Here is a 56,839-nt window from a genome sequence, read left to right on the forward strand (position 1 = left end):
GTGCTGCACCATTCGGATCGGGGCAGCCAGTACTGCAGCCACGATTACCAGCAACTGCTGCGTAACTATGGCATGACGGTGTCGATGAGTCGCAAGGGCAACTGCTGGGACAACGCGCCGATGGAGAGCTTCTTCAACAGCCTGAAGAACGAGCGGGTATTCCACCGACGCTACGCGACGCGGGCGACAGCCAAGGCAGACCTCTTTGATTACATCGAGGTGTTTTACAATCGCAAGCGCCGGCATTCGTCGCTGAATTACGAATCACCGGCAACCCATTACGCAGCCTGGCTGGAACGAGAAAAACTGGCCGCATAACCGCTACCTTGGTAGCCGGAAAGTGCGGGTAACCTCAGCCCGCCGGACGAGCTTGCCGGAAGACCGGCTGCTGATGCGAAATAGACAGGTGCAATCACTGCTACCTCACACCCGGCGCAGCGGACCGCAGACAGAAGAACAACGCCCGTCGCAAGGACGGGCGTTGTTTATATGGAAAGAGTATTAAGCCAAAGCCCTTTCATTCAAAAGGCTACAGAGCAATACCCTCTTATCAGCGACGGCGGAACAGCGGTTGCGGCTGGCCGACCGCGCTCTGATAGAACTCGGTGAAGTCGTCAATGCCCTTGACCGCATCGTCGATATCCTTGTCCGCACGCACGACAAAGGCATTGAAGCCGCAGCGGGCGAGGTAATTCAGCGTGTCTTTGAACACGTCACCAAAGGCGCGCAGCTGGCCGGTGAAGCCGTAACGCTCGCGCAAGAGCCGCCCGATCGAAAAGCCGCGGCCATCGGTGAAGGCCGGGAATTCGACGGCAATGAAGGCAAGCTGCGCGGCGTCCGCGCCAAGCTGCTCGGGCTCGTCAGCCGGTGCGAACCACACGCCAACGTCGCCACGGGCGGCAAGCTCGCTTTTTTGCGCCAGATACTGCGGCAGCGATACGAATACAAGGCCCGCAGCCGGCACAGTGGGGAAGCTGCCGTCTTCACCGACGCGCAGGATGGGGGCGTCGCAGTCGACGATCTGTTTGTCTACGATGATGCGGCTCATGCTTCCACCTCCTTCTTGGCGCGGCCGGCAGGTCTGCCTTCGTACACCTTGTTCTTGAAGGGATCAACGCCGATACGGTCGAAAGTATCAATAAAGCGCTCGTCGCCTTCGCGGTTGTCGACGAAGACCTGGATGATCTTGCTCATTACATCGGCCATTTCTTCCTGTGCGAAGGATGGCCCGATCACCTTGCCGATCTGCGCATCGACGCCCTGGCGGCCGCCCAGCGTGATCTGGTAGAACTCGGCGTTGTTCTTGTCCACCCCCAGAATGCCGATGTGGCCGATGTGGTGGTGACCACAGGCGTTGATACAGCCCGAGATGTTGATGTCGATTTCACCGAGGTCGAACAGGAAATCGAGGTCGTCAAAGCGCTCCTGCACGGACTTGGCCACCGGCAGCGATTTGGCGTTGGCGAGCGAACAGAAATCGCCGCCCGGGCAGCAGATCAGGTCGGTCAGAAGGCCGATATTCGGCGTGGCAAAGCCGATGCGCTTGGCTTCTTCCCACAGCGCGAAGAGATCGCTTTCCTTGACGTCGGCCAGAATCAGATTCTGGCCGTGCGACACGCGCACCTCGCCGAAGCTGAAACGGTCGGCCAGATCAGCCACGGCATCGAGCTGGACATCTGTAGCATCGCCCGGCGGCACGCCATGCTGCTTCAGGCTCAGTGTCACGGCAGCGTAGCCCGGCACCTTGTGCGCGAACACATTGCGATCCACCCAGCGCGAGAAGGCCGGGTTGGCTTCGAGTGCGGCGAGGAAGGACGGATCATCGCCTGGCAGGCTTTCATACGCCGGCGCGGTGAAGAAACGGTGATTGCGCGCGATTTCTTCGTCAGTCAGCGTTTGCGGGCCGTTTTTCAGGAACGCCCATTCCTGGTCAACCTTGGCGGCGAACACTTCCGGCGTCATCGCTTTCACCAGAATCTTGATGCGCGCCTTGTACTTGTTGTCGCGACGACCATAGCGGTTGTAGACACGCAGCACCGAATCCAGATAAGTCAGCAGGTGCGCGGGCTCCAGCCAGGGCTTGATCAGGTCGCCGATCATCGGCGTGCGGCCCAGGCCACCGCCGACATAGATTTCAAAGCCGACCTGGCCTTCAGCGTTCAGCTTCACATTGATGCCGATGTCATGCACCAGCACGGCAGCGCGGTCTTCCTTCGCGCCATTGACAGCGATCTTGAACTTGCGCGGCAGGTGAGCGAATTCGGGATGGAAGGTCGACCACTGGCGGATGATTTCGCACCACGGTCGCGGATCGACGATTTCGTCATACGCCACACCGGCGAACTGGTCGGACGTGGTATTGCGGATGCAGTTTCCGGAAGTCTGGATGGCGTGCATCTGGACAGAAGCGAGCTCGGCCAGCATCTCGGGCACGTTTTCCAGCGCCGGCCAGTTGAACTGCACGTTCTGCCGAGTGGTGAAATGCACATAGCTGTGGTCGTATTTGCGCGACAGTTCGGCAAGCTTGCGCACCTGATCGCTGCGCAGGTTGCCGTAGGGAATGGCGACACGGAACATCGGCGCATGGCGCTGGATGTAGAGGCCATTCTGCAGGCGCAGCGGGCGGAATTCGTCGTCGGTAAGCTCACCGGCGAGGTAGCGGCGGGTCTGGTCGCGGTATTGCGCTACGCGCTGGTCCACGATTTTCTGGTCGTATTCGTCGTAGATGTACATCTGATCTGCGCTCTGTCTGGGTATAAGGGGCGGTGCCTTTGGCAAGTTAGGAACTATACCTAGGTTTGCATATAGGCAAAACGAATATTTGTGTCTAAGACGTTCTAAAAAAGCTATATGACAGCGCATCTTGCCGACTGCCGTTTTGCGCCACAGCAAGCAATGCAACAATCACCGATTGTTACATCCCGATACAGAGGTTAAGCTACGGCCATTTTGCTTATTGCCAGCTTATCCGGACATGACCGCACACCAAGCCATCCACCGCCTCGACTACACCGCCCCCGCCTTTCTGATTGATCGCGTCGATCTGACCTTCGAGCTGGATGAAACTGATACCCGGGTAAGTAGCAGACTGGTCATCAAGAAGAACAAAGGGCTGCAGAGCAATACCCCACTTATTCTTGCCGGCGAGGCCTTGCAGCTGGAGAGCATCAAGCTCGACGGCGCTCCGCTGCCTGCCAGTGCCTACCAGCGCGACGATGCAACACTGACCATCCCGGACATGCCTGATGAGGCAATTCTGGAAATCGTCACCCGCATCAATCCGGCCAGCAATACCGCGCTTTCCGGGCTGTACGCCTCGAACGGCAACCTGTTTACCCAGTGCGAAGCCGAGGGCTTCCGCCGCATCAGCTATTACCTCGATCGCCCCGACGTGATGGCGAAATTCACCACCACGCTGATTGCCGACAAGCAGAAATATCCGGTACTGCTCTCGAACGGTAACCGCGTCGGCAGCGGGCAGATGGACCGTGGTCGCCACTGGGTGAAATGGGTCGACCCGTTCCGCAAGCCCAGTTATCTGTTCGCGCTGGTCGCCGGCAAGCTGGTCGCTCAATGCGACACGCACGTCACCGGCTCCGGGCGCTCGGTGGCCATCGAGGTGTACGTCGAGCCGGGCAACCTGGACAAGTGCGCGCACGCGGTCGCCGCCGCGAAAAAGGCCATGCAGTGGGACGAGGAGCGTTTCGGCCTTGAATACGATCTCGATACCTACATGATCGTGGCGACCAGCGACTTCAATATGGGGGCGATGGAAAACAAGGGCCTGAACATCTTCAATACCAAGTACGTGCTGGCCAGGCCCGACACGGCCACCGATGCCGACTTCGACGGCATCGACTCGGTTGTGGCGCACGAGTACTTCCACAACTGGACGGGAAACCGCGTGACGTGTCGCGACTGGTTCCAGCTCTCGCTGAAAGAGGGCCTCACCGTTTACCGCGACCAGGAATTTTCCAGCGATATCGGCTCGCGTGCAGTGCAGCGCATCCAGAACGTGCGCGCCTTGCGCGAGTATCAGTTCGCGGAAGATGCCGGCCCGCAGGCGCATCCGGTGCGACCGGACGAATACCAGGAAATCAACAACTTCTATACCTGGACGGTCTACGAAAAAGGCAGCGAGGTGGTACGCATGTACGCCACGCTGCTCGGCCGCGAAGGCTTCCGCCGCGGCATGGATCTGTATTTCAAGCGCCACGATGGCCAGGCGGTGACTTGCGACGATTTCCGTGCTGCCATGGCAGATGCCAACCACGCCGATCTGGATCAGTTTGCCCTGTGGTACAGCCAGGCCGGCACGCCGCATCTGGACATCGCCAGCCACTGGGACGACGCCGCACAGCGTTTCACGCTGACCGTGCGCCAGAGCGTGCCGCCCACACCTGGCCAGGCCGAGAAGTTGCCCATGCACATTCCGCTGGCCGTTGCACTGATCGATCGCCGTGGCCAGACTTTGCCGCTGCACCTGGCCGATGAAAGCTGCGCCACTGACGGCGCGGCAGGCGCACACCATCGCGTGCTTGAGCTGCGTGAAGCGGAGCACCGCTTTACCTTCGTCAACCTGCCCTGCCATCCGGTGCCATCGCTGCTGCGCGATTTCTCCGCACCGGTGACGCTCGCCTACCCCTACAGCGACGATGAGCTCGTCTTCCTGATGGCGCACGACGACGATGCCTTCGCCCGCTGGGAAGCAGCCAACAGCTATGCGGTTCGCCTCCTGTGCCAGCAGTATGCTGCCGTGCTGCGCGGCGAAAAGGTCGTGGTGCCGGAACAGTTCTGCGAAGCCTTCCGCGCGCTGCTCGAAAACACGGCGCTTGATCCGGCGCTGGTCGCACTGATGCTGGACCTGCCACGCGAAAACTACCTGCTGGAGCAGCTCGATGATGTCGACCCGGTGAAACTCGCGCAAACTTGCCAGAGCGTGCGCCAGCAGCTGGCCCGCTCGCTGCGCCCGCAGCTCTGGCTGCGCTACCAGCAACTCAACGACGGCCAGCCCTATCACTACAGCGGCGAGCAGGTGGCACGCCGCAGCCTGAAGAACATCTGCCTCGACTATCTGGCCGAGCTGGACGAATCGATGATCGGCGAGCTGCTCGCCCAGCAATACCGCAAGGCCGACAACATGACCGACCGACTGGCTGCTCTGCGGGCACTGGTCAACCGTGATGGCGGCGAAGCCCAGCTGGCCGATTTCGCCGGCACCTGGGCTGCGGACGCGCTGGTGATGGACAAATGGTTTGCGCTGCAGGCAACCAGCCGCCGCCCGGGGACGCTAACCCGCGTGCAGACCCTGCTCGGCCATCCGGCGTTCTCGATCAGAAACCCGAACAAGGTGCGCTCGCTAATCAATGCCTTCTGCCTGCAGAACCCGGCGCACTTCCATGCCGCCGACGGTTACGGCTACGCCTTTGCGGCAGACCGCATCATCGAACTCGATGCCATCAACCCGCAAATCGCCGCACGGCTGGCGACCTGCTTCAACCGCTGGACCAAGGTGGACACGCACCGCCGCGTACTGATGCGCACCGAGCTGGAACGCATCGCCGCACACCCGGATTTGTCGGGCGATACGAACGAGATCATCAGCAAGGCACTGGCCGCATAGAAAGAACGCTTATCAATACGAAAAACAGCAATCAAAACAAGGTTGTATTCCCGCCACGCGGGCATACACTGTTACGCAGCAAGCAGCACAGACTGCTCCAACCACATCACCAGGAGAACCGCCATGCAAGGTGACAAGAAGGTGCTGACACAGCTCAACACCGTGCTCGGCAACGAGCTGACCGCCATCAACCAGTATTTCCTGCATGCCCGCATGTACAAGAACTGGGGCTACAAGGGCCTGAACGACAAGGACTACCGCGAGTCCATCGATGCCATGAAACGTGCCGACAAGCTGATCGAGCGCATCCTGTTTCTGGAAGGACTGCCGAACCTGCAGCAGCTGGGCAAGCTGCTGATCGGCGAAAACCCGCAGGAAATGCTGGCCTGTGACCAGCGGCTCGTCACCGGGCACATCGCCGCGCTGCGCGAGGCCATTGCCGTGTGTGAAACCGAGCAGGATTACGTCAGCCGCGAAGAACTGACCGAAATGCTGGAAGACGAAGAAGAATTCCTCGACTGGCTGGAAACCCAGCAGACCCTGATCAAGGATGTCGGTCTCGCCAATTATCTGCAGTCGCAGATGGGCGAATGAGGCACAAGGAGAACACCATGCAAGGCAAACAATCCGTCATCGACGCACTCAACGGCCTTCTGGCTGCCGAGCTGACCTCGGTCGACCAGTATTTCGTGCACAGCGAGATGTACCGCAACTGGGGCTTTCAAAAACTCTACGAGCGCATCCATCACGAGCGCGACGACGAACTTGGCCACGCCACGAAGCTGATCGAGCGCATCCTGTTTCTGGAAGGTACACCGAATGTGGCCGCCCGCACGGCGCTGCGCATCGGTACTGACGTAGAGGCCATGCTGAAGAACGATCTCGACACCGAATACGATGTCGCTCACGCGCTGAAAGCGGTGATCGCCCTGTGTGAGACCGAGCAGGACTACATCACCCGCGACATGCTGACCCAGCTGCTGGACGACACCGAAGTCGACCACGCACACTGGCTGGAACAGCAATTGCACCTCATCAAGCATGTCGGCCTGCAAAACTACCTGCAATCGCAAATGAGCTGAGCTTCCGGGCTCATCCTGCTTCGGCCGGACAACAAAAAACGGGAAGCCACGCTTCCCGTTTTTTGTTGGCAAAATCCCGCCGCTCACGCCGCCTGCAAGGCCAGCCCCGGGTTGGGAAACCAGGCAATGCTGCTGCTCTTTGTACAGAGTGCGTCGCTCATCACGTCCTTCGCACAGCTTTCGCATTTGCCGCAGCAGGTGGCCACGCCGGTTTCGAACTGCAGCTCAAGGAATGACTCGACCCCGCCGGCAACGGCCTGATGGATCTGTTTATCGGTCACACTGTTGCAGATGCAGACGTACATGGCGCCCCCTATTGATAACACGTCTCATTGTTCACAAAAACAATGTAGTTGGCAAGCATTCTCATTTACCGTTAATCAGTCCTGCCCGCCACAATACAAATACGCATGCACGTATGGTCAGGCAACCATTTAAAATAAATGGATACAATCATATACCCGTTAAAACGCAATTTTTACCGTCATAAACATCCTCTGCAGGCAGGACGCTAGCCACCCCGCCCCGCAGTGCAGACCGTACTAGCCAGCGCTGGTACGGCCAGAGCAAGGCGCCGCTGCCACCATCAGCATCCGCCCGGTGCGGCATCAGGCCGCACGCTGCAGGCAAAAGCGCTATCGCCACTGCGCTGATTTCCCGTAAAATCACGGCCTTTGTTCTCTTTTCCATTCAGGTCCGCTAGCCATGAAAGCAGCCGAGATTCGTTCCAAATTCCTTGAGTTCTTCGCCACCAAGGGCCATCAGATTGTCGGCTCCAGCAGCCTGATTCCGCACAACGACCCGACACTGCTGTTCACCAATGCGGGCATGAACCAGTTCAAGGACGTGTTTCTCGGCTTCGACAAGCGCCCCTATACCCGCGCGACCACCTCGCAGAAATGCGTCCGCGCCGGCGGCAAGCACAACGATCTGGAAAACGTCGGCTACACCGCGCGCCACCACACCTTCTTCGAAATGCTTGGTAACTTCAGCTTTGGCGACTACTTCAAGCGCGATGCCATCCTCTACGCCTGGGAATTCCTGACCTCGCCCCAGTGGCTGGCCATTCCGAAGGAAAAACTGATGGTCACCGTCTACGCGACGGACGACGAAGCCTTCGAAATCTGGAACAAGGAAGTCGGCGTACCGGCAGACAAGATCGTTCGCATCGGCGACAACAAGGGTCCGGGGGCTTCGGACAACTTCTGGCAGATGGGCGACACCGGCCCCTGCGGCCCGTGTACCGAGATTTTCTACGATCACGGCGACCACATCGCCGGCGGCCCTCCGGGCAGCCCGGATGAAGACGGCGACCGCTTTATCGAGATCTGGAACAACGTGTTCATGCAGTTCAACCGCGACGAAGCCGGCGTACTGCATCCGCTACCCAAGCCCTCGGTCGATACCGGCATGGGTCTGGAGCGCATTTCCGCCATCATGCAGGGCGTGCACGCCAACTACGAAATCGACCTGTTCCAGCACCTGCTGAAAGCGGCACAGCGTGAAACCGGCGCAGCGGATGCCGACAGCCCGTCGCTGCGCGTGATCGCGGATCACATCCGTTCCTGCTCCTTCCTGATTGCCGATGGCGCGATGCCGTCCAACGATGGTCGCGGCTATGTGCTGCGCCGGATCATCCGCCGCGCGGTTCGTCATGGCTACAAGCTCGGCCAGAAGGGCTATTTCTTCCACAAGCTGGTTGCACCGCTGGCGGAGGTGATGGGCGATGCCTATCCGGAACTGCGCCAGAAACAGGCTGTGATCGAAGACGCACTGCGCCAGGAAGAAGAAGTCTTCGGCCGCACGCTGGAAAACGGCATGAACCTGCTGGACACCGTACTTGGTGGTGGCCGCCACATCCTCGACGGCGAAGTGGCCTTCAAGCTGCACGACACCTATGGCTTCCCGATCGACCTGACTGCCGACGTGTGCCGCGAGCGCAATGTGACCGTTGACATTGCCGTGTTCGAAGCCGCACTCGAAGCCCAGCGCCAGCAGTCAAAGGCCGCCGGCAGCTTCAAGATGAGCGCGGGTCTGGCCTACGAGGGCGACGCCTCCTGCTTCCACGGCTACGAGCTGACCAGCCGCGATGCCAAGGTGATTGCGCTCTACAAGGGCAGCGAGCAGGTATCGCAACTCAATGAAGGCGACGAAGGCGTGGTCGTGCTCGACCACACGCCTTTCTACGCCGAATCCGGCGGCCAGGCAGGCGACAGCGGCGAGATTTTCACCGCCGGCGGCCTGAATGCGCTGTTCGACGTGCTTGATACGCAAAAGATCAAGGCCGATGTGTTCGGCCATCAGGGCAAGCTGGCACGCGGCAGCCTGAAGGTGGGCGATGAGATCACCGCCACCATCAACCTGCACGCCCGCCGTTCGACTGAACGCAACCACAGCGCCACCCACCTCTTGCACGCTGCGCTGCGCGAAGTGCTGGGCACGCACGTCGAGCAGAAAGGCTCGCTGGTGACTGCGGAACGCACCCGCTTCGACTTCAGCCACCCGAAAGCCGTCAGCCCGGAAGAAATCGCGAAAATCGAAGCCGTGGTCAACCACGTGATCATGCAGAACTACGGCGTCGAAGTCGGCCTGATGAGCTACGACGATGCGATCAAGGCCGGTGCGATGGCGCTGTTTGGTGAGAAATACGGCGACGAAGTGCGCGTGCTGAAGATGGGCGACTTCTCGACCGAGCTGTGCGGCGGTACACACGTGCACCGCACCGGTGACATCGGCTTCTTCAAGATCGTCGCGGAAGGTGGCGTTGCTGCCGGCATCCGCCGCATTGAGGCCATGACCGGAGAAGGCGCGCTGGCCTTTGTGCAGGCACTCGACAACGAACTGAAGACTGCAACCGGCGTCGCAGGTGCCCAAGCCGGCGAGCTGGTCAGCAAGCTGGAACGCCTGCAGGCCGAACTCAAGGCTGCGCAGAAAGAAGTGAATGCACTGAAGGGCCAAATGGCGTTCTCGCAACTCGACAACCTGATTGGCGTCGGCATGCGCACCATCAACGGCGTGAAATGCGTGGGCAGCAATGTGGAAGGCGTTGACGCCGGCACGCTGCGCGAGATGAGCGACAAGCTGATGGACCGCATGGAAAGCGGCGTGGCACTGCTTGCCTCTGCTTGCGACGGCAAGGTCAGCCTGATCGCGCGCGTGTCGAAAGACCTGACTGGCAAGGTGAAGGCCGGCGAACTGGTCAATGTCGCCGCACAGATCGTCGGCGGCAAGGGCGGCGGTCGCCCGGACATGGCGCAGGCTGGCGGCACGGAAACCGGCAAGATCAGCGAAGCCCTCAAAGCCGCTGCCACCTGGCTGGAAGGCAAGCTGTAAACCCGCCAGCAACGCGGCAAAACGGCCACCCGCAGCGGTGGCCGTTTTTTATACGCCAACACCCATTACGCCAAGACCAATTATTCAATTAGGCCACAGGAACATACCCATGGAATCACTCCTTCCCCGCCCACCCCTCACGCCAGGGCGCTACCGCCATTACAAGGGGAATGAATATGAGGTGATCGACCTTGCACGCCATAGCGAGACGCTCGAATGGCTGGTGGTATACCGCCCGCTGTACGGTGAAGGTGCCCTCTGGGTACGTCCATATGCCATGTTCCTGGAAACGGTGACCGTCGACGGCCAGAGCGTGCCGCGCTTCTCCCGAATTGGCGAGAACTAGCCCGGCTCAAGCCAGTTTCAGCCTTCGCCAGCAGACACCCAGACCAATCCGGGCCACCAGCCATTTGCAGCCGCAAACATGTCATCCACACCGACACCGACAATCGCAGCCAGCCGGCCGTCAATTTCAAGACTGGGCAGCAGCGCACGCTGCCAGGCAGGAACGCCAGCCTGCTGGCAGAGTTTCTTGAAATCGCGGCCCATGCCGTTGCTGCGCAGATGTTCGCCAGCCCGGCGCAAACGCACCCGCATGCCGCCAGCCAGTGTTTCCGCAGGCAGCCCGCCACGTCGCCACTGCCAGACGATGCCGAGTGACCAGCCATGTTCCCTCGCCATGGCGGCGGCAACTGCGTTATCCACTCCGGCCAGCACATAGCTGGAACCGGTGGACAGGCTGGCCGGTGTCACGCAAAGGCGGCGGCGATAACTGCGCAATACATACCCGCCCACCGATAACTCCAGAGCGCTTTCACTATCGAGGCCAGCAAGAGATACCCACAGATTTTCAAAGGCATCCGCCTCGCAGACCATGCCCTGCTGTCGCAGCCAGTGGCGCAGGGCATTGCGCTGGCGGCGCTCCGGCAAGGACGCCAGTTGCGCAGGCTCGTACCAGCCATCCTGCACGGCGGGAATCATGTCTGTGGCAGCCAGATCGGCCAGCAGCGCCGACGCTTCGCCGGCATGGGCAGCAACGCGGGCGAGAGTCGCCTCGGCGGCCGGAAAATGGCCCGCCAGCACCGGCAGGATGGCGTGCCGGATGGCATTGCGCGTGTAGCGCTGATCGGCATTGCTCGGATCGTCGACCCATTCCAGGCCCTGTTTTTCTGCCCAGGCCACCAGCGTTGCGCGCGACTCGGTCAGCAGGGGGCGCCAAAGCATGGCGGATGAGCCGGGCAGTGTACGGACAGCCGGCATGGCAGCAAGCCCCGCCAGCCCGTTGCCGCGCAGCAGATGGTGCAGCACGGTTTCGGCCTGGTCACTGCGATGCTGGGCGAGCACAAAGGCATCCACGCCAGCCGAGGCAGCATGGCAGGCAAAGGCGGCATAGCGCGCGTTGCGGGCGGCTGCTTCAATGCCCTTGCCGGCATCCTGCGCCACCTGCACGCGCATGACGGCACAGGCGACGTTACGGCTGGCGCATTGCTGCTGCACGAACAGCCCCCAATCGTCAGCACAGGGCTGCAGGCCATGGTGAACATGCAGGGCGGAAAGGTTGAAAGCGGGCTGCGTACTGGTCCGCAGGCGGGCGAGCAAATCCAGCAGCACAATGGAATCAAGGCCGCCCGAGAGTGCCACGCAGAGGTGGACGGGGCGGCCTTGCACTTGCTGTGCCAGGTCAGGCAGATGGCGACTCAGCCAGCAGGCGAGCAGCCCGGCCAGACCGTCAGGCGATGGCTTCTTCCTTGAACTGGCCATAATCCATCAGGCGGTCGAAGCGGGTTTCCAGCAGTTCGTCGATGGACTTTTCCTGCTGGGCACGCAATGCATCGGCAATTGCCTTCTTCATGGTGGCCATCATCTGCACCGGATTGCGGTGCGCACCACCGACCGGCTCGTTGATGACCTTGTCGATCAGGCCCAGCGTCTTGAGGCGGCTGGCGGTAATCCCCAGCGCATCGGCAGCATCCGCAGCGCGCTCGGCCGTCTTCCAGAGAATCGACGCGCAGCCTTCGGGCGAGATGACCGAGTAAGTCGAGTATTGCAGCATCTGCACGACGTCGCCCACGGCAATGGCCAGCGCACCACCCGAGCCCCCCTCGCCGATCACGGTGCAGATTACCGGCACGCGCAGCTTGGTCATCTCATAGAGATTGCGGCCAATGGCCTCGGACTGCCCGCGCTCTTCGGCGCCGATGCCCGGATAGGCTCCCGGCGTGTCAATGAAAGTGATGATAGGCAGATTGAATTTCTCGGCCAGCTTCATCAGGCGCAGCGCCTTGCGGTAGCCCTCGGGACGCGGCATGCCGAAATTGCGGTACTGCCTCTCCTTGGTGTCGCGGCCCTTCTGATGGCCGATCACCATGACCGACTGACCATTGAAGCGGGCAACGCCCCCCACGATGGCAGTGTCATCGGCAAAGGCACGGTCGCCATGCAGCTCTTCGAAATCGGTGAAGATGCCGGCGATGTAATCCAGTGTGTAGGGGCGCTGCGGATGGCGCGCCACCTGGGAAATCTGCCACGGCGTGAGTTTGCCGTAGATGGTTTTGGTCAGTTCCTGGCTTTTCTTTTCCAGATGCGAAATTTCTACCGAAATGTCGACGGCGGAATCGTCCTGCACAAAGCGCAGTTCCTCGATCTTGTTTTCCAGCTCGGCAATCGGCTGCTCGAAGTCGAGAAAGGTGGTTTTCATAGCTGGCTAATCTCCAAGGCGCAAGCTGCCCAATCCGCCATTCCTGGCAGACGCAAAATCCCGCCATGATACCGTAAGGCGACGCACTACACCATCCTGCAGCCGCCATCCGCGATAAACGCAGGCTCTACCGGCGGCAGAAAGCCCGGCATGCAGCCGGGCTCTGGTGGTCATTCTGCCGGCCACTTGCGCTTGGCCGGGCATGCGCTCAGTCGTTGCTGAACACGATATTGGCCCGCAGGCCAACCTTCTGCAATGCCTTGCGCGCACGCAGGTTCAGCACCAGCGGAGCCTGGGTGAGCGCCTTGATTTTTTCCGAAGCGTCATCCCGCGCCAGAATCAGCAGCAGCAGCGCCTCATCGGCACTTTGCAGATCGATCAGTGCGCATTCATCGTCATCGAGTTTCACCTGGTAGCTCAGACCCAGCCGGCTCGCTTCGACAATGCTAAAGCTGACATCGGCCTGATCGAGCGACTGCAGCCAGTGCACAGTCGGATTGGCGGCTTCTTCGTGCAGCAGCTTGAAACGGTGACAATCCTCAAAGCCGGGCAGGCCTTGCGGAAATTCGATGATGGTATCGGGATCAATCTCGATATTGCCGAACGGGGTCTTGAACTGCTGCATGGAATACTCCGGAAAAGGACTGTCGGTAGCTGCAAGCCAGCATAGTGCATTTCAGCTTCCGCCCCCAAACCGAAGCACAATCGCGTTGCTCTGGCGGCGACAGTACCCTGCCTCAAACTTCCAGAGGGTCAACATCCAGCGACCAGCGAATCTGGCTGACCGGCAGTGCGTCAATCAGCGGCACGGCCGTATCAAGCGCCTGGTGCAGTACCGTGCGGCTGTCAGAAGCAATGAGCAGTTGCATGCGTTCATGGCCGGCACGGCGCGTCATGCTGGCGGCGACCGGCTCGTGAACGGTCAGCCCGCGCAGGACGGGAAAGCAGGCGCGTGCCGCGCTCAGAAACGCTTGAACCCGTTCCAGCTGAGGTGCTTCGGCACGAAGCATCGCCCACTGGCTCACCGGTGGCAGACGCAATTGCTGGCGCTCGGCCAGCAAGCGATTGGCCAGCCGGGCGTAATCACCATCCAGCAGCTGCGTATAAAAGGGATGATCCTCGAACATTGTCTGGATCAGCACCTCGCCGCCCTGCCCGTGCCGTCCCGCCCGGCCTGCCACCTGGGTCAGCAAGGCAAACAGACGCTCTTCGGCGCGGAAATCCATGCTGTAGAGCCCGGTATCGGCATTGAGCACCACAACGCACGACAGCCTGGGGAAGTCATGCCCTTTGGCGAGCATCTGCGTTCCGATCAGAATGTCAGCATCACCGTCGTGCACCTGCTTGAGCGCGGCATCGAGCTCCCCCTTGCGCCGCGTGCTGTCGCGATCAATGCGCAGCACGCGCGCGCCGGCAAACTGCCGGGCGACGATGTCTTCCAGCCTTTGCGTGCCATGTCCGATGGGCTGCAGATCATGGTTGCCACAATCCGGGCAGCTCGGGGTGATGGCTTCTTCAAAACCGCAATGGTGGCAACGCAGGCGCCGCTCGTTCAGATGCAGCACCAGCCGTGCGGCACAATGTTTGCAGCTGGCCATCCAGCCGCATTCAGTACACGCCAGCACCGGCGCATAGCCGCGCCGGTTGATGAAGACCAGCGCCTGCTGACCAGCGGCCAATGCACGCTCAATCGCCTCCTGCGCCAGCGGGTGCAAGCCTTCACTGGCCCGGATTTTTTTAACCGGAAGCAGACGTATCGACGGCAAGCCCGCTCCCTTTACAGCCCTCTGATGCAAGGGTAATAGGGTATAGCGCCGGGCCATGGCGTTCTGCCAGCTCTCGATGCTGGGGGTGGCAGAACCGAGCACCACCGGAATGCCGCGCTGCCGTGCCCGGTAGACGGCCACATCGCGCGCGGAATAACGCACCCCTTCCTGCTGCTTGTAGGATGGATCGTGTTCTTCGTCGATCACCAGCAAGCCAAGGCACGGCATGGGCGTGAATACCGCCAGGCGCGTTCCCAGCACGATGGCGGCACGCCCGCTGGCTGCCGCCAGCCAGTTAATCGCACGCTGCCTATCCGTCATGCCGCTGTGCAGGCTGACGATATCGCTGGCCGGAAACCGCGCCCTGAAACGTCCTTCGAGCTGCGGAGTAAGATTGATCTCCGGCACAAGAACCAGCACCTGCCGCCCGGCCTCCAGCTGACGGGCAATCGCCTGCAGATAGACTTCCGTCTTGCCGCTGCCGGTGATGCCATACAGCAGAAAAGGCTCAAAGCCTTCCGCCGCCGCAATGGCCGCAACGGCCCGCCCCTGCTCGGCATTGAGTTCGGGCTGGGTCCCCAACTGCAGGGCCGGCGCAGGCGCTTCGATTCCGGCCAGCTGTTGCACCAGCCCTGCCGCCTGCCAGTCGCGCACCCAGCGCAGGGCACTGGCATGTGCCGCGCGCAGGGCGGATTCCGACACCGGGGCCGCAAGCAATTGCGCCACCTTCTGCTGCGCATGCGCGCGCGGGCCAATACCGGCAAGGAGTGCGACCGGGTCGGCGGCCTGAAAACGCGCCTCCGGCTGCGGAGGCACAAATATCCCGGTACCACGGAACACGACGGGAATGGCTGCCGCAAGTACGGCACCAAGCGGGTGATGGTAGTAATCAGCGACAAAACGGCACAGCCGCAGCACGTCTTCCGGTAGTGCCGGCATGTCACCCGGCGCGGCAAGAATGGCCCTGGTTTTGCCGGCATAGTCACCAGCATCCGCATCAACAGAAAGCACGATCCCAGACAGGCGACGCGCACCGAACGGCACCAGCACGCGCTCGCCCGGCTGCACCGGCAGGCCGCCCGAACCGTAGGCAAAGGACCTGCTCAGCGGCACGTCGAGAGCGACCTGAACCCATTTTTCTGTCATCTTTCTTTCACAACTCCGGGGCCTGCCCGCAGCCTCCGGCTTATTCACAGATTTTGTGGATAACTATGTGGAGAAACTGCGAAAAAGTGCGCAAAGTCCAGTAAACCCTGCAGTTTCGCTAGATTGCCCAAAAATTAAACTAAAATTAAAATACAATAAAATCAAAGACTTGCAAAAATGCAACGAAAATCAAATATTTCTTCGGGGCTATTGACAAGGCAGATACGGGCGCACCAGCACTGTGCATAACTTGCAGCGCATTACTGGCAAAGAACTTCATAAACTGCGCCCATATCATTGAAAAACAATGAAATTACTAAAAAATACCTTATTTGTAAGCTTTTGAGTGCCGATGGACAGCTTCCACCAGTGCGGCAACATGCTCGGGATTGGTAAACTGCGAGATGCCATGCCCCAGATTGAACACATGGCCACTGCCGTTGCCGTAGTCGGCCAGCAAGCGTTTCACTTCCTGCTCGATCGCCACTGGCTTGGCAAACAGGGCGTTCGGATCAAAATTTCCCTGTAGCGCCACCTTGTCGCCAACGCGGCGGCGCGCCTCCGCAAGATTCACGGTCCAGTCCAGTCCCAGTGCATCGCACCCCGTTGCGGCCAGATCTTCCAGCCACTGCCCGCCACCTTTCGTGAACAGAATCACGGGGATACGCTGCCCGTCCTTCTCGCGCTTGAGGCCCGCGACAATTTTCGACATATAGGCAAGCGAAAATTCCTGGTACTTGCCATAGGCCAGCGCGCCACCCCAGGTATCAAAAATCTGCACGGCCTGCGCGCCGGCATCGATCTGTGCATTCAGGTAATCGATGACGGTCAGTGCGTTGATTTCCAGGATATGGTGTAGCAGGTCCGGGCGGTCATACATCATCGTTTTCACGCGTCTGAAGTCATCCGAACCGCCGCCTTCGATCATGTAACAGGCCAGCGTAAAGGGGCTGCCAGAAAAACCGATCAGCGGTACACGATTATCGAGCGCGGCGCGGATGCTCGACACCGCATCGAACACGTACTGCAGTTCGTGCATGTCGGGCACCGCCAGCGCCTTGATGGCAGCTTCGTCACGCAGTGGGCGCTCGAATTTCGGCCCCTCGCCTTCCGCAAAATAGAGCCCCAGCCCCATTGCGTCCGGCACGGTCAGAATGTCGGAGAACAGGATGGCGGCATCCAGCGGGAAGCGCTCCAGCGGCTGCAGCGTCACTTCGGTCGCCAGTTCTTTCGATTTGCAAAGCTGCAGGAACGAGCCAGCCACCTTGCGGGTAGCGCAATATTCCGGCAGGTAACGGCCTGCCTGGCGCATCAGCCAGACGGGGGTATAGTCAACGGGCTGGCGCTGCAGTGCGCGCAGGAAGGTATCGTTCTTGAGCATGGAAATCCTAGTTCAGCAAAGGCTTGAGCGCGCCGCTCAGGCCGGAAAGAATCATATCGAGCGCAAAAGTGCCGATCAGCAATGCCGATACGCGCCCGACGATGTCGATATAGCGATCCGTCAGGCGCGCATTGCGCGTCTTGACATGATCATGAAGGTATTTGAGTGCAACCAGCATGATGACTGTTGTCGCGAGCGATACCCCGATCACGACCCAGGCCGAGACCAGGGGAAGGCGGTTGCCGATCACTACCGCTGCACTCACCGTGCCGGGTCCGATCATGAAGGGCATGGCAATGGTGCCCGCCAGTTGCTCCGGTTCGCCGCGCAGCTTGACCATTGCCGCCGAACCTTCGAAAACGAACTTGATGCCGATCACCAGAAAAATCAGCCCGCCAAATATCTGAAACGCCTCAAAGCGCACCTGCAGCACATCGCGAAAAATGGTATCCCCGCCCCAGGCGAAGATGCCGAACACCACGCCACTGATCAGCGCCCCGCGCGCCAGTACGCCAGCAAACTGCCGCGCTGACAGCGTGGTGATGAATTCGAGCAGGTAGATGCTCATCAGAAAGGGGTTGAGCAGCACGAAAAGCAGCAGGCCCGATTCAAGATACTGATGCATGGCGCTACTCAGGCCTGCTGCGACGACAGGTCAAGCTGGCGGGTGTGATGCACTTTCAGCGTGCTGCGATGCCCAACGCTGACCATGATCGCCGCTGGCAAGCGCTCGATCAGCAGGCCATACAGACGGCTCTCGGCCGCTTCATCAATGGCACTGGTTGCTTCATCAAGCACCAACAGGGCCGGCTTGAGCAACAGCGCCCGGATAATGGCGATGCGCTGCTGCTCACCACCGCTGAGAATATGGGACCAGTTGTCCTCTTCATTCAGGCGGGGTACCAGTTGTCCCAGGCCAACCTCCTGCAGCAGCGCCTGCAGTTCGGCATCACCGACTGTACAAGCGTGCGGATAGCACAGCGCTGCACGCAGCGTACCCAGCGGCAGATAGGGTTTCTGCGAGAGAAACAGTACGCCACCGTCCTTGTAGCAGGCAATGCTGCCGGTGGCATAGGGCCAGATTCCGGCCAGGGTACGCAACAGGGTACTCTTGCCACTTCCGGAGGGGCCCTGTACCAGCAGACGCTCGCCGGCAGCCAGTTCCAGATCCAGATCGGCAATCAGCGTCTGCCCATCGGGGCGCGCCACGGTCACACCGGCCAGACGAACCCCTGCCGCAGCAGCCTGGGGCTGCAGAACTTGCAGCTGCTCGGCCTGCAACAGGCTCTGGTTGAACGTCGCCAAACGATCCAGAACCGCTTTCCAAGTCGCCAGACTCTTAAAGCTGCTGATAAAGAACTCAAGCGAGTCATAGACCTTGTTGAAGGCCTGCAGGATCTGCATGACGCCACCGACGCTGAGCTGCTTGGCAAAAATCCGCGGCGAAACCACCAGCAAGGGGAAAAGGATGGCCAGTTGCCCCCAGAAATTGGTAAATGCATTGACGCGCTTCTCGTAGCGCATGATGTGCCAGAAGTTGGAAACCACCTCGGCAAAACGGACGTCAAGTCGCTGCTTTTCCTGCGCTTCACCGCGATACAGTGCAATCGACTCGCTGTTTTCACGGATGCGTACCAGCGAAAAGCGGAAATCCGCCTCGCGGCGCTGCTGGATGAAATTGAGTGAGACCAGGCGCCGGCCCACGACCGTGGTCAGCCAGGTGCCGAGCAAGGCGTACAGAACCGCAGCCCAGACCATATAGCCGGGAATGGTCCACTGGCTACCCAGCACAGAAAAGACCAGTGGGCCTGACAGGCCCCACAGAATGGTTACAAACGACAGGAATGTAATGACGGCCTTCAGCAGGCCAAGTGTAAGTCCAAGCGTGAGAGTGACAAATTGCCCGCAATCTTCGGCAATCCGCTGGTCGGGGTTGTCAGTCGCCCTGTCGAGCAACTGGATGCGGTAGAAATGCTGATTCTGCAGCCAGCGCGACGTCATGCTGTCCGTCAGCCAGCGGCGCCACTTGATTTCCAGCATCTGCTGGAAATAGATCGCATACACGACCACGGCAATATTCAGCAGTGCCAGTCCGGTAAAACGGCTGATCGAATCAAAGAATGCCGCAGCCTCGGCCTTCTCGACGGCATCCCACAGGGTACGGTAGACACCGTTGAGCTGCACGCTCAGGTACACGGTCAGCAGGGTCAGAGCGATCACCAGAAGCAGCAAACCCCAGGCCTTGTACTTCTCCTTTGATGTCCAGAAAGGGCGAGCCAGTTGCCAGAAATGAGGCAGCAGCTCGCGCATCGTCGTGGTCTGGGCAAGTTGGTCTGTCGTGTTCATAGAGTGGTCCCGGCAATGATACATAGCAGTGTATAGTGCCACAGCCATTGACCATCAATGGCTGTAGAACAATACATGCACTATTTGCAGGGGCGCTGCGTCCAGCCCTTGCCGCCACGGCGGCAGGTCCAGTCTTGCCGGGCAGATACGATCTGCCACTGTGCCCCGACAAAATCCAGCCTGAGCTGATAGCGCTGGGTCTTCACCGAGTCGTCCAGCAAGCCATCCATCTGCACGACCATCTCGACCTGCCGAATGTCTTCACCCTTACCAGTTTGCCGGATGTCCAGCTTCTGATAATCAAACAGGCCATGCTCATCGGCAATCCGGTCGGCAAGCCAGGCATAAACGACCTGCACCGGTGCTGCGCCAGCATCACCGACATAGACCGGGCGGCTGGCCGCAGCTACGCCGCTGGCGGCCTCTGCAGCCGGCGCATCGGCCGACCAGGCAGGAGCTGCTGACAGCAAACCCATCATCAATGCAAATCCAGCGGCAAAACGCATCACTTGCTCTCCTTCGCCCAGGAATCCTTGAGCGTGACAGTACGGTTGAAAACAATCTTCTCGCCGGCGACATGATCAACACGGTCGGTGACGAAATAGCCAAGGCGTTCGAACTGGTAGCGCGCTTCAGAAGGCAGGTCTTTCACCACCGGCTCGATATAGCCCGTCACCACGGTCAGCGAGGCCGGATTGATGAATTGCTTGAAGTCGAGATACTGGCCGTCTTCGCCACGGATGGCGTCGGGGCGGTCCTCGGTAAACAGACGGTCATAGAGGCGCACCTCGGCTTCGACCGCGTGCTCGGCAGAAACCCAGTGGATCACGCCCTTGACCTTGCGGCCGACCGGATTCTGCCCCAGCGTGTCCGGGTCGAGCGAGCACTTCAGCTCGACGACGTTGCCGGCAGCATCCTTGATGACTTCGTCGCACTTGATGACGTAGGAGTAGCGCAGCCGCACTTCGCCACCGGGGAACAGACGCTGCCAGCCCTTCGGGGGTTCCTCGGCAAAATCGTCACGCTCGATCCAGATTTCCCGCGCCAGCGGCACTTCACGCTCGCCGAATTCGGGATGATGCGGGTGGAATGGCGCACTGCGCGAGCCTGTCACGCCCGGCTCGAAATTGGTGAGGGTCACCTTGATCGGGTTGAGCACCGCCATCACGCGCGGGCTGCTGGCTTCCAGCTCTTCCCGCACCGCGCCTTCGAGCACGGAAAACTCGATGATGTTTTCCGACTTGGAAATGCCGCAGCGCTGGGCAAACAGGCGGATGCCTTCCGGCGAATAACCACGGCGGCGCATGCCCGAGATGGTCGGCATGCGCGGATCATCCCAGCCGGTCACCAGCCCATCAGTCACCAGCTGGTTGAGCTTGCGCTTGGAGGTGATGGACGAGAGCAGCTCGAGTCGCGAAAACTCGATCTGCTGCGGGTGGCAGCCAATCGAGATATTGTCGAGCACCCAGTCATACAGCGGTCGGTGCGCCTCGAATTCCAGCGTGCACAGGCTGTGCGTGATGCCTTCGAGCGCATCCGAAATGCAGTGCGTGTAGTCGTACATCGGGTAGATGCACCACGCATCGCCAGTGCGGTGGTGATGCGCACGGCGGATGCGGTAGATCACCGGATCACGCAGGTTCAGGTTCGGCGAGGCCATGTCGATTTTCAGGCGCAGCGTCTTGCTGCCATCCGGAAATTCGCCGGCCTTCATGCGGCGGAACAGGTCGAGGTTTTCCTCGATGCTGCGTTCGCGGTAGGGGCTGTTCTTGCCTGGCGTCACAAAATCGCCACGGTGTGCACGCATTTCTTCGGCATTGAGCTCGCAGACGAAGGCCAAGCCTTTCTGGATCAGCTCTTCGGCGAAATCGTAAAGCTGCTGGAAGTAATCGGACGCATAGCGCACCTCGCCAGCCCAGTTAAAGCCCAGCCAGCTCACATCTTCGCGAATGGCGTTGACGTATTCGTCTTCTTCCTTTTCCGGATTGGTGTCGTCCATGCGCAGATTGCACTTGCCCTGGTAATCCTGCGCCAGGCCGAAATTCAGGCAGATGGCCTTGGCGTGGCCAACGTGCAGATAGCCATTGGGTTCGGGAGGAAAGCGGGTCTGGATCGCGGCATGCTTGCCGCTCGCGAGATCGTTATCAATGATCGTGCGGATAAAGTGGTTTACGACCGGATTTACTGCTGGCGCATCGGTGCTCATCGTCGCTGATCTAATCAAGAAAACAAAGGCAGGATTGTAGCGAAAAAGCAGCCCGCCCGCTCCTGTCTGGCGACAAACACGGCTTTTGCATACGGAAATGAACAGGGGCGAACCGAAGTCCGCCCCTGTCCTGCAATCGGCTATTTGAGTCAGCCTGACTTTCTTACTTGGTCTTGATCGTGTAAAGCGCTGTCTTGCCTGCTTCGACCTGACCGCTGGCCACCTGGGCAAGTCCGGAAAAATCGTCGGAATTGCTCAGCACCACCGGGCTGATGATCGAAGCTGCATTGGCAGCCAGATAATCCAGATCCAGCTCAAGCACCGGATCACCCGCCTTTACGCGACTACCCTGTTCAGCCAGGCGGGTAAAGCCCTGACCTCCCAGTTTTACCGTTTCGATACCGATGTGAACAATGAGTTCGGCACCGCTATCGGCAACCAGCGCGAACGCATGGTTGGTATTGAAGATCTTGGCCAGAACACCATCAGCCGGAGCCACCACGGTTTTCCCGGTCGGGCGGATGGCTACGCCATCGCCCACTGCCTTGCTCGCAAAAGCGGCATCCGGTACATCCTCGAGCTGGACAATCTCGCCACTGACCGGAGCCAGCAGGACAATGCCATCTGCAGTTGCGGTAGCGCCACTCGCAGCCGGTGCGGACACCGGCGCTGCTGGTGCGGCCTCACTTACTTTTTTGCTGCATCACCCCCGAGCAGCTTGCGCATGGCAGCCGCTACGAGCTCAGCCTTCGGTCCGATAATGATCTGGACGTTGGTGCTGTTGAGCTTGATGACACCGCTGGCGCCTGCGCGCTTGGCAGCAGCCTCGTCAACCTTGGCGGTATCCACCAGAGTCAGACGCAGACGGGTAATGCATGCATCGATGTCGGAAATGTTGGCAGCACCACCAATCACGTTCAGATAAGTCTGAGCGAGAGTGTCGGTATCGCTTGCACCGGCAGCAGCAACCGGAGCGGCTGCGGCAACACCTGCATCGGCAACTTCATCATCTTCACGACCCGGAGTCTTCAGATTCAGCATCTTGATGACAGCAGTGAACGAGAAGTAGTAAATCGCGAAGAACACCAGGCCTTGCACGATCAGCATGAACCAGTTAACCGCCAGCGGGTTGCGGGCAGACAGCACCATATCCACCAGACCGGCACTGAAACCGAAACCGGCAATCCAGTGCATCTGCGCGGCGATGAATACCGATACACCAGTCAGGAAGGCGTGCAGCACATACAGCACCGGAGCGACGAACATGAACGCGAATTCAAGCGGTTCGGTTACACCGGTGAAGAAGGAAGCAAAACCGGCGGCAATCATCAGGGAAGCAACACGGGCCTTGTTCTGCGGCTTGGCAGCATGGTAGATCGCCAGGGCAGCGCCCGGCAGACCGAACATCATGATCGGGAAGAAGCCAGCCTGATACATGCCGGTTACACCCAGGACAGCCTTGCCTTCAGCCAGGGACTTGGCGCCACCCAGGAAGTTCGGGATGTCGTTGATGCCGGCAACGTCGAACCAGAACACGCTGTTGAGGGCGTGGTGCAGACCGATCGGAATCAGCAGACGGTTGAAGAAAGCGTAGATACCGGCGCCAACCGAACCCAGGCTAACGATGGACTCACCGAAATGAACCAGTGCACCGTAGATTGCCGGCCAGATCACCATCATTGCGAAGGAAACGAAAATCATCACTACGGAAGTGACGATCGGCACCAGACGACGGCCAGAGAAGAAGGCCAGTGCCTTGTGCAGCTCGACACCGCTGAAGCGGTTATAGAGTTCTGCAGCAATCACACCGCACAGGATACCGACAAACTGGTTCTCGATTTTCTTGAACGCAGCCGGAACCTGCTCCAGCGGAATACCCTGAATCTGGGCCACAACGTTCGGCTTCAGGAGGGTAGTCAGCACCAGATAGCCAACCAGACCAGCAAGGGCGGCAGCACCGTCCTTGTCTTTCGACATACCATAAGCAACACCGACAGCAAACAGGATTGCCATCTTGTCGATAATTGCCGCACCCGCTTGGATCAGGAAGGCGGCAACGGCGCTGTCAGCACCCCAACCGTTCGGATCAAGCCAGTAACCGACACCCATCATAATCGCTGCGGCCGGCAGAACTGCCACCGGCACCATCAGCGCGCGACCAATTTTTTGCAAATAGCCTAGAACGCTCACTTTGGTTTCCTCATATAGAAAATAACGAAACGACCTTTCAGCAAGACTTGCCAACTGCAGTCAAACACGAATTTGTTGCAGCGGCAGCAAGATCCAACCAATGCTTTCTTGCCAGCTTGGCGCCAGCCGGAAAACAGATACGTTCGCCTCCTCCTGTTATTGATTGACAAACAATCGAGCCAGCCTCAGGCACTACCCGTCAGGGATAAAACCTGACTGGATTATTTACCCGACCTGCATGCGGCACAACACTAAAACAGCAAATACTGTACCCCACGTTACAAAAGGGCCAATGAAATCAGTCCTTTCGTGAACATCGCCACTGGTTTTCTGTAGGCAAAACACGACAAACTACGGAAAAACAGGATAGCAACGCAGGATGCAAAGCCCGAACACCGTGACGAAAAACACCTTCACCGGCGAACAATCGTGAGATTTACATCTCGCAACACCAATCATCTTGAGCTTGCGCAAATCGGGCAAGCGGGGAATCACTTCTTGACCATTTGCAACATATCTTTACAAAGACCAATTCGGTCGTCATCAAACCGTAGCATGCTGCTTGCACACTACGCGATTTCGTCCGCTTTACGCAGCGAAACCCGGCAAAGGTTGCTTTCCGCTGGCTGTTTGCTCGGTTAGAATGCGCACTTCAGTTTTCACCATGGTATTCAACCTCATGCTTACAGGTAGTCTGGTCGCATTGGTCACCCCCATGCACGCTGATGGTTCACTGGATTTCGACGCGCTGCGTCGTCTGGTCGACTGGCATATCGAGCAGGGCAGCAATGGCCTTATCGCCGTTGGCACCACCGGCGAATCGCCGACGGTCGACGTTGAAGAACACATCGAAATCATCCGCACGGTGGTTGAACACGCAGCCGGGCGCGTACCAGTGATCGCCGGCACCGGGGCGAATTCGACCCGCGAAGCCATCCACCTGTCGCAGCGCGCCAAATCGGTCGGCGCCGACTTCGGCCTGTCGGTCGTTCCCTACTACAACAAACCGACGCAGGAAGGCCTCTTCCAGCATTTCAAGGCCATTGCCGAGCAAGGCGGCCTGCCCACCCTGCTCTATAACGTACCGGGCCGTACTGTCGCCGACATGCACAACGACACCGTCGTGCGCCTGTCTTCGATCCCCGGCATCGTCGGCATCAAGGATGCCACCGGCAATCTGGAACGCGCCGCCGACCTGGTCGCCCGCCTCCCGAAAGACTTCGCAATTCTGAGCGGCGACGACGCCACCACGCTCGAATTCATCAAGCTTGGCGGCCATGGCACCATTTCGGTGACTGCCAATGTCGCCCCGAAAGCGATGAGCGAAATGTGCCGCCTCGCCCTCGCCGGCGACTTCACTGCAGCACAGGCCATCGACACGCCCCTGCAGGGCCTGCACAAGAACCTGTTCATCGAAGCCAATCCGATTCCGGTCAAATGGGCTCTCGAGACACTGGGGAAAATCGGCACGGGAATCCGTTTGCCGCTGACCCGACTGTCAAGCGAGCACCAGCAAATTGTTCAGTCAGCTCTGCAGCAGGCTGGTCTGGCGTGATAGCATGCTTTTCCTGTTTATCCCCTGTCACTTTTCGAGTTAGCTAACGCCCGTGAAACCAATGCGATCCCATAGCAAAACCCTGAAACTGGTCCCGCTTGCTGCCCTGCTGGCACTGACTGCCTGCTCGTCCGACCAGATGATGCTGCAAAGCAAGGTCGATTACCGTTCCGGCAGCGACAGCGTGAACAAGAATCCGCTGGAAGTACCGCCCGATCTGACTTCGCCGGCAGCCAGCAGCAATTACACCCTGAGCCGCAGCCAGAACAGCGCAAAAGATTTTGCCAAGGCCGCACAGGCCAGCGGTCCGCAAAAAGTGATGCCGGATACGCCGAAAGCGAAACTGGAGCGCGCGGGTGCCCAGCGCTGGCTGGTAGTCAACAAGGCTCCTGACAAGGTGTGGAACGATCTGCGCGAATTCTGGCTGGCCCAGGGCTTCCTGCTGACCATTGACAACCCGACCATCGGAGCCATGGAAACCGACTGGCTGGAAAACCGCGCCAATCTGCCGCCAGATATGGTGACCAAGCTGCTGAGCAAGGTTGCTGGGCGTTTCCTCTCCACCGGGGAAATGGACAGCTATCGCACCCGCATCGAACCGGGTCGCGAACCGGGCACCACCGAGATCTACCTGAGTCACCGGGGTATGGTTGAAGTGTTCCGTGATGGCTCGACCGAACTGAAACTGGGTGATTCCGGCACAGTTCAGGGCGAAACATCGACGATCTGGACTCCGCGCCCGTCAGATCCGGTACTGGAAGCCCAGATGCTGGCGATGATGCTGCAGCAACTGGGTTACGACAAGGATGCTGCACAGGTTGTGGTTACGCAATCCAAGCCACAAGCGGAACAGGCCAAGGTCAACAGCGACGGCAAAACCCTCTATCTGGCAGACAGTTTCGATCGCGCATGGCGCCGTGTCGGCTTGGCCGTTGAGCGCAGCGGCTTCGTCGTCTATGACCGTGACCGTTCGCAGGGCAGTTACCTGATCCGCCAGGCTGAAATTGATATCGGCAAGGAAGAAAGCAGCAGCTGGACCGATTCGCTGGCCTTCTGGCGCAGCAAGAAATCAACCGAGAAAGCCAAGCTGCCGGAATACACGCTGAAGCTGGTTCAGGAAGGCAATGGTACGCGCATTTCGCTGACCCCCCAGGAAGGCACCGCGCCGAATGCCGCACTGGAACAGAAACTGCTGGCAGCACTGCAGGCCCAGCTCAAATAAGGTTTATGCGGTAACCTGCAAACAAAAGGACAGCAATTGCTGTCCTTTTGTTATTGGTGCGAACTGGCACGATCAGCGCAAGGGCAACAGCAATTGCACCCCCTGCAAGGCTGCGATGGCAAACACGGCGGCCAGCACATCGTCGATCATCACGCCAAAACCGCCCTTTACGCGCCGGTCCAGCCAGCGGATCGGCCAGGGCTTCAGGATATCGAATAAACGGAAAGCCAGAAATGCAGCCAGCCAGCCGGTGAAGGTCGCCGGCACGGTCAGCAGCACCAGCCAGACGGCAACGATCTCGTCAATCACAATGCTGCCATGATCCGGCACGCCCAGCGCACGCCCGGCGCGGTCAGCGCAGAAGCATCCCAGCACAAACACCAGCAGACACAGGGCCAGCACCACGGCATACAAAGGCATGGGTATTGCCTTGCAGCCAAATAAAATCAATGGATACATGGCAACACCCATTAGGGTACCCCATGTACCCGGTGCGGGATAAATCAGTCCGCTACCGAAACCCAGCGCAATGAAATGCGCCGGATGCTGCCAGATGAACCCGACTGCGGGTCGCAAGGAACGGGGCTTGGTCTGTGTACTCATGCCTGTCCAAAGTGGTCAAAACCACCATGTTGCCAGTTGAGGTCGCAACCATCCAGCAGCACCCTCACCCCCTCCCCCTCGGTCAGCCGGCCAATGCGGTGCAGTGGAACGTCCAGCGCTGTGCTCAAGGCCTGGATTTGCCCGCGCGCTACTGACGGCGCACTGAAGCAGAGCTCGTAATCATCGCCACCCGACAACACCGCCTCGCGTCGCAGCGGCTCCGGCAGTACGGCAAGACATTCCGCGGCAGGGATGGCCTCCAGCCACAGCTCGGAGGCGCAGCCGGAGCGCGTGCAGATATGGCGCAGATCGCCCGCCAGTCCGTCGGATAAATCGAGCGCGGCATGGGCAATGCCACGCAATGCCATGCCGAGCGCGACACGCGGCGTCGGCCGCTCCAGCCGGGCATACGCCGCCAGCCGCTCGGCTTCCGGCAGGACGATGCGTCCGGTGCCATGCATCACGCCGGCGGCCGCAGCACCCAGCGTGCCCGAGACCCAGAGATCGTCCCCCGGCAGGCCGGCGCTGCGCAAAAGTCCGCTGCCTTGCGGCAGCTCACCCGCGACCTGGATCGAGATCGTCAGCGGCCCCCGCGTTGTATCACCACCCACCAGCGAAATGCCGTGCTCATCGGCAAGGGTGTGCAGGCCATGACTGAAGCCCGCCAGCCAGGCCTCATCCAGTTCCGGCAACGCCAGCGACAGTGTAAACCAGCGCGGCTCGGCCCCCATCGCGGCCAGATCGGACAGATTGACCGCGAGCGCCTTGTGCCCGAGGCTTTCCGCATCGACATCGGGGAAAAAATGCCGCCCGCTCACCAGCATGTCGACCGACACCGCCAGCTGCATGCCGGTGCGCACGCTCATCAGCGCGCAATCATCGCCCACGCCGAGGTCGGCATTGTGAGCCGGGCGGGTGAAATAGCGCGCAATCAGACCAAATTCGTTCAAATCAGCCTCTGCTCAGGTGGCTGCGCCACCGTTGGCAGGGTGCCAAAACACCCTGCGTCCCGATTTTCCGGTCAAACCGGAAAAAACACATGAAAGCCAGGAAACACCCCCTCGATTTCACCGCCTCCGCCCTGCGCCGGGCTTCGCCCGGAACCTGGTGAGAATGGAGAAACCGACTGTTTCCGCAGCCTGTCAGACAGTACAAAGCCCGGGCACAGGCCCGGGCAGCTTGGTCGGCCACCAGCCTTCAGGGCAGATGGCCTCACGCGGATCATGCCAGCAGGTTCAGCCGCGCGGCTTGCGCTGACGCAGATTCACGAACTCTTCTTCGCGCACATGACTGGCGAGGCGATCCAGCACGCCATTGACGAACTTGTGGCCATCGGCACCACCGAAGGTCTTGGCCAGTTCGATGGCCTCATTGATGATGACCGGGTACGGCGTTTCCGGCATGTGCAGGATTTCATACGAGGCCACCAGCAGTACGGAAAGCTCGACCGGGCTGACTTCATCCATCGGGCGATCAACGTGCGGCTTCAGCGCGACCTTAAGACCCTCAGCCTCTTTCACCGTGCCGAACAGGGCTGTTTTCAGCAGATCGGCATCGGCACGACCATAGCTGGTGCTGGTGTCATGCAGGAAGCGGTCGATGCTGTTGGCCGTATCGCCAGTCATCAGCCAGTGATACACGCCCTGCACGGCGAATTCGCGCGCACGGCGGCGGGCGGATTTCGGTTTGCCGGCGGGCTTTTGCGGGGTAGCGGCTTGTTCGGTCATGCTTGCAGCGCCTTTTGCAGATTGGCCATTTCAACGGCAACACGGGCCGCATCCCGGCCTTTTTCGACCATGCGGACTTCCGCCTGCTCGTCGGTTTCAGTCGTCAGCACAGCATTGGCCACCGGAATCGCGCAATCCAGGCCGACACGGGTAATGCCGGCACCAGACTCATTGGCCACCAGTTCGAAATGATAGGTTTCGCCACGAATGACCGCGCCCAGGGCGATCAGCGCGTCATAGCGCTCGCTCTCGGCCAGCGTCTGCAGCACCAGCGGGATTTCCAGTGCGCCGGGCACGGTCATCAGCAGCACGTCCTGCAGGTTGACGCCCAGGGTTTCAAGCTCAGCGAGGCAGGCATCGCGCAGCCCTTCGCACACCGGAGTATTGAAACGCGCCATCACCACGGCGACACGCAGACCTTTGCCGTCGAGATTGGGGGCGATATAGGGCACTTTTGTTGCCAATGTCATCATTGCTTCCTTTCTGTGTGTTGGTGGACAGGACGCCATCTCCAGGCCCCCTGCACTAATCTGCGATGCGGAGAAACAGGCATCGGCCCTCCGTCATCCAATTCCTAATTGTCAGTTCTTCATTCATCCGTCAGCCGTTTTGCTGCGGGCCGGACGCATTCACTCAGGCGACAGGCGGCACGAATCCGGTTACTTCCAGCCCGAAGCCGGCCATGCTCGGCATCTTGCGCGACGGGCTCATGATCTGCATCTTGCCCACACCAAGATGACGCAGCATCTGGGCGCCAATCCCGTAAGTGCGCATGTCCCATTTCTTTGGTGTACCGAGAGCCAGCTCGGGCAAGGCACGCGCCAGCAGGTCTTCACTCGTTTCAGCGCGGTGCAAGAGCACCATCACCCCGCAACCGGCAGCGGCGATGGCTTCGAGTGCCGGCTGCACGCCCCAGGAATGCGGGGTACTGCCCAGATCAATCCAGTCGATGGCGGAAAGCGGCTCATGCACGCGCACCAGCGTATCGGTCAGCGGATCGGGTTTGCCCTTCACCAGTGCAAGGTGCGTGGCATTGTTCATCTTGTCGCGATAGGCAACCAGCTCGAATTCGCCTGCCACGGTTTTCACCATGCGCCGACCCATGCATTCGATCAGCGTTTCCGTGCGGCTGCGGTAATGGATCAGATCGGCAATCGTGCCGATCTTGAGATTGTGTTCGGCGGCAAATTCCAGCAATTGCGGCAAGCGCGACATCGTGCCGTCATCATTCATGATTTCGCAGATGACGGACGCCGGGCTCAAGCCAGCCATCGCAGCCAGATCGCAGCCGGCTTCCGTATGCCCTGCCCGCACCAGCACGCCACCGGGCTGCGCCTGGATCGGAAACACGTGCCCCGGCGACACCAGATCGCTTGCTTTGGCGCCAATGGCCACGGCCTTCTGGATGGTCAGCGCGCGGTCATGCGCGGAAATGCCGGTCGACACGCCTTCGGCGGCCTCGATCGAGGCCGTGAAGTTGGTGCCAAACGATGAGGCATTCTGCTTCACCATGGGCGCCAGACCGATCTGGCGACAGCGATCGGCGGTCAGCGTCAGGCAGATCAGGCCACGGCCGTATTTCGCCATGAAATTGATCGCTTCCGGCGTAACAAAATCGGCGGCCAGCACCAGATCGCCTTCGTTCTCGCGATCTTCTTCGTCGACGAGCACGACCATACGGCCGGCACGCAACTCGGCAACGATGTCCTGTACGGGAGAAATGGTGACGCTCATGCCCTGGCCTCCAGGCTTACCATGCGCTCGACGTAACGGGCGATCAGGTCGATTTCGAGATTGACGCGATCACCGGGCCGGATCTGCCCCAGCGTGGTCACTGCCAGCGTGTGCGGAATCAGGTTGATCGAAAACTCGCAGCCCTCAGCCACGTCACGCACAAAATTCGTTGTCAGCGACACACCGTTGACGACCACCGAGCCCTTCACGGCCAGAAAACGCGCCAGATCTTTGGGGGCTCGCACGACCAGCTCGCGGTTATCGCCCACCGGATCAAAGCTGACCACGGTGCCGACACCATCGACATGACCCGAAACCAGATGCCCGCCCAGCATGTCACCCAGACGCATCGCCTTTTCCAGATTCAGCGCGCGTCCGGCCTGATCGAGCCCAGCGGTGCAGCGCAGCGATTCATCGGAAACATCGATGCGGTAGCCACCCTCGAAAAGTTCGATCACCGTCATGCACGCGCCATTGTGCGAGATGCTGTCGCCGAGCTGCACATCGGAGAGATCAAGCTGCGGCGCGTGTACCGTGAGCCTGACCCCGCCGGGGAATGGCGCCACATCGGCAATCGTGCCGACAGCCTGGACAATACCTGTAAACATGGGGTTTCCTCAGTCTTGATTCGTGATCGGTGCCGGAGTTGCAGGAGCAGCAGGATCGCACTGTTGCGACAGATATTCGCGCACGCGCGTGCCGGATTTCAGCGAGTTGCAGTGCGGGCAGAAATACTGGGTCGCCCCGCAAGCCTTCATCACATCCAGCGGCTTGCCACAGTCGGGGCAGGGAATGCTCGGATTGTCGCTCATGCGGGCTCCTTCAGAGTATGCATGTCGGTAAACAGTAGCCGGGTACGCAGATCATCGCCAACGAGGCGGCGCTCCAGCACCCGAGGGGTCAGTTTCTGGGCCATGCCGGTCAGATCCAGCTGCGCGATGCCGCGCGCCGGGTCCCCCAGCAGCACGGGGGCCTGATAAAGCAGCATTTCATCGGCCAGCCCCTGTCGTAGCAGGGCACCGGCAAGCGTCGCCCCTGCCTCGACGGTGACTTCATTACAGTGACGCGCAGCCAGGCTCGCCAGCACGGCAGTCAGGTCCGGGCGACCGCTGGCAGACTCCTGCACGGCAATCTCGGCACCGGCATCAAGCAGGGGGCGGTGCCGCGCGGAATCGGTAACGGCAGTCACCAGCAGCACGCCCGGCTCCGCCAGCAGGCGGGCAGTGGGCGGCGTACGCAGCTGGCTGTCGAGCACCACGCGCAGCGGCTGACGCTCGACCGGGCCTGGCCAATCAGCGAGCTCACGCACCGTCAGTTGCGGATCGTCCGCCAGAACGGTGCCGATGCCGGTCAGCATCGCGCACGAGCGCGCACGCAGGCGTTGCACATCGGCACGTGCGGCCGGGCCGGTAATCCATTTCGATTCACCATCGGGCAAGGCCGTTCTGCCATCGAGGCTGCTGGCCATCTTGATGCGCAGCCACGGACGCCCGCGCGTCATCCGTGCAATGAAGCCGATATTCAGTTCGCGCGCCTGCGCTTCCAAGAGGCCGCTGGCAACCGTAACGCCGGCAGCCGCCAGCCGCGCCAGACCGCGACCGGCCACCTGCGGATTCGGGTCCTGCATGGCGGCAACAACGCGGGCAACACCGGCAGCCAGCAGGGCATCCGCGCACGGCGGCGTGCGGCCGTGATGGCTGCACGGCTCCAGTGTCACATAGGCGGTGGCGCCGCGCGCCAGCTCGCCGGCCTGGCGCAGGGCATGCACTTCAGCGTGCGCTTCGCCGGCACGCACGTGCCAGCCCTCGCCCACGACCACGCCGTCGCGCACGATCACGCAACCCACGCGGGGATTGGGTGTGGTGGTATAGAGCCCCAACCCTGCAAACATAAGGGCTTGCTGCATATACCCATGATCTTGTGCGGTAAACACCGCCGCAGTCTGCATCATGCGCGGCTCAATCCTTCTTGCTGACTTCGCGGATCACATCGCGGAAATCTTCCACATCGGAGAAGGAACGGTACACCGAGGCAAAGCGGATGTAGGCGACCTTGTCGAGCTTGGCCAGCTCCGTCATCACCATCTCGCCGATCTGGCGACTGGGAATTTCGCGCTCGCCAATAGCCAGCGCTTTTTGCAGGATGCGGGAAATGGCTTCGTCGACCAGTTGGGTGGGCACCGGGCGCTTGTGCAGCGCGCGGTGAAAGCTGACGCGGATTTTTTCGCGGTCGAATTCCGAGCGCTGGCCGTTCTGTTTCACCACTTGCGGCAGCCGTACTTCGGCCGTCTCGAACGTGGTGAAGCGTTTGTCGCAGACATTGCAGCGGCGCCGGCGACGGACCGTGTCGCCTTCATCAGAAACACGCGAGTCGACAACCTGGGTGTCGGGCGAACCGCAGAACGGGCATTTCATGAAGGCAACTCCATCGGGACGGGCTCCCGCGCAAAGATCAGTCAAAGAACAGATAGGGTTTCTACCGGCATTGTGCAAGATACGCAATGCAGAAAAACCAAAAGGGTGAGCCCGGAAGGACCCACCCTTGCACGGCTGGCCAGGCCAGCCGGTATTACATTACGCGCCGTAAACCGGGAAGCGTGCGGTCAGTGCCTTCACCTTCTCGGCAACGGCAGCCAGATTGGCTTCGTCTTCCGGATTGTCGAGCACATCAGCAATCAGGTGAGCGACCTGGATGGCTTCTTCTTCCTTGAAGCCGCGGGTGGTGATCGCCGGAGCGCCGATGCGGATACCGGAGGTCACGAACGGGCTTTCCGGATCGTTCGGAATGGCGTTCTTGTTCACAGTGATATGTGCCTTGCCCAGATAGGCATCGGCCGCCTTGCCGGTCAGGCCCTTCGGACGCAGGTCAACCAGGAACACGTGGCTCTCGGTGCGGCCGGAAATGATGCGCAGGCCACGCTCGGCCAGGGTCTTGGCCATGGCTGCAGCATTCAGCAGCACCTGTTTCTGGTAGGCCTTGAATTCCTCAGTCGCAGCTTCCTTGAAGGCGACGGCCTTGCCGGCGATCACGTGCATCAGCGGGCCGCCCTGCAGGGTCGGGAACACGTTGGAGTTCAGCGACTTCTCGAACTCGGCCTTGGCCAGGATGATGCCACCACGCGGACCACGCAGGGTCTTGTGGGTGGTCGAGGTCACGAAGTGCGCGTGCGGTACCGGGTTCGGGTAAACGCCAGCGGCGATCAGACCGGCATAGTGCGCCATGTCGACCATGAAGTAGGCGCCAACCTTGTCGGCGATTTCGCGCATGCGCGCCCAGTCAAAACGCAGGGCGTAAGCGGAAGCGCCACCGATGATCAGCTTCGGCTTGGTTTCCAGTGCCACACGCTCCATGTCGTCGTAGTCGATTTCTTCGTTGGCATCGAGGCCGTAGGCCACGATGTTGAACAGCTTGCCCGACAGGTTGGCCGGCGAGCCGTGGGTCAGGTGACCGCCGTGACCCAGGTTCATGCCCATCACGGTGTCGCCCGGCTTCAGGATCGAGAAGTACACGGCCTGGTTGGCTTGCGAGCCGGAGTGCGGCTGCACATTGGCGTATTCCGCACCGAACAGCGCCTTCACACGGTCAATCGCCAGTTGCTCGATCACGTCAACGTGTTCACAGCCACCATAGAAACGCTTGCCCGGGTAGCCTTCGGCATACTTGTTGGTCAACTGGGAGCCTTGTGCTTCCATGACCGCCGGGCTGGTGTAGTTTTCCGAGGCGATCAGCTCGATGTGTTCGTGCTGGCGCACCACTTCGCCGGCGATGGCGGCGGCGAGTTCGGGATCGTATTTTTCGATGGTGACAGATTTGGAGAACATGGCTGGGCTTTCCGGCAGTCAAAAAAATCAAAGCCGGATTCTAGCATGAGCGGGAACATTTCTTGTTTCGCTTCGTTCATGCCGCCATGACCCTGCTTCACGACTTGCCCACCAGGCCGACGGCACGAGAAGCGCGCCCGAAATAATCATAGGTATATCAACACAGCCATTCATATTGAATGGCTAGCGATCAATACCCATTAACCTATCGCCTCGTGCGCTGGAACACCCGTCCCAGCAGCAGCAGCTTGGCCGGCCAGCGCAGGCGTTGATCGGCCACGCCATCGAGAAACTCGGACAGCTGGCGCGATTTCACCACCGTCAGCATGGTCAGCACGAACACCGGCAGCAAGGCCAGCAGGAATATGCCCAGCTTCACCACCGGCGGCTGGCCGGCGTAGTCGAAGAGATTCATCCCCAGGAAGCCCGTGACCGTCGTGCCGATCATCCCCAGAATCGTGACTACCGTCAGGCGCACGACGGTATCGGCCTGGCGGCGCAGATCGTCGTTTTCGAGGTATTGATTCATGCCCTGCACCGATTCGCGCACGTCGGTATACAGGCTCTCGGTATCCAGATGCCGGCGCAGCATCTGGAAGAGCTGATCGGTCAGCACCTGATTCGATACTTCACGGAACCAGTAGCGCTGGTTGAAGCGCAGAAAGCCCTCCAGGCACTGGCGGATTTCGCGTTTGAAAAACCGCACCGAAATGTCATTGCGGATGTTGAGCTGCGACATCGCCACCGCCAGCCGGTCGCGCAGCAAGAGCAGCGACGCCTTGTGAAAATGCGCCACCATCGTTAACAGGAAATGCTGGTGACGGAACTGCCCCAGTGCGCCGGTGCGCGGGTCGGAGAAAAACGCATTGCCGTGCATGCCGACCAGCACGAAGGCGTGGCCGTTGCACATCATCCGCGTCGAGGTGGCCGGATGCTGGCGCTCGGGCACCCAGAAGCGGTCGTAGCAGCAGTTGCGCTCGAATTCCTCGAACACCCTGGGCGAATACGGCAGCGCATCGCCATCGCCCGGCTTGGTCACCATTCCGAGCCGGTAGAAATCTTCTTCACGCAAGGCAAAGGGATCGTCAAACGACAGATAGGCCATCAGCGGCATGCGGTGATATTCCAGCTGCCGGTAACGGATCGCCCCCTCCTCATCCGAGTGATGCGGCACCAGCGGATGCAGCAGGTAATCCCAGTGCGCCGCCATGCGCGTCGAGCGGAATTCCCCCACGTGCGCGAGAAACGCCTTGCGGTCTTCATAATCCGATTCGCACAGCACCGCGCCGTCCGCCCCCAGCCACTCGACGCGCGTCGGGCAATTGGTGGCGTGCTCTTCCTCATCCCACTGCGCCGGAAACGCCCGCCCCAGCCGGAACATCGTATCCTGCACACGCCTGAGCGGCTGATCATCGGCCATGATCTCGAAGGCCAGAATCGCCACATCGATGTCGAAGAAGAAATACAGATCGATGTGCGCCACGCGGAAATCGGCCTGCGCGCCATCCTTGTAGGTCATGCGCACCGTCCTGATGTCGGTGCGGCGGAACACGTGCATGGGCGAACGCCCCCAGGATGCCGCGTCGGCTGCCTCGGTGATCCCCTCGCCATACAGAAAGCGCTGCACATAGGGCAGAAAGGTGACGAACTCGCGGTAATGCCGCTCCTGGAATTCATCCGGCGGGCAATCGAATTCGGTACTGCGCGCCTCCCACATTGAGCCGCTCTTTTTCACCGCCTGCTGCATCAGCTCCCACTGCCGCCCCATCTGCCCGTGCGCCAGCGGCATCAGCTGCAGCGGCCAGATCAGGATCTGGCGGAAATGGCGAACAAGGGGCTCGGACATGACGGGAACTCCGGCGGGTTTGGCTTACAAGCATAGCCGAGAGGCTGTGCAAGAGGAAAATCTGCCGGCTTGACGATCATCACAGGTCAGCCACCTTGGCAGAACGAGCGACTACGCTGATGCCGAGCCCCGGAGACAAAGCAAGGAAGCTCATGCCGCGCAGAAATATGGACACAGAACACGAAGTCCCGACGGCCAATTTGTTTGAGAGCATTCCTCACGCACCGCCTCTGATTTGCGCACCCATTCTTCGGCTAAAAGCCATAAAAAAATACACCAATAATGGCAACCAGAAATCCAGCTACCGCCAATACGGTAGAGACAACATTCACAAACCAGGCATATAAATTAAGCTTATCATCATCAAAAGCCTTATACTCTTTTGTTAACAACAGCCTTCCAGTTTCACGCAGCGGGCCGTTTTGTGTCATGAACACTTCTTTTTTGAGATAACCATGACTGATGCAGTGCCTCATTGCCAGAACCTTAGCCACCACATTCACTAAAACCCCAGGACCAATACCAACCATTATGGAATAAGAAACAGCCAAAAAATAGGGCTCGAGGATTATCAGTGTGTCCATTACCTATCCATTCCACTATTTTTCGTTGAAATCAATCAATCATTTTCGGGTAATATATCCCGCACTAAAGAAACAATATGCCGATTGATGCATAAATCGGGCGCCGCAAGCCCTCCGTCAGTTTAACAGCAGCCGCCACCTCACGGCAAAACAGATCATCATAAAAACAAAGGGTATGCCTCGCATACCCTTTGTCTTGAAAGGCTACAGCCTTATACAAATCAACGTATCAGCACTCGGCCTCAGCTTTTGCCAAAGACTTCATTGATCTGCTGGGTGACGCGAATGAAGGTGGTGCGCTTGGACAATTCCTTCAGGCGGCGGGCGCCGACGTAGGTGCAGGCGGAGCGGATGCCGCCGAGCAGGTCCTGCAGGGTATTGGCGACCGGGCCGCGGTAGGGAATCAGCACTTCCTTGCCTTCGCTCGCGCGGTATTCGGCGACGCCGCCGGCGTATTTTTCCATCGCCGCACGGCTGGACATGCCGTAGAAGCGCTTGTACTGCGCGCCGTCGCGCGCAATCACTTCGCCTTCGGTTTCGTCGTGGCCGGCGAGCATGCCGCCCAGCATCACGAAATCCGCGCCGCCGCCGAAGGCCTTGGCCAGATCCCCCGGCACCGTGCAGCCGCCGTCGGCGCAGATCAGGCCGCCGAGCCCATGCGCGGCGTCGGCGCATTCGATGATGGCGGACAGCTGCGGGTAGCCCACGCCGGTCATCTTGCGCGTGGTACACACGCTACCGGGGCCGATGCCCACTTTTACGATGTCGACGCCGGCGAGAATCAGCTCTTCGGTCATGTCACCCGTCACCACATTACCGGCCATGATGACAAGCTGCGGATACGCCGCGCGCACCTTCTTCACGAAGGCGACAAACTGCTCGGAATAGCCGTTGGCGACGTCGATGCACACGTATTCGACGGCGCCGGGCGCGCGCGCCATCACGTCCTGGAATTTGGCGTAGTCCGCCGCACCGATACCCATGCTGTAGAAGGCATTGCTCTTGACCGGCAAGCCGCCGAAGAACGCCACCAGTTCATCGGCCTGGTAATGCTTGTGCAGCGCCACCGACAATTGCTGATCGGCAAAGGCGCGCGCCATTTCCATGGTACCCACGGTATCCATATTGGCGGCGATCAGCGGGATGCCCTGATACTGCTTGCCGGAGTGCACAAACACGTATTCGCGGCGGATGTCGACCTCGCTGCGCGAGGCCAGCGTGCTGCGCTTGGGACGGATCAGGACGTCCTTGAAATCCAGCTTGATTTCCTGCTCGATATGCATGACCTATACCTCTGTAACCTTCACGAATAAATGACTACAGGCTTATACATGGCAATGTATAACCTGCAGCGGCAGACGTGAAAACAGCCACCGGCAGCGTGGCTTGGTGGCTGTGTTCTGGTGAAGCTTACGCCTGCGCGGGCACGCTGGCGAGGCACTATTCACGCTTTACTGATCAATCACAAACCGGATCAATCACAAACCTTTACAGGCCCTTCACGGCGTAGATGGCCAGCGTGTTGCGCCAATAGCCCTGGTAATCCATGCCGCAGCCAAAGAGGAAGCGGTCTTCAACTTCCATGCCGACGAAATCGGCCTGCACGCCTTCGGCCTTGCGGTTGTGTTTCTTGTCGATGAGCACGGCGACCAGCACCTCAGAAGCGCCCTGCTGCTTGCAGTAATCAATGATGGCGGCCAGTGTGTGGCCTTCGTCGAGAATGTCGTCAACGATCAGCACCGTGCGGCCCTTCATGTCGTCACGCGGCTTGACCTTCCAGTCCAGCTCGCCGCCGCTGGTTTCCTTGCGGTAGCGCGTGGCGTGCATGTAGGACATTTCCAGCGGGAAACGCAGGCGCGGCAGCAGGTGCCCCGAGACGATCAGGCCGCCATTGAGCACGGTGTAGACAATCGGATTGCTATTGGCCAGACGCGCAGAAATGACCCGGCCCATTTCATCCAGTGCGGCCAGCACTTCGGTTTCATCGTGCAGGCAGTCGGCGTTGTCAAGAATGGTACGGGCTTCAGGGAGTTCCATCGTCATGGACTTGTCCTTATCGGGGCAAAAAAGGGTTATCTGGAAACGGAAATGCCCGGCGCTCAGTGCCCGGCAAAATCGCATACGGTAAAAAGTTCGATGCCCTGCTCGCGGATCAGATTCGAGCCGCCCAGCTCGGGCAAATCGACAATCGCGGCCGCTTCGACCACGGTGGCGCCAATGCGCTGCAGCAGCTTTGCTGCGGCAATCATCGTGCCGCCGGTGGCGACCAGGTCGTCGATCAGCAGGATGCGCTGGCCGGCCTGGCAGGCGTCGGAATGCAGCTCGACCGTGGCCGAACCATATTCGAGTTCATATTCTTCGGCAATGGTATTAAACGGCAACTTGCCTTTTTTACGGACCGGCACAAAGCCGAGGTTCAGTTCGTAGGCCACGACGGCGCCGAGGATGAACCCGCGCGCATCGACACCAGCCACCAGATCAAGCTGCTGATCCATATAACGGTGCACGAAAATATCGACCAGTACGCGGAAAGTCTTCTTGTCCTGCAACAGCGGCGTGATGTCGCGGAACTGCACGCCTGCCTGCGGCCAGTCCGGCACGGTGCGGATGCGCGAACGGATGTACTCCGAATAAGGCGGCTCGGTAATCACGGCATCTGGCTTCATCTGGCTTTCATCCTTCCCGCTCCGTGCGGGTCGTCCGGCAAATCACTGAAATCGGCGCTGAAACGGGCAGCGGGGCCTTTTCGCCCCGCGCACCGTTGCACTGCCTTGATTGAGTCGTTTTAGTGGAAGAACGCGAACTTCACCACCCACAGCGCGGCAATGATGATCACCGCCGGGCTCAGGTCGCGGAAGCGGCCTGCCAGCGCCTTGATCACCACGTAGCTGATGAAACCGAAGGCAATGCCGTCGGCAATCGAGAAGGTGAACGGCATTGCCAGCGCGGTCATCACGGCCGGAGCGGATTCGGTCAGGTCATCCCATTCGATTTCGGCCAGACCACGCGTCATCAGCACGGCCACGTAGCACAGTGCCGGCGCAGTCGCGTAGGCAGGAACGGAACCGGCCAGCGGCGAGAAGAACAGCGCCAGCAGGAAGAGGCCGGCCACCACCACTGCAGTCAAACCAGTACGGCCACCAACGGCAGTACCAGCAGCTGATTCGATATAGGCAGTGGTCGACGACGTGCCCATCACGGCACCGGCGGTAATCGCCACGGAATCGGCCAGCAGCGCCTTTTTCAGGCGGGGCAGCTTGCCATCCTTGTCGAGCAGGCCTGCGCGGTGCGATACGCCAACCAGCGTGCCGGTGGTATCGAACAGATCAACGAAGAAGAAGACGAACACCACGCCCAGCAGCGCGCCATTGAAGAGGCCGGCCGGCGTCATGAAGGCGGAGAGGTCCATCTGCATGAAGGTCGGTGCCATCGACGGAATGGCGGATGCAACACCACCGAACTGCTGCAGACCCAGCACGATGGAGAGAACGGTAACCGCCAGCACGCCGATGATGATCGAGCCGGTAATCTTGCGATATTCCAGCACGATAATCAGGAAGAAGCCGAAAATCGCCAGCAGCACTTTCGGATCAGCCAGATTGCCCAGCGTCACCAGCGTGGCTTCGCTACCGATCACCACGCCGGCGCTCTTCAGGCCGATGATGGCGAGGAACATGCCCACACCGGCCGAAATGGCGAGTTTCAGCGAGTGCGGAATCGCGTTCACCAGTGCTTCCCGCACTTTAAACAGACTGACAATCAGGAAAACAATACCGGAAATGAAGACGGCACCCAGCGCCTCCTGCCAGCTCATCTTCATGCCCATCACGACCGTGAAGGTGAAATAGGCATTCAGGCCCATGCCCGGCGCCAGTGCGATCGGGTAATTCGCCACCAGTCCCATGATGGCCGTACCCAGCGCGGCGGCCAGGCAGGTCGCCACGAAGACGGCGTTGAAGTCCATGCCGGTCTTGGCCAGGATGGTCGGATTGACGAAGATGATGTAAGCCATCGTCAGGAAGGTAGTGAAACCGGCGATCACTTCGGTTTTCACCGTCGTGCCGTGTTCCTTTAGTTTGAAAAACGATTCGAGCATTGCTGCCCCTCCTCCGGGATTGATACGACTATTGTTGTGAAACCGAAATTGTCAAACTTCAAAACAGCCGCTCAGGTCAGCTGCCCGACATTGAAAAGCGCAAGCAGGCCCAGTATCGCAAACAGGGCGGCAGCGGCAAAGCGCACCATGCGCAGATAATGCATGCGCGATGAAATCCAGTTACCCAGCCAGACAGCCGGCACATTGGCCAGCATCATGCCGATCGTGGTACCGAGCACGACCTGCCACAGCGGGTGATATTTGACCGCAAGCGCCACGGTGGCGACTTGCGTTTTGTCACCCATTTCTGCCAGGAAAAATGCCACCAGTGTCGCCAGGAAGGCGCCATAGGGTTTGACGACGGCTTCGCCTTCTTCCATTTCGTCGGGGATCAGCGCCCAGGCGGCAATGGCCAGAAAGCTGATGCCGATGACCCAGCGCAGCACTTCGGGCGATATAAAGCCGGCTACAAGCTGGCCCAGCCAGCCGGCCATGAAATGATTGAGGATGGTCGCACAGAAGATGCCGAGTACGATCGGCCAGGGGCGGCGAAAGCGCGCCGCGAGAATCAGCGATAGCAGCTGGGTCTTGTCGCCGATTTCGGCAACGGCGACCACGCCGGTGGAGACGAGAAGAGCGTCCATTGAATGTGTTTCTCCGGGGCGGGTAGATCGACGCGAGGCGACGCGGCCATGACCCACCCGGAGCACGACTGCGCGCCTCGGGTCTTGTCAGGCCGGAAAACCGGCTGACCGCACCATGCAGGCTGAAAAACAGGCTGCAAGTCTGTTGATGCGGCCCCCGCTGAACACCGCGGGCGACTACTCCCCCGAAGGGCAAAAGCGGCATCTTACCTGCAGCCAGCGAAAATCACCAACTGCGGTTATCCCGCACCGCTCCTCAGCCCTCGCAGCGAGCCGTCAGCATGGTACGGGCGTGCTCCAGAATGCCGTTGCAGGCCGCTTCGACCATGTCGAGGACCTGCTCGAAGCCATCCGCGCCACCATAGTAGGGATCAGGCACTTCACGCTCATGCTCCATGCCGGCGAAATCCATGAACATGCGCAGGCGATGCTGCTGATCGGCCGGGCAACGACGCTGCAGCACGGCCATGTGGCTGTTGTCCATCGCAAGAATCAGGTCAAAGCGAGCAAAATCGGCATGGGAAACTTCGCGCGCGCGCAGGAAGGACAGGTCATAACCGCGCTTTCTGGCGTGTTGCTGGGCGCGGCGGTCCGGCGCTTCGCCGACGTGGTAATCGTAAGTGCCGGCAGAATCCACCTCGATGCAATGCTCGAGACCGGCATCGCGCACCAGATGGCGCATCACGCCATCGGCAGTGGGGCTGCGACAAATATTGCCGGTGCAGACAAAAAGAACCGAAAACTTGCCCTGTTTGCTCATGTTCATTTCCTCGCTGGATACCCTGTGAAACGTCGCCACGGCAACACGTGCGCCGGCACGCGGCCACTACTGCCGGCAATACTAGCAGTGTCACCCCGCCCTATCTTGTTCTGGCGCAGAAGTGCCGCCCTGCCTGTACGCTCCGTGATCGGCAAATATAAGCCACCCGGAAGGGTGGCAGGCGCCTATACTCGGTACGCGACATCCCGTTGTGGCATGTCTTCAAGGAGTACCGCTTATGGGCAAGCTGAAACAAAGCAACAAGGAAACCAAGAAACAACCCCTTCTCACCCAGAAAGAAAAAAAGCACGCCAAGCAGGCCAAGAAGCTGGCAGCCGGCATCACGCCTTTCCTGCCTCACTAGGCAGTACACAGCCAGCGGCCAGAAATGCGCCGCCACCGATTATCCTGCCCCGCCCTGAATGCGGGGCTTTACTTTGCCAGTTAAAAGGCAGGGTATACAGCGACAGCCTTTTCTTGCAAATGGCTACAGGGCAATACCCAGCGAGCAACTTCGTATCCAGCGACAGAAAGGCTCAGCCCTCACTACGGCGCACCAGCAGAATAACCGGCAACAGGCCAGCCAGCACGATAAAGAGGCTGGGCAGTGCAGCACGCTCCCACATGCCTTCCGATGTCATCTCGAAGACGCGCACCGCCAGCGTGTCCCAGCCGAAGGGGCGCGTCATCAGCGTGATCGGCATTTCCTTCATCACATCGACAAAGGCCATCAGCACGGCGGTGAACAAACCTCCGCGCAGCAGCGGCACATACAGCCGCCAAAGCAAGGCGCGGCCGCTGCAGCCCAGTGAACGCGCGGCGTCTTCCTGATTGCGCGTGATACGCTGCATGGCGCTGTCAACCGGCTGGAAAGCAACCACCAGAAAACGCGCGGCCAGTGCAAGCAGCATCACGGCAATCGAACCCTTGATGACTTCGCTGCCGGTAAAACCCAGTGGCTTGAGCCAGTCCAGCAGCACACCATCAAACCAGGCCACCGGAATGAACACGCCCACGGCCAGCACGGTACCGGGTACGGCATAGCCGAGCACGGACAACTTCGCCATCAGCTGCACCGCCCAGCCGCGATAACGCCGCTGCACAAAGCTCAGCCACAGCGCCAGCACAATCAGCAGCAGTGCGGCCAGCGCGCCCAGCAACAGCGAGCGGCCGATGAAACCGGGATAGCGCTCGTCGAAATCCTCCACCCACACACCCTTGGCCCACAGCAGCAACTGGATCACCGGCACGACAAACGCCAGCAGCAGCACGGCACCGGCAAACAGTGCTGCCAGTGCGCCCTGCCCACGGGCGAGCCGGATGCGCGCACTGGAAGAAAGCCGGCTGTGGTACTGGCGCCTGCCGCGGCTGCGGTGCTCGATCAGCGCGAACACCAGCACGATCAGCACCAGCAGCGAGGCCAGCTGGGCGGCAGCCGGCAGATTGAAGAGCGCGAACCAGGATTTGTAGATGGCGGTGGTGAAGGTGTCGTAATTGAAGACGGACACGGTGCCGAAGTCGGCCAGCGTTTCCATCAGCGCCAGCATCACGCCGCCGACGATCCACGGCCGCGCCAGCGGCAGCGCCACACGCCAGAACGCCTGCCAGCGGTTCAGGCCCAGCATCTGCGCGGCTTCGAGCGCACGCGTACCCTGCGTGAGAAAGGCATTGCGTGCCAGCAGGTAAACGTAAGGGTAGAAGGACAGCGTCAGCACCAGAATCACGCCGCCGGTCGAGCGGATCGGCGGAAACCACGCCGAGCTGCCGAATATCTGGCGCAGGAGCGTCTGCACCGGCCCGGTAAAGTCAAACAGCCCGACCTGCACGAAAGCCAGCACATAGGCAGGCATCGCCAGCGGCAGCATCAGCGCCCAGCTGAAGAACTTGCGCCCCGGAAACTCGCACACGGCAGTGAGCCAGGCCAGCGGCACCCCCAGCAGCAGCACGCCCAGCCCAACACCCAGCACCAGCCAGACGGTATTCAAGAGCACTCGCGGCAGTACGAATTCACTCAGGTGCGACCAGATTTCGGGCTGCGGATCAAGAAAGGACGCCAGCACCACCAGCAGCGGCACAACCGTCAGCAGGGCAATGGGCAAAAGGTAGAGCGGCCCTTTCAGGGCGGAAAGTCGGGACATGCGGCAGGAAAACGCTTCGGATCGGTTGCAAATGGGGGCGACCATCAGGGAGACAAAGGCCTCACAGCGGCTTCAGGTGTTCATCGGCCAGGCCGGCAAGCAGACTGCGCCCCTCCTTTGAGACGCGCAGTATCGCATAGCGCGCCCTGCTGTAGCGCTCCGCATCGCCCTCGGCAAAGAAATAGGCGTGGCTGGGCAGCTGGACCCTCGATAAGCCATAACCGGGCAAAGCCTTGACCTGCAAGAACTGCTCGCCAGCGCCGGCCGGACGTGGCTTCACGCCGACCCACGTTGCGGTGGCGATGCGGCGGCTATCGAGTTTCAGCAGCACAGTCAGCCAACCGCGTTCCGGCCAGTCGAGAGTGGAATGCTGCCCTATGGCCTGATCGACGTCCCGTACCACCGCATAATCCAGCGCCATGAAATCGCCCTGCATCAGCGAGCGCGGATCAACCGGCGCCAATGGCAGGTATACTACTGCACCCGTTTTCAGCAATTGCTCGTGGCGATATACCCCTAAGTTCAGCATCAGCAGCGTGGCAATGATGGCCAGAGTGGGAAGCAGGATTTTCTTCATTGCAGCGACTCCTTCTTCACCAGCCAGGCCAGCCCAAGCAGGGCCAGGCCGGCCATAATCAGCACCAGCCCCTTGTGGAGCAGCGCCCAGTCCAGCAGGTAGTAAAAACGGCTGAAGGCATACAGGGCACCAGCGCCCCCGAGAAAAGCCAGCAGCCGCTGGCGGCCCGGCACCAGCATCGCCAGCCACAGCAGCAGTACCGGATAGAGAAACAGCTCGCTCATCAGCAGCAGCGGCAGAATCGCCAGCCACGGCAAGACCAGACGCCACGCGATCTGCTCGCGGCGCAGGCCATGGAGCACAACCAGCACCAGTGCCAGCGTCGGCAGGAATTGCTGGCGAACGGTGTATAGCATCCAGCCTTCCTGCTGCCAGGGCAGATTCGCACTGCGCCACAGATGCTGGTGCTCGGACAGCGTAAAGCCCAGCGCAACCAGTACTACCGCAAGCCGCAGGGCGTGCAGGCGTTCGCCCCAGGCCGGCGGCTGCAACCACCACCAGGCCAGCAGCGCCACGACCACGGTATCGCGCAGCGGAGCTGCGTAGGGATACAGTCCGCGATCATCCAGCCAGTACACGTCCAGCCCGCTCCAGTACCAGCCGATCACCGCCAGCACCAGTGCGGCAACAAAACGCAGCGCGGCATTGCCGGAAAACCACCAGATGGCCGCAGCGGGCAGCACATAGATAAGATCCAGATAATTCCACCACGAGCGGCCACCATTCAGTGCCTCGAACACCAGCGGCAGCAGACCCACGCCGGCCATGCACAGCGGCACGCCCATATCGGACAGGAAACCGCCCTGCTGCCGGCTGGCAAGCCAGTAGCCGGAGATGCCGAACAGAGGCGCCAGCACCAGCGCACTTTCCTTGGCAGAAAAGGACATCGGCCCGATGGCCACGGCAACCATCAGCAGGATGGCGCAGAACCACGCGCCCAGTGCCTGCAGCGCGCGCACCGTGATTGGCAGGGCAACATTAGTCATGAGCGTACTCCCTGCGTTCTGCCGCCGCTTTTCTGAGCCAGATACCCACTGCAGCAAAGCTGCCAACGGCGATCAGCGCCAGCAGCAGCATGCCAAGCCCCGAGAAATCCCCGAGCATGCGGCCGAATGCAATCAGAAAACCCACCCAAAGCGAATACACCGGGCAGGCCAGCCACAGCAGCGGCCCCTGCCGGCGGAAATGCCACGCACCTGCCAGATTGAGCAGCAGCCAGATCAGGGCAGCGAGCCATGGATGGATAACCAGCAGCTGCTGACTTGCCGCCATGAAATCAGGATCCAGCCGCAAATCCAGCACGGCCAGCCATGCCGGAATCGCCACCACAAAGGATGCGATCAGGACGACGCCATGGGCAAACACCCCGCGCCGCACTGATCGGAACATCACCCATGCACACGTCGCCAGCCAGATGAGATGCAGCGGCCACAGTCCGTATTCCGGCCAGCGACCGCGCCAACCGCCGGTCGTGTTGTTGAACAGGACGACAGCGACGCTGGCGATCAGCAGCCACAGCCCCCACACCGGCTCGTGCCGCGCCCACAGCGCCCATGGCAGGGCCAGCAGCGCCCAGATTGCGAACAGCTCCCATTCATCAGCCCCGGTCTGGTAAGTCTGGCCGATCACCGCCAGCCACGCGCCGGTGAGCACCACGATGGCAAATGCCAGCCAGACACCGGCCGCCTTCTCGCGCCAGCACCACCAGCCAGCAACCGCCAGCAGCCACAATGCTTCCGCCACACCCACGCGCAGCAAGGCCGGCCAGGTCCACCAGTTGGCGGCAAACACCATGATGATGCCGGAGAGCACACACAGCAGCCCCGCCAGCGCCGGCAACTGCCACAGCCAGGCCTGCCAGCGCTGCGCATCCGGCAATGCCCCCGATGCGCGGGCATCAGCCAAAAACTCACCCTGCCTCAAGTGGCCTTCCAGCACGGCCAGCTCATTCTTTGATAAGTCGGATGCTTGCATATCGCCTCCTCGCAATTCCCGAACAAAGCACCAGCGGAACTCGAGCCTACGCCGCTTGCCGGACAACAAAAAGCCCGGCATGACCGGGCTCAGTGTTTGCACGGAAAGCGTGCAGAAAATGCAACGTTACCGTTGTGTCAGCCAAAGCCGCTTAACGGTAGCCCGCGCGGTCCATCAGCTTGGTGGCTTCCGCCTGCAGTTCACCCGCCTTGGCGACGTTGATCGTGTCCTGCTTGAACGGCCCCCAGGATTTGATTACAGAATCCGGCTGGATTTTCGGATTGGCCGGGTATTCCAGATCCTTGTCCGTGTAGATGAACTGCGCCTTGTCGCTTGATAACCACTCGATCAGCTTCTGTGCGCCGGCGGCGTTCTTGGCATGACGGGTCACGCCGGCACCCGACACATTCACATGTGTGCCCTGCTCTTTCTGGTTTGCCCAGAATACAGTCACCGGGAAATCCTTTTCCTTGTCGACAATGCGGCCGAGGTAATAGGTATTGGCAATGCCCACCTGGCACTGGCCGGCAGCAATGGCCTTCAGCAGCGCGGTATCGTCGGCAAACACATCGGTCGCCAGATTGGCCACCCAGCCGCGCACGATGGATTCGGCTTTCTTTTCGCCCAGCTCATCGATCATGGTGGCAACCAGCGACTGGTTGTACACCTTCTTGCTGGTGCGCAGGCACAGCTTGCCCTTCCACTTCGGATCGGCCAGATCGGCATAGGTGGAAAGTTGCTCCGGCTTCACCGTGCTCTTGTTGTAAACGATGGTGCGCGCGCGCACCGACAGGCCAAACCATTCGTTTTTCGGGTCACGCAGGTGCGCCGGGATATTGGCTTCAAGCACCGGCGACTTGATCGCACGCAAAAGCCCCATATTCGAGGCCTGCCACAGATTGCCGGCATCCACCGTGATCAGCACATCAGCAGGGGTGTTGGCGCCTTCGGCTTTCAGGCGCTCCATGAGCGGGCCTTCCTTGTCGCTGCGCAGCTTGACTTCAACACCGGTTTCCTTGGTGAACGCGTCAAGCAGCGGTTTGATCAGCTGTTCATTGCGCGCCGAATAGACGGTGACGGATTCGGCCAGAACATTGCCAGCGAGCAAAGCCAGCGCCAGCGGGGCAAGAAGCAACTTTTTCATCGGGAGGAAACTCCATGTGCGGGGCATTGATTACAATCACTCAATAATAATTCAAACAACAACCATTCTCAATATCAAAATTACCGTTCCATCTAATATTTAGGTTCGTTGTAGTAGAGCAAAAGCAAGCCCTGAGTGTGGCAGCAAACCCGCAGCAATACAGGCTGCAACGCGGGAAAGTGGCGAGCGCCGCTCGCTGCACACAGCCCAAACACCCGGTCAAGCCTGTGAAGAAGCGCCCCCAGCAGCTACAATCAGCGGCCATTACGATTTTGCACCGAGCAACAAAAGGATTTCCCGCATGCTGTGGTTCCGCAACCTGCAAGTATTCCGTCTTTCCGCTGATCACGGCATGAGCGCCGACAGCATCCGCGCCAGCCTCGAGAAAAAGCCCTTCGTTCCCTGCGGCAGCATGGATGTTTCCAGCGCAGGCTGGATCGCCCCGGCCAAGCATCGCCCCGACGAAATCACCTACACCCAGCAGGATGCCGTGCTGGTGGCACTGAAAACCGAAACCAAGCTGCTGCCCGCCATCGTGATCCGGCAGGAAGCCGACGAGCGCATCCGCCACATCGAAGAAGAAGAAGCCCGCAAGGTCGGCCGCAAGGAAACCAAGGAAATCCGCGACCGCGTCGCTGAAGAACTGCTGCCGCGAGCCTTCACCAAGCAGGGCGTGCAGCGTGCCATCATCGACCTGCAGAGCAATCTGGTGCTGGTCGAGAGCGCGTCCAGCAGCCGCGCGGAAAATCTGCTGTCGGACCTGCGCGAAGCACTGGGCAGCCTGCCCACACGGCTGCTACAGACCAGCACCACGCCACAGACGGCCATGACGATCTGGCTGGAACAGGGCGCGCCGGATGATTTCACGCTCGACGCCGACTGCGAGCTGCGCTTCCCCGGCGACGACGGCGCGGTTGCGCGCTTCACCCGCCAGGATCTGAATGCCGACGAAGTGCGCCAGCATCTGGAAAGCGGCAAGCTCGTCACCAAAATGGGCATGAGCTGGAACGAGCGCATCAGTTTCCAGCTCACCGAAAAGCTGGAGCTCAAGCGCCTGGCGATGCTCGACGTGTTGCAGGACGACCTGAAAAACGCCGACGCCGACAGCCAGGATGCGCTGTTCGAATCGAGCTTTGCGCTCACCGTGGGCGAACTGCGCCAGTTCCTTCCTGCCATCATCGACGCACTCGGCGGCGAGCTGCCGGTCTGAAGCCGGCGGATCATTGCCATATCAACACCCCTATCGCCATGCAGCCCTTTAATTAAAAGGTTTGCAGCAACATACCTGGCAAGGAACTATCAGCATGGAATTCTGGAGCAGTCTCACCGTCCTTGGCGCCATCATTTTCAGCCTCGGCGCTGCCATGGTGCTGTACGCCACCTTCAGTGCCATTCTGATGCTGGCAGGCAAGAAAGAAAAACGCTGGCTGGGTGGCATCGGCGGGCTCGGCATCATGGTCGGCTTCGCGCTGGCCTGGCCCGCCCCGGCCCAGCACGCCGACAAGGCCTGGCTCTCCGGCGTGGTGCTGACCTTCGCGCTGATCGCCCCCGTCTATGCCTTCCGCAAGCGCACAGCGGATGGCTGGCTGTGGAAACTGTTCTGGCGCGGCTGGCTGCTCACCCTCGTCAGCTTTCCGCTGATTTTCGGCTGGCTGCTCCAGGCCGGTCGCGCACTGGCTGGCTGATCACGGCAAGTCCCTAATGCAGGTCACCCGCATGAACGCACACTCGCACTCACCCGCCAGCGCAGAGATCGGGCACTTCATTGCACTGGTGGAATCCGCCCTGCTGCCTCACTGGCAGTTGCAGAGCACTGACGAGCACGAGCCTGTCGAGGTCGCCGCACTGCCGGCACCGTGGCAACTACTGGGCTGCGGCAACTATGCGGCTGTCGTGTGTCATCCGGATCATCCCGGCCTGGTCGTCAAGCGCTACGCCCCCGGCCGCCCTGGCCTGGCGGAAGAAGCCGGCGTCTACGCCCGGCTGGGCGACCACCCCGCCTACTCGGCCGCCCTGCATGTCGGCGCAGATTACCTGATCCTGCGGCGAATTTACGGCAAAACGCTCTGGCAATGCTGCCTTGACGGGACTCCCATCACGCGCCAGTGCATCGCCGACATCGACGCAGCCATGGCCTGGGCCGCCGAGCGCCAGCTCAACCCGCACGACGTGCACGCCAAGAACGTCATGCAGCACGAAGGCCGCGGCTACATCGTCGACATTTCCGACTTCTACAAGACCGGACCCTGCCAGCGCTGGAGCGATTTCCGCAAGGTGTACGACTACCTCTACGCACCGCTCTTGCTGGACGACCCCGTTCCGCTGCCACTATGGCTGATGAACGGCCTGCGCCGCTGCTATCGCAAACTGCGGAAAATACTGGCGCAGGCTGGAAACTGGGACAGTATCCATTCAAAGTAGCCACGCCCGCGATTCGTCAAAGGGACACAATCAGATCAGGCAGTCAGCCACCTCCCCGTCTACGGTCGTCAAGACTACGCAGGTGGATGCTGCACAGCCCTTGCTGCATGGCTGTTTGGAGGCTGACCGGAGTCTACTGTGTAATGACCAGAGAGCCGCGGCCAGGCCGTCTGCTCCATTACCCGCTAGTAACCGCGCGGCGGCACTGCGGCGCCTGCTGGCTTGACCAGTTCATAAACCGTCTTGCCCTGCAGGCGGAAGTAATCGGCAGCGTGGTACAGGTTTTCCGAGTGCCCGACAAAAAGCAGACCATCGGATTTCATCAGTGGCGCAAATCGCTGCAGGATTTTAAGCTGCGTCGGCTTGTCGAAATAGATCATCACGTTGCGGCAGAAAATGGCATCAAACGGTCCGCGGATCAGCCAGCTCGTCTCGATCAGATTGAGCTTGCGGAACGTGATCATGTCACGCAGTTCCTGCTTCACACGGTAGGTGCGTCCATCGGCCTGCTTGTCAAAAAAGCGGCTCACGCGGGCAGGGCCAAGTTTCTGCACTTCCTCACCGTTGTATATGCCCGTTTTGGCCACTTCCAGCACATTGGTATCCAGGTCGGTCGCGACAATCTTGACTGGCGGGCGCAGGGTATCGAATGCCTCACAGGCGGTGATTGCAATCGTGTAGGGTTCTTCGCCGGTGCTGGATGCCGAACACCAGACATTCATGCCCCCGACACTGCTGTTGCGCACTTTCTTGAGATGCTCGGCCAGAATCGGAAAATGGTGAGCCTCACGGAAGAAGGAGGTCAGATTGGTGGTCAGCGAGTTGGTGAAAAGTTCGAATTCCTTGCTGTCACCCCGCGACAGGACATGCAGGTAGTCATTGAACGTATGCAGATTGAGGGCGCGCAATCGCTTGGCCAGACGGCCATACACCATGTCCTGCTTGGAAGGTGCCAGCGCGATCCCCGCATAGTCGTAGATCATTTTGCGGATTTTCTCGAAATCCGCTTCGGTAAACTGGAATTCACGGGAGTTTGAAATCATGGCTTCACTCGTTATCAGCTGGTCACGGCGGCGGAACAAGCCGCTCCGCCTCCATTGGATATAGCACGCGGGCAGCCATCCTGCCCCTAGTCAGTCACTACGATCAATCCAGACCGACCATCGATGGGCCGATCTCTGCCAGCAAGGCATCAATACGGGCAACCGACGCCGCATCGCGCTCGATGACCCGCCCCCATTCACGCGTGGTTTCTCCCGGCCATTTGTTGGTGGCATCCAGCCCCATCTTGCCGCCGAGCCCGCTCACGGGTGATGCAAAGTCGAGATAATCGATTGGCGTGTTTTCCACCAGCACCGTATCGCGTACAGGATCCATGCGGGTGGTAATTGCCCAGATGACCTCTTTCCAGTCACGCGCATCGATATCGTCATCGACGACGACGATGTACTTGGTATACATGAACTGGCGCAGGAATGACCAGACCCCGAACAGTACCCGCTTGGCATGGCCGGGATATTGTTTCCTGATCGAGACAATCGCCATCCGGTAACTGCAGCCCTCTGCAGGCAGATAGAAATCCGTGATTTCAGGAAACTGCTTCTGCAGGATGGGAACGAATACTTCGTTGAGCGCCACGCCCAGCATGGCCGGCTCATCCGGCGGTTTGCCGGTATAGGTGCTGTGATAAACCGGATTGTCGCGATGCGTGATGCGGTCGATCTCGAATACAGGAAACCAGTCCTGCTCGTTGTAGTAGCCGGTATGGTCACCGTAGGGGCCTTCGAGTGCATGGAGGTAGCCGTTGATTTCCTTTACCGGTACGCCATGTTCGGAAACTCCTGCAAAACCGGGAGCGCAGGGCTTGATTGCGCCTTCAAGCACGATTTCAGCGGTCGCAGGCACCTGCAAATCAAAGCCGATGCAGCGGGTCAGCTCGGTTTTACTGCCACGCAGCAAACCGGCAAACTGATACTCGGACAGCGTATCGGGCACCGGAGTGACAGCACCGAGAATGGTCGCCGGATCACAACCGAGCACCACAGCAATCGGGAAGGGCTCGCCCGGATACTGGCGGGAATGCTCGCGAAAATCGAGTGCGCCCCCACGATGTGCCAGCCAGCGCATGATGACCTGGTTCCGGGCGATCACCTGCTGGCGGTAGATTCCCAGATTCTGGCGTTTCTTGCCCGGGCCGCGCGTCACGACCAGTCCCCATGTGATCAAGGGTGCCACATCACCTGGCCAGCAATGCTGGACAGGAATGACACCCAGATCAACATCGCTACCTTCGATGACATTCTGTTGAACCTGCCCGCGCCCCACTTCCTTCGGCGACATCGACAATACCTGTTTCAGCAGCGGAAGCTTGTCCCACGCATCCTTCAGCCCCTTGGGCGGCTCGGGCTCCTTCAGATAGGCCAGCGTCTTGCCGATTTCGCGCAGGGCCGACACGTCCTGCGCCCCCATGCCAAGCGCCACGCGGCGCGGCGTACCAAACAGGTTACCCAGTACAGGCATCCGGTAACCCGGCACATTCTCGAACAGCACCGCCGGGCCCTGTGCCCGCAAGATGCGGTCACACAATTCGGTCATTTCCAGCCTGGGAGATACAGGCTGCGCCAGCCTGCGCAATTCCCCCTGCCGTTCAAGCTGAGCAATAAAGTCGCGTAAGTCGTGATATTTCATGCGGCCCCCGACAAAAACGCCCGACTGAATCGGGCGTTTATTGATTTAGGCGTGATTCACAATCACGCAGAGATGGTCATGCTGACCTGGTAACTTTCACCCGGCTGCAAGGTCACGGCATTGTCAAAAACATCACCCCGCTCGACACAGACAAAACCGGAGTAGGCGGCACCAATATCCCCTCCCTTGAGTGCGGCTGTGCCCGGGTTCCAGACCACTGCACTCTTGCAATCACTCACGATATGGGTATCGCCTGCAGCGGTACGGATAATCTGCTCGGCCGGAACATCGAGATACACCGAGTCATGCATATTACTGATTACCACATCGCCTTCGTTGAACAGGCGGGTGATGCCACCAAGGGTATTGATCTGTTCGCAGCCTGCCAACCCTTCAATCACGCATTCGGCCACATCGGGGACAGCGAAATACGAGTGCATGGCGGCGCTGAAAGGAACGGCCTCCTTCCCCAAATGCTCCGCAGCCAGTTCAACCTTGAGAACGGATCCCACGCTGACGGCAAAACGGAAATGGAAATGGTGCGGCCACATTTCTCGGGTCTGCAGACTGTCCTTGAGCCCGAGGACGATACGATGCGAACCATCATCCAGTTGCTCGGCCGCTTCGATGCTCCAATCGCTGCTGCGGGCAAAGCCATGCGCAGGCAAGCCGCGCGCCTTGTCCGGATGCCCGCCAAACCAGGGCAGGCACAGCGGAATGCCACCACGGATGGCCTTGCCATGATTGAATTTCGCCAGCGGCGAGAGCCAAAGCAAGTCACGACCGCCTGCGGGCGTGAACGACAGCACATGAGCTCCTTGCAATGCCAGCACGGCACGACCATGGGCATTCTCGATGACCAGTAGTGGCAATCCGGTTCCACGCCCCGGATACAGCTGCTCCGAAGACAACAGCGAAATTCCCGGCACTGCGGCCAGTAGTTGTGCCTGATCAGCAGAACTGGTCATGTGAAAACTCCCGATAGCAAACCGCAGATTGTAATGCAAGGACGCAAGTCACGGCAAAAGGCGGGGCGCGAAACTGACAAAGATCAGCCCGGAACAACAGCTTTCGTCGCCCCACATCAGGCACCATGACAGTACGATCATGACGCAGAGTCCGCACACTGGCGGCGACCTTCCCGATACCGATAACTCGCGCAAAAAAACCGCCAGAAGCCTCGCTTTATGCGGGGTTTGTGGCGGTTTGTCGTGCTTTGCCACCGAAACCGGTGGCACCCCCAGCAGGAAAACAAACCATCTGATTTAGATGGAAAATTTCCGGCGCGTGGACAAATTATGGACAGTGCGATCAGGCTTTTTCAAAACCGCTGAAGCTGATCTTCAGGACACTTGATAAAGTATAAACGCAAAAACCCGCCCCGGCGCGAACCGGAGCGGGTCAATTTTTGGGCAGGCCAGCACGAGGCCGGCGGATCAGGGGCTTGCGCGATGCGGGCGGGCAGTTATCCACCGATTCTGTGGACAACTGAGCTGTCAAGGAATCCTTGACAGCTCACGCCGCCACACTCACCCAGTCGGTGACGATCTCGCCCTGGTCGTCATCCACATTGACCGCGAATGGGAAGGTGATGCCGTGCACCGGATGCGTGATCCACAGCGCCTGCCGCGCCCGCTCGAAGCCGAAGTTGTTGCTGTAGGCGTATTCGTCATAGCCCTTCAGGCTGCCATTCACGATCAAGCGCTGCAGGTGGATGTACTGGTGCCAATGCCCGAGCAGCATCACGTCATAGCCGGCATCGATCTGGCCGTTGCGGCTGCGCTTGCGGTGGTCGCCACGGATGATCGGGCCAAGGGCGCCGATCATGCCGTCACCGCCGCGGAACTGGTCGCCATGCGTCAGCAGGTAGCGCGTGCCAAACACGCGGTAATACGCATCCGGCCCGTCCGGAATCAGGAACGTGATGCGCTTGTCGTTTTCGAACAACCGCGCCAGCGTCACATAGGCCAGCCAGTCAAAGCTGGTGTAGTTGCGTCCCTTGGCACGGGTCTTGTGGGTATTGCGGCCATGGTTGCCGGACACACACGGCACAAACACTGCGCCGAATTCATCGGCCAACGTCGTGATGCACCAGGCTAGCACGCCGATCAGATCGTGCACGGCTGGCATGATCTCGACGGCATTGGTGGCCATCAGCTCATCATGGATATCACCGCTCACCATATCGCCACCCAGCGCGAACACGATGCCGGGGTGGCACGGCCGGGTGAACTCATGGCGCAGCAGGCTGATCGTCTTCTGGATCAGCTTGCTGGCGCGCTGATGGGCGATTTCGAGATTGTATTCGTTCACGCCATTGATCTGGCGCGGGTCAACCACTTCCGCCCAGTGCCAGTCGGATGCAAACAGCGTTGGCACGCCCAGGCTACCGGCCTCCGGTGTGGTGTCGACCAGCCAGCGCGGCAGCTCGACTGGCGTTTCAGCCAGCTTGAAAATCTGTCGCTTCACATAGTCGGCATCCAGCGTCTCAGCTTTCAGCGCGGCAATTTGCGCGCGCAGTGCCTTGGTTTCCATATCCGGCACCGCCTTGCTGGCCGGCTGGGTTGGATCATTCGCCGCTGGCTTCACCTCCTGCTGCTGCACGCGCTGGCGGTCGATCAGCACGCCCGGGGCGGCCTCCTCGATGCGCTGGCGGATGCGCCACAGCGGTGACGTATCCAGCCCCAGCTTGCTTGCCACGTCTTTCACCAGTGGATACCCTGCCAGATCATTCCAGACACGCACCACTTCACGCTGGCGCGGGGTCAGTTTTCGCAACTTAGCATTTGCCGCCATGCGGCCTCCTGTGATGATTACTACGACGACAAAAATTCGGGTTTTCGATTGCCACATCGACGGCAATCAGCACGTCAACCAGGCACGCTATTTCGAGTTCCTGCAGAGCGCCCGCCTCGACTTCTGGCTGGCGCACGGCAAGGAATGGTTTGACGAGCGGAAAATCGGCTGCTGGGTGGCGGAATACGCCGAGGTGAAATTCAAGCGCCAGTGCGTGCTGGGCGACGAGCTCGACATCGAGTGCAGCTGGCACAACCTCGACAACGGCGAGGCGTGGGTTGCGCAGACGATCAAGCGCGCGGGGAAGCCGGCCGTCACCGCCCTGTGCAAGCTGGTGTTCGTGAACACCGAGACAGGGCGGCCGGCCAAGCTGGAAGGTGAGTTGCTGGAAAAGCTGCGCGGCTAGGCGACGAACGGTAGATATATACACACATAAATGCTTGCATGTTAATTAGGTGTGTATATAATTAGCTCATCAGGTCAGACGACCTACCGGCACCTCGCGGCAATCAGGGGTGGAGCAAGCAAATGAAAATCGAATGGACCACCAGCAAAGGCATGAAAATCTCGGTAGAACACGTTACCGCTGAAACTAACTCTCTTGATGGCTTCGAATATGGACGCAAGGTCAACGAGCTGGTAATCACTGGCAACGGCTCCCGCGTGCCGTTCTGGGGCGAGACAACCCACCAAGGTGCTTATGCCCTCGAAGCTCAAATGGGCAAGATCACCATCCAA

The 56,839-nt window shown here is 60.0% G+C and carries 55 protein-coding genes (1 of these 55 cut by a window edge); 14 read left to right on the forward strand and 41 right to left on the reverse strand.

Annotated features, from left to right (window positions below; all coding sequences use genetic code 11):
- Positions 1-318 (forward strand): integrase core domain-containing protein (locus H559_RS0105085; protein WP_028451800.1); only part of this gene is annotated, 318 nt, incomplete at its 5' end.
- A gap of 232 nt (positions 319-550) precedes the next feature.
- Here H559_RS0105085 and H559_RS0105090 read toward each other — a convergent pair.
- Together H559_RS0105090 and H559_RS0105095 are read right to left on the reverse strand one after the other, a co-directional pair.
- The gene (locus H559_RS0105090; RefSeq protein ID WP_028451801.1) at positions 551-1,048 is read right to left on the reverse strand and encodes a DUF934 domain-containing protein; all 498 of its coding nucleotides are present in this window, start codon (positions 1,046-1,048) and stop codon (positions 551-553) included.
- Positions 1,045-2,733, reverse strand: coding sequence for a nitrite/sulfite reductase (locus H559_RS0105095; RefSeq protein ID WP_028451802.1), 1,689 nt, complete (start codon positions 2,731-2,733; stop codon positions 1,045-1,047). The genes H559_RS0105090 and H559_RS0105095 overlap by 4 nt, the downstream gene beginning before the upstream one ends.
- A 241-nt stretch (positions 2,734-2,974) precedes the next feature.
- Here H559_RS0105095 and pepN point away from each other — a divergent pair, with 241 nt between their 5' ends.
- From pepN to bfr (H559_RS0105110), 3 genes are all read left to right on the forward strand, one after another.
- Positions 2,975-5,623, forward strand: coding sequence for an aminopeptidase N (gene pepN, locus H559_RS0105100; protein ID WP_028451803.1), 2,649 nt, complete (start codon positions 2,975-2,977; stop codon positions 5,621-5,623).
- A 123-nt stretch (positions 5,624-5,746) separates the two neighbouring features.
- On the forward strand, positions 5,747-6,217 hold the full coding sequence (gene bfr, locus H559_RS0105105) for a bacterioferritin (protein ID WP_028451804.1): 471 nt from the start codon (positions 5,747-5,749) through the stop codon (positions 6,215-6,217).
- Between the two features lie 17 nt (positions 6,218-6,234).
- Entirely contained in the window at positions 6,235-6,705 is a 471-nt protein-coding gene (gene bfr / locus H559_RS0105110; RefSeq protein WP_028451805.1) for a bacterioferritin, read from the forward strand.
- An 83-nt stretch (positions 6,706-6,788) separates the two neighbouring features.
- Here bfr (H559_RS0105110) and H559_RS19055 read toward each other — a convergent pair whose 3' ends face one another.
- Positions 6,789-7,010, reverse strand: a complete 222-nt coding sequence (locus H559_RS19055) for a bacterioferritin-associated ferredoxin (RefSeq protein WP_034639932.1) — start codon at positions 7,008-7,010, stop codon at positions 6,789-6,791.
- Positions 7,011-7,410: 400 nt separating this feature from the next.
- On the opposite strand from H559_RS19055, the gene alaS reads away from it, so the two are divergent.
- Both alaS and H559_RS0105125 read left to right on the forward strand, forming a co-directional pair.
- The gene (gene alaS / locus H559_RS0105120) at positions 7,411-10,038 is read left to right on the forward strand and encodes an alanine--tRNA ligase (RefSeq protein WP_028451806.1); all 2,628 of its coding nucleotides are present in this window, start codon (positions 7,411-7,413) and stop codon (positions 10,036-10,038) included.
- A gap of 109 nt (positions 10,039-10,147) precedes the next feature.
- Entirely contained in the window at positions 10,148-10,384 is a 237-nt protein-coding gene (locus H559_RS0105125; protein WP_028451807.1) for a DUF1653 domain-containing protein, read from the forward strand.
- 17 nt (positions 10,385-10,401) lie between these two features.
- On the opposite strand, the gene tilS is transcribed toward H559_RS0105125, so the two are convergent.
- The 11 genes from tilS to nagE all read right to left on the reverse strand — a co-directional run bounded on the left by tilS (position 10,402) and on the right by nagE (position 23,771).
- Complete coding sequence (tilS, locus tag H559_RS0105130) at positions 10,402-11,799, reverse strand: tRNA lysidine(34) synthetase TilS (protein WP_051278960.1); 1,398 nt, start codon at positions 11,797-11,799, stop codon at positions 10,402-10,404.
- A complete protein-coding gene (locus tag H559_RS0105135; RefSeq protein ID WP_028451809.1) occupies positions 11,768-12,736 on the reverse strand; it encodes an acetyl-CoA carboxylase carboxyltransferase subunit alpha in 969 nt (322 codons plus the stop codon). The genes tilS and H559_RS0105135 overlap by 32 nt, the downstream gene beginning before the upstream one ends.
- Before the next feature lie 208 nt (positions 12,737-12,944).
- Positions 12,945-13,361 (reverse strand): flagellar assembly protein FliW, encoded by a 417-nt coding sequence (gene fliW / locus H559_RS0105140; RefSeq protein ID WP_028451810.1) that lies wholly within the window; start codon positions 13,359-13,361, stop codon positions 12,945-12,947.
- Between the two features lie 112 nt (positions 13,362-13,473).
- Positions 13,474-15,648: a primosomal protein N' gene (locus H559_RS0105145; RefSeq protein ID WP_028451811.1), complete on the reverse strand. Its 2,175-nt coding sequence runs from the start codon at positions 15,646-15,648 to the stop codon at positions 13,474-13,476.
- A gap of 328 nt (positions 15,649-15,976) precedes the next feature.
- Positions 15,977-17,035, reverse strand: a complete 1,059-nt coding sequence (hemE, locus tag H559_RS0105155) for a uroporphyrinogen decarboxylase (protein ID WP_028451812.1) — start codon at positions 17,033-17,035, stop codon at positions 15,977-15,979.
- Between the two features lies 1 nt (position 17,036).
- The gene (locus tag H559_RS0105160) at positions 17,037-17,654 is read right to left on the reverse strand and encodes a MarC family protein (protein ID WP_028451813.1); all 618 of its coding nucleotides are present in this window, start codon (positions 17,652-17,654) and stop codon (positions 17,037-17,039) included.
- 8 nt (positions 17,655-17,662) lie between these two features.
- The gene (locus H559_RS0105165; RefSeq protein WP_051278961.1) at positions 17,663-19,375 is read right to left on the reverse strand and encodes an ABC transporter ATP-binding protein/permease; all 1,713 of its coding nucleotides are present in this window, start codon (positions 19,373-19,375) and stop codon (positions 17,663-17,665) included.
- Positions 19,376-19,455: 80 nt separating this feature from the next.
- Complete coding sequence (locus H559_RS0105170; RefSeq protein ID WP_028451815.1) at positions 19,456-19,881, reverse strand: hypothetical protein; 426 nt, start codon at positions 19,879-19,881, stop codon at positions 19,456-19,458.
- Positions 19,881-21,581, reverse strand: coding sequence for a glutamine--tRNA ligase/YqeY domain fusion protein (locus H559_RS0105175; protein ID WP_028451816.1), 1,701 nt, complete (start codon positions 21,579-21,581; stop codon positions 19,881-19,883). The genes H559_RS0105170 and H559_RS0105175 overlap by 1 nt, the downstream gene beginning before the upstream one ends.
- A 163-nt stretch (positions 21,582-21,744) precedes the next feature.
- The gene (locus tag H559_RS0105180) at positions 21,745-22,245 is read right to left on the reverse strand and encodes a glucose PTS transporter subunit IIA (RefSeq protein ID WP_028451817.1); all 501 of its coding nucleotides are present in this window, start codon (positions 22,243-22,245) and stop codon (positions 21,745-21,747) included.
- 23 nt (positions 22,246-22,268) lie between these two features.
- Complete coding sequence (gene nagE, locus H559_RS0105185) at positions 22,269-23,771, reverse strand: N-acetylglucosamine-specific PTS transporter subunit IIBC (RefSeq protein WP_028451818.1); 1,503 nt, start codon at positions 23,769-23,771, stop codon at positions 22,269-22,271.
- Between the two features lie 679 nt (positions 23,772-24,450).
- Between nagE and dapA the strand changes: the two genes are divergently transcribed.
- Together dapA and bamC are read left to right on the forward strand one after the other, a co-directional pair.
- Positions 24,451-25,326: a 4-hydroxy-tetrahydrodipicolinate synthase gene (gene dapA / locus H559_RS0105190; protein ID WP_028451819.1), complete on the forward strand. Its 876-nt coding sequence runs from the start codon at positions 24,451-24,453 to the stop codon at positions 25,324-25,326.
- A 61-nt stretch (positions 25,327-25,387) separates the two neighbouring features.
- Entirely contained in the window at positions 25,388-26,548 is a 1,161-nt protein-coding gene (bamC, locus tag H559_RS0105195) for an NlpB/DapX family lipoprotein (protein ID WP_051278962.1), read from the forward strand.
- A 72-nt stretch (positions 26,549-26,620) separates the two neighbouring features.
- On the opposite strand, the gene H559_RS0105200 is transcribed toward bamC, so the two are convergent.
- The 18 genes from H559_RS0105200 to H559_RS0105285 all read right to left on the reverse strand — a co-directional run bounded on the left by H559_RS0105200 (position 26,621) and on the right by H559_RS0105285 (position 42,363).
- A complete protein-coding gene (locus H559_RS0105200; protein WP_028451821.1) occupies positions 26,621-27,151 on the reverse strand; it encodes a phosphatidylglycerophosphatase A family protein in 531 nt (176 codons plus the stop codon).
- Complete coding sequence (gene thiL, locus H559_RS0105205) at positions 27,148-28,101, reverse strand: thiamine-phosphate kinase (protein WP_028451822.1); 954 nt, start codon at positions 28,099-28,101, stop codon at positions 27,148-27,150. The genes H559_RS0105200 and thiL overlap by 4 nt, the downstream gene beginning before the upstream one ends.
- A gap of 285 nt (positions 28,102-28,386) precedes the next feature.
- On the reverse strand, positions 28,387-28,878 hold the full coding sequence (nusB, locus tag H559_RS0105210; protein WP_028451823.1) for a transcription antitermination factor NusB: 492 nt from the start codon (positions 28,876-28,878) through the stop codon (positions 28,387-28,389).
- The gene (gene ribH / locus H559_RS0105215) at positions 28,875-29,348 is read right to left on the reverse strand and encodes a 6,7-dimethyl-8-ribityllumazine synthase (protein WP_028451824.1); all 474 of its coding nucleotides are present in this window, start codon (positions 29,346-29,348) and stop codon (positions 28,875-28,877) included. The genes nusB and ribH overlap by 4 nt, the downstream gene beginning before the upstream one ends.
- Before the next feature lie 163 nt (positions 29,349-29,511).
- The gene (gene ribBA / locus H559_RS0105220; protein ID WP_028451825.1) at positions 29,512-30,612 is read right to left on the reverse strand and encodes a bifunctional 3,4-dihydroxy-2-butanone-4-phosphate synthase/GTP cyclohydrolase II; all 1,101 of its coding nucleotides are present in this window, start codon (positions 30,610-30,612) and stop codon (positions 29,512-29,514) included.
- Positions 30,609-31,220, reverse strand: a complete 612-nt coding sequence (locus H559_RS0105225) for a riboflavin synthase (protein WP_028451826.1) — start codon at positions 31,218-31,220, stop codon at positions 30,609-30,611. The genes ribBA and H559_RS0105225 overlap by 4 nt, the downstream gene beginning before the upstream one ends.
- 9 nt (positions 31,221-31,229) lie before the next feature.
- Positions 31,230-31,424, reverse strand: coding sequence for a YfgJ family double zinc ribbon protein (locus tag H559_RS19060; RefSeq protein ID WP_034639937.1), 195 nt, complete (start codon positions 31,422-31,424; stop codon positions 31,230-31,232).
- Positions 31,421-32,545: a bifunctional diaminohydroxyphosphoribosylaminopyrimidine deaminase/5-amino-6-(5-phosphoribosylamino)uracil reductase RibD gene (gene ribD / locus H559_RS0105235; protein ID WP_028451827.1), complete on the reverse strand. Its 1,125-nt coding sequence runs from the start codon at positions 32,543-32,545 to the stop codon at positions 31,421-31,423. The genes H559_RS19060 and ribD overlap by 4 nt, the downstream gene beginning before the upstream one ends.
- Positions 32,546-32,570: 25 nt before the next feature.
- Complete coding sequence (nrdR, locus tag H559_RS0105240; protein WP_028451828.1) at positions 32,571-33,026, reverse strand: transcriptional regulator NrdR; 456 nt, start codon at positions 33,024-33,026, stop codon at positions 32,571-32,573.
- Between the two features lie 159 nt (positions 33,027-33,185).
- Positions 33,186-34,433: a serine hydroxymethyltransferase gene (gene glyA, locus H559_RS0105245; RefSeq protein ID WP_028451829.1), complete on the reverse strand. Its 1,248-nt coding sequence runs from the start codon at positions 34,431-34,433 to the stop codon at positions 33,186-33,188.
- Positions 34,434-34,638: 205 nt separating this feature from the next.
- Positions 34,639-36,279: a magnesium transporter CorA family protein gene (locus tag H559_RS0105250; protein ID WP_028451830.1), complete on the reverse strand. Its 1,641-nt coding sequence runs from the start codon at positions 36,277-36,279 to the stop codon at positions 34,639-34,641.
- A 254-nt stretch (positions 36,280-36,533) separates the two neighbouring features.
- On the reverse strand, positions 36,534-36,863 hold the full coding sequence (locus H559_RS0105255; protein WP_028451831.1) for a hypothetical protein: 330 nt from the start codon (positions 36,861-36,863) through the stop codon (positions 36,534-36,536).
- A gap of 242 nt (positions 36,864-37,105) precedes the next feature.
- Entirely contained in the window at positions 37,106-38,146 is a 1,041-nt protein-coding gene (locus H559_RS0105260; RefSeq protein ID WP_028451832.1) for a GMP reductase, read from the reverse strand.
- Between the two features lie 205 nt (positions 38,147-38,351).
- Positions 38,352-38,906, reverse strand: coding sequence for a hypoxanthine-guanine phosphoribosyltransferase (locus H559_RS0105265; RefSeq protein WP_028451833.1), 555 nt, complete (start codon positions 38,904-38,906; stop codon positions 38,352-38,354).
- A 56-nt stretch (positions 38,907-38,962) separates the two neighbouring features.
- Positions 38,963-39,529 carry an adenine phosphoribosyltransferase gene (locus tag H559_RS0105270; RefSeq protein ID WP_051278963.1) on the reverse strand — a complete coding sequence of 189 codons (567 nt, stop codon included), beginning with the start codon at positions 39,527-39,529 and terminating at the stop codon, positions 38,963-38,965.
- Between the two features lie 119 nt (positions 39,530-39,648).
- Positions 39,649-40,959 (reverse strand): NCS2 family permease, encoded by a 1,311-nt coding sequence (locus tag H559_RS0105275; RefSeq protein WP_028451835.1) that lies wholly within the window; start codon positions 40,957-40,959, stop codon positions 39,649-39,651.
- Between the two features lie 71 nt (positions 40,960-41,030).
- Positions 41,031-41,603: a TMEM165/GDT1 family protein gene (locus tag H559_RS0105280; RefSeq protein ID WP_028451836.1), complete on the reverse strand. Its 573-nt coding sequence runs from the start codon at positions 41,601-41,603 to the stop codon at positions 41,031-41,033.
- A gap of 256 nt (positions 41,604-41,859) precedes the next feature.
- Positions 41,860-42,363: a low molecular weight protein-tyrosine-phosphatase gene (locus H559_RS0105285; RefSeq protein ID WP_155845303.1), complete on the reverse strand. Its 504-nt coding sequence runs from the start codon at positions 42,361-42,363 to the stop codon at positions 41,860-41,862.
- A gap of 238 nt (positions 42,364-42,601) precedes the next feature.
- On the opposite strand from H559_RS0105285, the gene H559_RS23300 reads away from it, so the two are divergent.
- On the forward strand, positions 42,602-42,727 hold the full coding sequence (locus tag H559_RS23300) for a hypothetical protein (RefSeq protein ID WP_281171351.1): 126 nt from the start codon (positions 42,602-42,604) through the stop codon (positions 42,725-42,727).
- A gap of 172 nt (positions 42,728-42,899) precedes the next feature.
- Here the strand turns inward: H559_RS23300 and H559_RS0105295 are convergent, their stop codons facing one another.
- From H559_RS0105295 to H559_RS0105315, 5 genes are all read right to left on the reverse strand, one after another.
- Positions 42,900-44,501, reverse strand: coding sequence for an ABC transporter permease (locus H559_RS0105295; protein WP_034640012.1), 1,602 nt, complete (start codon positions 44,499-44,501; stop codon positions 42,900-42,902).
- Between the two features lie 61 nt (positions 44,502-44,562).
- Positions 44,563-45,078 carry a GDYXXLXY domain-containing protein gene (locus tag H559_RS0105300; RefSeq protein ID WP_028451839.1) on the reverse strand — a complete coding sequence of 172 codons (516 nt, stop codon included), beginning with the start codon at positions 45,076-45,078 and terminating at the stop codon, positions 44,563-44,565.
- Positions 45,075-46,064 carry a DUF4401 domain-containing protein gene (locus H559_RS0105305; RefSeq protein ID WP_028451840.1) on the reverse strand — a complete coding sequence of 330 codons (990 nt, stop codon included), beginning with the start codon at positions 46,062-46,064 and terminating at the stop codon, positions 45,075-45,077. The genes H559_RS0105300 and H559_RS0105305 overlap by 4 nt, the downstream gene beginning before the upstream one ends.
- Complete coding sequence (locus H559_RS0105310; protein WP_028451841.1) at positions 46,057-47,052, reverse strand: DUF2157 domain-containing protein; 996 nt, start codon at positions 47,050-47,052, stop codon at positions 46,057-46,059. Before H559_RS0105310 ends, H559_RS0105305 begins: the two co-directional genes overlap by 8 nt.
- A 151-nt stretch (positions 47,053-47,203) precedes the next feature.
- The gene (locus tag H559_RS0105315) at positions 47,204-48,196 is read right to left on the reverse strand and encodes a Fe(3+) ABC transporter substrate-binding protein (RefSeq protein ID WP_028451842.1); all 993 of its coding nucleotides are present in this window, start codon (positions 48,194-48,196) and stop codon (positions 47,204-47,206) included.
- Between the two features lie 301 nt (positions 48,197-48,497).
- Here H559_RS0105315 and H559_RS0105320 point away from each other — a divergent pair, with 301 nt between their 5' ends.
- The 3 genes from H559_RS0105320 (at position 48,498) to H559_RS19065 (ending at position 50,617) form a co-directional block, all read left to right on the forward strand.
- On the forward strand, positions 48,498-49,406 hold the full coding sequence (locus H559_RS0105320) for a recombination-associated protein RdgC (protein ID WP_051278964.1): 909 nt from the start codon (positions 48,498-48,500) through the stop codon (positions 49,404-49,406).
- 94 nt (positions 49,407-49,500) lie between these two features.
- The gene (locus H559_RS0105325; protein ID WP_028451844.1) at positions 49,501-49,881 is read left to right on the forward strand and encodes a hypothetical protein; all 381 of its coding nucleotides are present in this window, start codon (positions 49,501-49,503) and stop codon (positions 49,879-49,881) included.
- 31 nt (positions 49,882-49,912) lie between these two features.
- Positions 49,913-50,617 (forward strand): hypothetical protein, encoded by a 705-nt coding sequence (locus H559_RS19065; protein WP_051279011.1) that lies wholly within the window; start codon positions 49,913-49,915, stop codon positions 50,615-50,617.
- A gap of 185 nt (positions 50,618-50,802) precedes the next feature.
- Here the strand turns inward: H559_RS19065 and H559_RS0105335 are convergent, their stop codons facing one another.
- From H559_RS0105335 to H559_RS0105350, 4 genes are all read right to left on the reverse strand, one after another.
- Complete coding sequence (locus H559_RS0105335; protein WP_034640016.1) at positions 50,803-51,660, reverse strand: CheR family methyltransferase; 858 nt, start codon at positions 51,658-51,660, stop codon at positions 50,803-50,805.
- Between the two features lie 103 nt (positions 51,661-51,763).
- Positions 51,764-53,305 carry a 4-hydroxy-3-polyprenylbenzoate decarboxylase gene (ubiD, locus tag H559_RS0105340; protein ID WP_028451846.1) on the reverse strand — a complete coding sequence of 514 codons (1,542 nt, stop codon included), beginning with the start codon at positions 53,303-53,305 and terminating at the stop codon, positions 51,764-51,766.
- Positions 53,306-53,367: 62 nt separating this feature from the next.
- Positions 53,368-54,273 carry a D-hexose-6-phosphate mutarotase gene (locus H559_RS0105345; protein ID WP_028451847.1) on the reverse strand — a complete coding sequence of 302 codons (906 nt, stop codon included), beginning with the start codon at positions 54,271-54,273 and terminating at the stop codon, positions 53,368-53,370.
- A gap of 547 nt (positions 54,274-54,820) precedes the next feature.
- Positions 54,821-56,101 carry a hypothetical protein gene (locus H559_RS0105350; protein ID WP_028451848.1) on the reverse strand — a complete coding sequence of 427 codons (1,281 nt, stop codon included), beginning with the start codon at positions 56,099-56,101 and terminating at the stop codon, positions 54,821-54,823.
- Here H559_RS0105350 and H559_RS0105355 point away from each other — a divergent pair.
- Both H559_RS0105355 and H559_RS0105360 read left to right on the forward strand, forming a co-directional pair.
- Positions 56,100-56,507 carry an acyl-CoA thioesterase gene (locus H559_RS0105355; protein WP_162143298.1) on the forward strand — a complete coding sequence of 136 codons (408 nt, stop codon included), beginning with the start codon at positions 56,100-56,102 and terminating at the stop codon, positions 56,505-56,507. The genes H559_RS0105350 and H559_RS0105355 overlap by 2 nt on opposite strands.
- A 122-nt stretch (positions 56,508-56,629) precedes the next feature.
- Positions 56,630-56,839, forward strand: the 5' portion of a protein-coding gene (locus H559_RS0105360; protein ID WP_028451850.1) for a hypothetical protein. It continues 144 nt past the right edge of the window; the window shows 210 of its 354 coding nt (coding positions 1-210); its start codon is at positions 56,630-56,632; its stop codon lies beyond the right edge, outside the window.

It is taken from the genome of Chitinilyticum aquatile DSM 21506 (genome assembly GCF_000430805.1).
Classification (GTDB): domain Bacteria; phylum Pseudomonadota; class Gammaproteobacteria; order Burkholderiales; family Chitinibacteraceae; genus Chitinilyticum; species Chitinilyticum aquatile.

Bases quoted from the DNA above. Each gene is read 5' to 3' on its own strand.
- H559_RS0105300 (WP_028451839.1), bottom strand. From the start codon at position 45,078: ATGAAGAAAATCCTGCTTCCCACTCTGGCCATCATTGCCACGCTGCTG.
- pepN (WP_028451803.1), top strand. From the start codon at position 2,975: ATGACCGCACACCAAGCCATCCACCGCCTCGACTACACCGCCCCCGCC.
- fliW (WP_028451810.1), bottom strand. From the start codon at position 13,361: ATGCAGCAGTTCAAGACCCCGTTCGGCAATATCGAGATTGATCCCGAT.
- bamC (WP_051278962.1), top strand. From the start codon at position 25,388: ATGCGATCCCATAGCAAAACCCTGAAACTGGTCCCGCTTGCTGCCCTG.
- nusB (WP_028451823.1), bottom strand. From the start codon at position 28,878: ATGACCGAACAAGCCGCTACCCCGCAAAAGCCCGCCGGCAAACCGAAA.
- ribH (WP_028451824.1), bottom strand. From the start codon at position 29,348: ATGACATTGGCAACAAAAGTGCCCTATATCGCCCCCAATCTCGACGGC.
- bfr (WP_028451804.1), top strand. From the start codon at position 5,747: ATGCAAGGTGACAAGAAGGTGCTGACACAGCTCAACACCGTGCTCGGC.
- H559_RS0105095 (WP_028451802.1), bottom strand. From the start codon at position 2,733: ATGTACATCTACGACGAATACGACCAGAAAATCGTGGACCAGCGCGTA.
- H559_RS0105285 (WP_155845303.1), bottom strand. From the start codon at position 42,363: ATGAGCAAACAGGGCAAGTTTTCGGTTCTTTTTGTCTGCACCGGCAAT.
- H559_RS0105145 (WP_028451811.1), bottom strand. From the start codon at position 15,648: ATGACAGAAAAATGGGTTCAGGTCGCTCTCGACGTGCCGCTGAGCAGG.
- H559_RS0105325 (WP_028451844.1), top strand. From the start codon at position 49,501: ATGGAATTCTGGAGCAGTCTCACCGTCCTTGGCGCCATCATTTTCAGC.
- H559_RS0105275 (WP_028451835.1), bottom strand. From the start codon at position 40,959: ATGCTCGAATCGTTTTTCAAACTAAAGGAACACGGCACGACGGTGAAA.
- H559_RS0105270 (WP_051278963.1), bottom strand. From the start codon at position 39,529: ATGAAGCCAGATGCCGTGATTACCGAGCCGCCTTATTCGGAGTACATC.
- H559_RS0105225 (WP_028451826.1), bottom strand. From the start codon at position 31,220: ATGTTTACAGGTATTGTCCAGGCTGTCGGCACGATTGCCGATGTGGCG.
- H559_RS0105165 (WP_051278961.1), bottom strand. From the start codon at position 19,375: ATGAACACGACAGACCAACTTGCCCAGACCACGACGATGCGCGAGCTG.
- H559_RS0105315 (WP_028451842.1), bottom strand. From the start codon at position 48,196: ATGAAAAAGTTGCTTCTTGCCCCGCTGGCGCTGGCTTTGCTCGCTGGC.
- H559_RS0105250 (WP_028451830.1), bottom strand. From the start codon at position 36,279: ATGTCCGAGCCCCTTGTTCGCCATTTCCGCCAGATCCTGATCTGGCCG.
- alaS (WP_028451806.1), top strand. From the start codon at position 7,411: ATGAAAGCAGCCGAGATTCGTTCCAAATTCCTTGAGTTCTTCGCCACC.
- glyA (WP_028451829.1), bottom strand. From the start codon at position 34,433: ATGTTCTCCAAATCTGTCACCATCGAAAAATACGATCCCGAACTCGCC.
- nrdR (WP_028451828.1), bottom strand. From the start codon at position 33,026: ATGAAATGCCCGTTCTGCGGTTCGCCCGACACCCAGGTTGTCGACTCG.
- H559_RS19055 (WP_034639932.1), bottom strand. From the start codon at position 7,010: ATGTACGTCTGCATCTGCAACAGTGTGACCGATAAACAGATCCATCAG.
- H559_RS0105170 (WP_028451815.1), bottom strand. From the start codon at position 19,881: ATGCGTTTTGCCGCTGGATTTGCATTGATGATGGGTTTGCTGTCAGCA.
- H559_RS0105345 (WP_028451847.1), bottom strand. From the start codon at position 54,273: ATGACCAGTTCTGCTGATCAGGCACAACTACTGGCCGCAGTGCCGGGA.
- H559_RS0105090 (WP_028451801.1), bottom strand. From the start codon at position 1,048: ATGAGCCGCATCATCGTAGACAAACAGATCGTCGACTGCGACGCCCCC.
- ubiD (WP_028451846.1), bottom strand. From the start codon at position 53,305: ATGAAATATCACGACTTACGCGACTTTATTGCTCAGCTTGAACGGCAG.
- H559_RS0105200 (WP_028451821.1), bottom strand. From the start codon at position 27,151: ATGAGTACACAGACCAAGCCCCGTTCCTTGCGACCCGCAGTCGGGTTC.
- H559_RS0105125 (WP_028451807.1), top strand. From the start codon at position 10,148: ATGGAATCACTCCTTCCCCGCCCACCCCTCACGCCAGGGCGCTACCGC.
- bfr (WP_028451805.1), top strand. From the start codon at position 6,235: ATGCAAGGCAAACAATCCGTCATCGACGCACTCAACGGCCTTCTGGCT.
- H559_RS0105355 (WP_162143298.1), top strand. From the start codon at position 56,100: ATGCGGCCTCCTGTGATGATTACTACGACGACAAAAATTCGGGTTTTC.
- dapA (WP_028451819.1), top strand. From the start codon at position 24,451: ATGCTTACAGGTAGTCTGGTCGCATTGGTCACCCCCATGCACGCTGAT.
- H559_RS0105350 (WP_028451848.1), bottom strand. From the start codon at position 56,101: ATGGCGGCAAATGCTAAGTTGCGAAAACTGACCCCGCGCCAGCGTGAA.
- H559_RS0105305 (WP_028451840.1), bottom strand. From the start codon at position 46,064: ATGACTAATGTTGCCCTGCCAATCACGGTGCGCGCGCTGCAGGCACTG.
- H559_RS23300 (WP_281171351.1), top strand. From the start codon at position 42,602: ATGGGCAAGCTGAAACAAAGCAACAAGGAAACCAAGAAACAACCCCTT.
- H559_RS0105280 (WP_028451836.1), bottom strand. From the start codon at position 41,603: ATGGACGCTCTTCTCGTCTCCACCGGCGTGGTCGCCGTTGCCGAAATC.
- tilS (WP_051278960.1), bottom strand. From the start codon at position 11,799: ATGGCCAGTTCAAGGAAGAAGCCATCGCCTGACGGTCTGGCCGGGCTG.
- H559_RS0105265 (WP_028451833.1), bottom strand. From the start codon at position 38,906: ATGACGATGGAACTCCCTGAAGCCCGTACCATTCTTGACAACGCCGAC.
- H559_RS19060 (WP_034639937.1), bottom strand. From the start codon at position 31,424: ATGAGCGACAATCCGAGCATTCCCTGCCCCGACTGTGGCAAGCCGCTG.
- H559_RS0105175 (WP_028451816.1), bottom strand. From the start codon at position 21,581: ATGAGCACCGATGCGCCAGCAGTAAATCCGGTCGTAAACCACTTTATC.
- H559_RS0105135 (WP_028451809.1), bottom strand. From the start codon at position 12,736: ATGAAAACCACCTTTCTCGACTTCGAGCAGCCGATTGCCGAGCTGGAA.
- H559_RS0105295 (WP_034640012.1), bottom strand. From the start codon at position 44,501: ATGTCCCGACTTTCCGCCCTGAAAGGGCCGCTCTACCTTTTGCCCATT.
- H559_RS0105320 (WP_051278964.1), top strand. From the start codon at position 48,498: ATGCTGTGGTTCCGCAACCTGCAAGTATTCCGTCTTTCCGCTGATCAC.
- H559_RS19065 (WP_051279011.1), top strand. From the start codon at position 49,913: ATGAACGCACACTCGCACTCACCCGCCAGCGCAGAGATCGGGCACTTC.
- H559_RS0105255 (WP_028451831.1), bottom strand. From the start codon at position 36,863: ATGGACACACTGATAATCCTCGAGCCCTATTTTTTGGCTGTTTCTTAT.
- H559_RS0105310 (WP_028451841.1), bottom strand. From the start codon at position 47,052: ATGCAAGCATCCGACTTATCAAAGAATGAGCTGGCCGTGCTGGAAGGC.
- H559_RS0105260 (WP_028451832.1), bottom strand. From the start codon at position 38,146: ATGCATATCGAGCAGGAAATCAAGCTGGATTTCAAGGACGTCCTGATC.
- ribBA (WP_028451825.1), bottom strand. From the start codon at position 30,612: ATGAGCGTCACCATTTCTCCCGTACAGGACATCGTTGCCGAGTTGCGT.
- H559_RS0105335 (WP_034640016.1), bottom strand. From the start codon at position 51,660: ATGATTTCAAACTCCCGTGAATTCCAGTTTACCGAAGCGGATTTCGAG.
- H559_RS0105160 (WP_028451813.1), bottom strand. From the start codon at position 17,654: ATGCATCAGTATCTTGAATCGGGCCTGCTGCTTTTCGTGCTGCTCAAC.